General features: G+C 72.4%; 51 protein-coding genes, 7 tRNA genes and 1 pseudogene (2 of these 59 running past the window's edge). 21 read left to right on the top strand and 38 right to left on the bottom strand.

Annotated features, from left to right (window positions below; all coding sequences use genetic code 11):
- Positions 1-2066, top strand: partial view of an ATP-binding protein gene (locus ACRWNP_RS09480; protein ID WP_431960596.1) — the 3' portion only. Its footprint begins 82 nt before the window's first position; only the last 2066 of its 2148 coding nucleotides appear in the window; its start codon lies beyond the left edge, outside the window; it ends in the stop codon at positions 2064-2066.
- A gap of 97 nt (positions 2067-2163) precedes the next feature.
- Here the strand turns inward: ACRWNP_RS09480 and rpsD are convergent, their stop codons facing one another.
- Entirely contained in the window at positions 2164-2775 is a 612-nt protein-coding gene (gene rpsD / locus ACRWNP_RS09475) for a 30S ribosomal protein S4 (protein WP_319135001.1), read from the bottom strand.
- Between the two features lie 199 nt (positions 2776-2974).
- Between rpsD and ACRWNP_RS09470 the strand changes: the two genes are divergently transcribed.
- Positions 2975-3736, top strand: coding sequence for a DUF2470 domain-containing protein (locus ACRWNP_RS09470; RefSeq protein ID WP_431960641.1), 762 nt, complete (start codon positions 2975-2977; stop codon positions 3734-3736).
- Here ACRWNP_RS09470 and ACRWNP_RS09465 read toward each other — a convergent pair.
- Positions 3711-5060, bottom strand: a complete 1350-nt coding sequence (locus ACRWNP_RS09465) for a replication-associated recombination protein A (RefSeq protein WP_431960594.1) — start codon at positions 5058-5060, stop codon at positions 3711-3713. The two genes, ACRWNP_RS09470 and ACRWNP_RS09465, sit on opposite strands and share 26 nt — an antisense overlap.
- A gap of 44 nt (positions 5061-5104) precedes the next feature.
- Complete coding sequence (locus ACRWNP_RS09460) at positions 5105-5749, bottom strand: vitamin K epoxide reductase family protein (protein ID WP_431960593.1); 645 nt, start codon at positions 5747-5749, stop codon at positions 5105-5107.
- Between the two features lie 281 nt (positions 5750-6030).
- On the opposite strand from ACRWNP_RS09460, the gene ACRWNP_RS09455 reads away from it, so the two are divergent.
- Positions 6031-6840, top strand: a complete 810-nt coding sequence (locus tag ACRWNP_RS09455; protein WP_431960592.1) for an SAM-dependent methyltransferase — start codon at positions 6031-6033, stop codon at positions 6838-6840.
- A complete protein-coding gene (locus tag ACRWNP_RS09450; protein ID WP_431960591.1) occupies positions 6837-8945 on the top strand; it encodes a putative bifunctional diguanylate cyclase/phosphodiesterase in 2109 nt (702 codons plus the stop codon). The genes ACRWNP_RS09455 and ACRWNP_RS09450 overlap by 4 nt, the downstream gene beginning before the upstream one ends.
- Positions 8946-9041: 96 nt before the next feature.
- Here ACRWNP_RS09450 and hisS read toward each other — a convergent pair whose 3' ends face one another.
- Positions 9042-10304: a histidine--tRNA ligase gene (gene hisS, locus ACRWNP_RS09445; RefSeq protein ID WP_431960590.1), complete on the bottom strand. Its 1263-nt coding sequence runs from the start codon at positions 10302-10304 to the stop codon at positions 9042-9044.
- Between the two features lie 14 nt (positions 10305-10318).
- Positions 10319-11035 (bottom strand): MBL fold metallo-hydrolase, encoded by a 717-nt coding sequence (locus ACRWNP_RS09440; RefSeq protein ID WP_431960589.1) that lies wholly within the window; start codon positions 11033-11035, stop codon positions 10319-10321.
- A gap of 189 nt (positions 11036-11224) precedes the next feature.
- On the opposite strand from ACRWNP_RS09440, the gene ACRWNP_RS09435 reads away from it, so the two are divergent.
- Positions 11225-12049 (top strand): peptidylprolyl isomerase, encoded by an 825-nt coding sequence (locus ACRWNP_RS09435; protein WP_431960588.1) that lies wholly within the window; start codon positions 11225-11227, stop codon positions 12047-12049.
- Positions 12050-12269: 220 nt separating this feature from the next.
- Positions 12270-13499, top strand: a complete 1230-nt coding sequence (locus tag ACRWNP_RS09430; RefSeq protein ID WP_431960587.1) for a DUF349 domain-containing protein — start codon at positions 12270-12272, stop codon at positions 13497-13499.
- A 105-nt stretch (positions 13500-13604) separates the two neighbouring features.
- Here the strand turns inward: ACRWNP_RS09430 and ACRWNP_RS09425 are convergent, their stop codons facing one another.
- The 15 genes from ACRWNP_RS09425 to pgsA all read right to left on the bottom strand — a co-directional run bounded on the left by ACRWNP_RS09425 (position 13605) and on the right by pgsA (position 28925).
- The gene (locus tag ACRWNP_RS09425; protein WP_431960586.1) at positions 13605-16064 is read right to left on the bottom strand and encodes a RelA/SpoT family protein; all 2460 of its coding nucleotides are present in this window, start codon (positions 16062-16064) and stop codon (positions 13605-13607) included.
- A gap of 210 nt (positions 16065-16274) precedes the next feature.
- On the bottom strand, positions 16275-16835 hold the full coding sequence (locus tag ACRWNP_RS09420) for an adenine phosphoribosyltransferase (protein ID WP_431960585.1): 561 nt from the start codon (positions 16833-16835) through the stop codon (positions 16275-16277).
- 55 nt (positions 16836-16890) lie between these two features.
- The gene (gene secF, locus ACRWNP_RS09415; RefSeq protein WP_431960584.1) at positions 16891-18027 is read right to left on the bottom strand and encodes a protein translocase subunit SecF; all 1137 of its coding nucleotides are present in this window, start codon (positions 18025-18027) and stop codon (positions 16891-16893) included.
- On the bottom strand, positions 18027-19787 hold the full coding sequence (gene secD, locus ACRWNP_RS09410) for a protein translocase subunit SecD (protein WP_431960583.1): 1761 nt from the start codon (positions 19785-19787) through the stop codon (positions 18027-18029). Before secD ends, secF begins: the two co-directional genes overlap by 1 nt.
- Positions 19788-19894: 107 nt before the next feature.
- Positions 19895-20314, bottom strand: a complete 420-nt coding sequence (gene yajC / locus ACRWNP_RS09405; RefSeq protein ID WP_431960582.1) for a preprotein translocase subunit YajC — start codon at positions 20312-20314, stop codon at positions 19895-19897.
- A gap of 161 nt (positions 20315-20475) precedes the next feature.
- The gene (ruvB, locus tag ACRWNP_RS09400) at positions 20476-21540 is read right to left on the bottom strand and encodes a Holliday junction branch migration DNA helicase RuvB (protein WP_431960581.1); all 1065 of its coding nucleotides are present in this window, start codon (positions 21538-21540) and stop codon (positions 20476-20478) included.
- Positions 21541-21571: 31 nt separating this feature from the next.
- Positions 21572-22186, bottom strand: a complete 615-nt coding sequence (gene ruvA, locus ACRWNP_RS09395) for a Holliday junction branch migration protein RuvA (protein ID WP_431960580.1) — start codon at positions 22184-22186, stop codon at positions 21572-21574.
- Entirely contained in the window at positions 22183-22713 is a 531-nt protein-coding gene (gene ruvC / locus ACRWNP_RS09390; RefSeq protein WP_431960579.1) for a crossover junction endodeoxyribonuclease RuvC, read from the bottom strand. The genes ruvA and ruvC overlap by 4 nt, the downstream gene beginning before the upstream one ends.
- 132 nt (positions 22714-22845) lie before the next feature.
- Positions 22846-23598: a YebC/PmpR family DNA-binding transcriptional regulator gene (locus ACRWNP_RS09385; protein WP_431960578.1), complete on the bottom strand. Its 753-nt coding sequence runs from the start codon at positions 23596-23598 to the stop codon at positions 22846-22848.
- A 61-nt stretch (positions 23599-23659) separates the two neighbouring features.
- Positions 23660-24259: a pyridoxal 5'-phosphate synthase glutaminase subunit PdxT gene (gene pdxT / locus ACRWNP_RS09380; RefSeq protein WP_431960577.1), complete on the bottom strand. Its 600-nt coding sequence runs from the start codon at positions 24257-24259 to the stop codon at positions 23660-23662.
- An 86-nt stretch (positions 24260-24345) separates the two neighbouring features.
- Positions 24346-25260: a pyridoxal 5'-phosphate synthase lyase subunit PdxS gene (gene pdxS / locus ACRWNP_RS09375; protein WP_431960576.1), complete on the bottom strand. Its 915-nt coding sequence runs from the start codon at positions 25258-25260 to the stop codon at positions 24346-24348.
- A gap of 148 nt (positions 25261-25408) precedes the next feature.
- Positions 25409-25966 (bottom strand): hypothetical protein, encoded by a 558-nt coding sequence (locus ACRWNP_RS09370; protein WP_431960575.1) that lies wholly within the window; start codon positions 25964-25966, stop codon positions 25409-25411.
- Positions 25967-26029: 63 nt separating this feature from the next.
- A complete protein-coding gene (locus ACRWNP_RS09365; RefSeq protein ID WP_431960574.1) occupies positions 26030-27190 on the bottom strand; it encodes a glycosyltransferase family 4 protein in 1161 nt (386 codons plus the stop codon).
- The gene (locus tag ACRWNP_RS09360; RefSeq protein WP_431960573.1) at positions 27187-28206 is read right to left on the bottom strand and encodes a phosphatidylinositol mannoside acyltransferase; all 1020 of its coding nucleotides are present in this window, start codon (positions 28204-28206) and stop codon (positions 27187-27189) included. The genes ACRWNP_RS09365 and ACRWNP_RS09360 overlap by 4 nt, the downstream gene beginning before the upstream one ends.
- Positions 28203-28925: a phosphatidylinositol phosphate synthase gene (pgsA, locus tag ACRWNP_RS09355; RefSeq protein WP_431960572.1), complete on the bottom strand. Its 723-nt coding sequence runs from the start codon at positions 28923-28925 to the stop codon at positions 28203-28205. The genes ACRWNP_RS09360 and pgsA overlap by 4 nt, the downstream gene beginning before the upstream one ends.
- Positions 28926-29110: 185 nt before the next feature.
- Between pgsA and ACRWNP_RS09350 the strand changes: the two genes are divergently transcribed.
- Positions 29111-31315, top strand: a complete 2205-nt coding sequence (locus ACRWNP_RS09350) for an elongation factor G-like protein EF-G2 (RefSeq protein WP_431960571.1) — start codon at positions 29111-29113, stop codon at positions 31313-31315.
- Positions 31316-31494: 179 nt separating this feature from the next.
- Positions 31495-33138: a hypothetical protein gene (locus tag ACRWNP_RS09345; protein ID WP_431960570.1), complete on the top strand. Its 1644-nt coding sequence runs from the start codon at positions 31495-31497 to the stop codon at positions 33136-33138.
- 58 nt (positions 33139-33196) lie between these two features.
- Here the strand turns inward: ACRWNP_RS09345 and ACRWNP_RS09340 are convergent, their stop codons facing one another.
- Complete coding sequence (locus tag ACRWNP_RS09340) at positions 33197-33757, bottom strand: HIT family protein (protein ID WP_431960568.1); 561 nt, start codon at positions 33755-33757, stop codon at positions 33197-33199.
- Between the two features lie 66 nt (positions 33758-33823).
- Between ACRWNP_RS09340 and ACRWNP_RS09335 the strand changes: the two genes are divergently transcribed.
- On the top strand, positions 33824-34501 hold the full coding sequence (locus ACRWNP_RS09335; RefSeq protein WP_431960567.1) for a potassium channel family protein: 678 nt from the start codon (positions 33824-33826) through the stop codon (positions 34499-34501).
- Between the two features lie 31 nt (positions 34502-34532).
- Here the strand turns inward: ACRWNP_RS09335 and thrS are convergent, their stop codons facing one another.
- From thrS to ACRWNP_RS09320, 3 genes are all read right to left on the bottom strand, one after another.
- Positions 34533-36515 carry a threonine--tRNA ligase gene (thrS, locus tag ACRWNP_RS09330; protein ID WP_431960566.1) on the bottom strand — a complete coding sequence of 661 codons (1983 nt, stop codon included), beginning with the start codon at positions 36513-36515 and terminating at the stop codon, positions 34533-34535.
- Between the two features lie 131 nt (positions 36516-36646).
- A complete protein-coding gene (locus ACRWNP_RS09325; RefSeq protein ID WP_431960565.1) occupies positions 36647-37834 on the bottom strand; it encodes a hypothetical protein in 1188 nt (395 codons plus the stop codon).
- The gene (locus ACRWNP_RS09320; RefSeq protein ID WP_431960564.1) at positions 37834-38400 is read right to left on the bottom strand and encodes a DUF4365 domain-containing protein; all 567 of its coding nucleotides are present in this window, start codon (positions 38398-38400) and stop codon (positions 37834-37836) included. The genes ACRWNP_RS09325 and ACRWNP_RS09320 overlap by 1 nt, the downstream gene beginning before the upstream one ends.
- Positions 38401-38572: 172 nt before the next feature.
- Between ACRWNP_RS09320 and ACRWNP_RS09315 the strand changes: the two genes are divergently transcribed.
- A complete protein-coding gene (locus ACRWNP_RS09315; RefSeq protein ID WP_431960563.1) occupies positions 38573-39313 on the top strand; it encodes an exonuclease domain-containing protein in 741 nt (246 codons plus the stop codon).
- Positions 39314-39474: 161 nt separating this feature from the next.
- Here the strand turns inward: ACRWNP_RS09315 and ACRWNP_RS09310 are convergent.
- Together ACRWNP_RS09310 and ACRWNP_RS09305 are read right to left on the bottom strand one after the other, a co-directional pair.
- Positions 39475-39546, bottom strand: a tRNA-Val gene (locus ACRWNP_RS09310).
- A gap of 38 nt (positions 39547-39584) precedes the next feature.
- Positions 39585-40061, bottom strand: coding sequence for an SRPBCC family protein (locus ACRWNP_RS09305; protein WP_431960562.1), 477 nt, complete (start codon positions 40059-40061; stop codon positions 39585-39587).
- 80 nt (positions 40062-40141) lie between these two features.
- On the opposite strand from ACRWNP_RS09305, the gene ACRWNP_RS09300 reads away from it, so the two are divergent.
- Together ACRWNP_RS09300 and ACRWNP_RS09295 are read left to right on the top strand one after the other, a co-directional pair.
- Positions 40142-42499, top strand: a complete 2358-nt coding sequence (locus ACRWNP_RS09300; RefSeq protein WP_431960561.1) for an SCO7613 C-terminal domain-containing membrane protein — start codon at positions 40142-40144, stop codon at positions 42497-42499.
- A 285-nt stretch (positions 42500-42784) separates the two neighbouring features.
- A complete protein-coding gene (locus ACRWNP_RS09295; RefSeq protein ID WP_431960560.1) occupies positions 42785-43519 on the top strand; it encodes an HAD family hydrolase in 735 nt (244 codons plus the stop codon).
- Between the two features lie 326 nt (positions 43520-43845).
- Here ACRWNP_RS09295 and ACRWNP_RS09290 read toward each other — a convergent pair.
- The 3 genes and pseudogenes from ACRWNP_RS09290 to ACRWNP_RS09280 all read right to left on the bottom strand — a co-directional run.
- A pseudogene (locus ACRWNP_RS09290) lies at positions 43846-44046 on the bottom strand (ABC transporter permease subunit); the annotation flags it as partial.
- Positions 44047-45180: 1134 nt separating this feature from the next.
- Positions 45181-45252: transfer RNA gene (locus ACRWNP_RS09285), tRNA-Val, on the bottom strand.
- Between the two features lie 62 nt (positions 45253-45314).
- Positions 45315-45788 (bottom strand): TIGR02611 family protein, encoded by a 474-nt coding sequence (locus ACRWNP_RS09280; RefSeq protein WP_431960559.1) that lies wholly within the window; start codon positions 45786-45788, stop codon positions 45315-45317.
- A gap of 190 nt (positions 45789-45978) precedes the next feature.
- Here ACRWNP_RS09280 and ACRWNP_RS09275 point away from each other — a divergent pair, with 190 nt between their 5' ends.
- Both ACRWNP_RS09275 and ACRWNP_RS09270 read left to right on the top strand, forming a co-directional pair.
- Positions 45979-46392, top strand: coding sequence for an SsgA family sporulation/cell division regulator (locus tag ACRWNP_RS09275; RefSeq protein WP_003959770.1), 414 nt, complete (start codon positions 45979-45981; stop codon positions 46390-46392).
- A gap of 156 nt (positions 46393-46548) precedes the next feature.
- Positions 46549-47133: a CGNR zinc finger domain-containing protein gene (locus ACRWNP_RS09270; RefSeq protein ID WP_431960558.1), complete on the top strand. Its 585-nt coding sequence runs from the start codon at positions 46549-46551 to the stop codon at positions 47131-47133.
- Here ACRWNP_RS09270 and ACRWNP_RS09265 read toward each other — a convergent pair.
- Together ACRWNP_RS09265 and ACRWNP_RS09260 are read right to left on the bottom strand one after the other, a co-directional pair.
- Positions 47112-47246 carry a hypothetical protein gene (locus tag ACRWNP_RS09265; RefSeq protein WP_431960557.1) on the bottom strand — a complete coding sequence of 45 codons (135 nt, stop codon included), beginning with the start codon at positions 47244-47246 and terminating at the stop codon, positions 47112-47114. The genes ACRWNP_RS09270 and ACRWNP_RS09265 overlap by 22 nt on opposite strands.
- Positions 47247-47389: 143 nt before the next feature.
- On the bottom strand, positions 47390-47833 hold the full coding sequence (locus tag ACRWNP_RS09260; RefSeq protein ID WP_431960556.1) for a hypothetical protein: 444 nt from the start codon (positions 47831-47833) through the stop codon (positions 47390-47392).
- A 126-nt stretch (positions 47834-47959) separates the two neighbouring features.
- On the opposite strand from ACRWNP_RS09260, the gene ACRWNP_RS09255 reads away from it, so the two are divergent.
- On the top strand, positions 47960-48466 hold the full coding sequence (locus ACRWNP_RS09255; RefSeq protein WP_431960555.1) for a DsbA family protein: 507 nt from the start codon (positions 47960-47962) through the stop codon (positions 48464-48466).
- 185 nt (positions 48467-48651) lie between these two features.
- On the opposite strand, the gene ACRWNP_RS09250 is transcribed toward ACRWNP_RS09255, so the two are convergent.
- The 3 genes from ACRWNP_RS09250 to ACRWNP_RS09240 are packed head-to-tail and all read right to left on the bottom strand — an operon-like array spanning position 48652 to position 51474.
- Entirely contained in the window at positions 48652-49500 is an 849-nt protein-coding gene (locus ACRWNP_RS09250) for a GNAT family N-acetyltransferase (RefSeq protein WP_431960554.1), read from the bottom strand.
- Between the two features lie 56 nt (positions 49501-49556).
- On the bottom strand, positions 49557-50420 hold the full coding sequence (locus ACRWNP_RS09245) for an aminotransferase class IV (RefSeq protein WP_431960553.1): 864 nt from the start codon (positions 50418-50420) through the stop codon (positions 49557-49559).
- Positions 50407-51474, bottom strand: a complete 1068-nt coding sequence (locus ACRWNP_RS09240; RefSeq protein ID WP_431960552.1) for a chorismate-binding protein — start codon at positions 51472-51474, stop codon at positions 50407-50409. Before ACRWNP_RS09240 ends, ACRWNP_RS09245 begins: the two co-directional genes overlap by 14 nt.
- A 201-nt stretch (positions 51475-51675) precedes the next feature.
- Here ACRWNP_RS09240 and ACRWNP_RS09235 point away from each other — a divergent pair.
- The 5 genes from ACRWNP_RS09235 to ACRWNP_RS09215 all read left to right on the top strand — a co-directional run bounded on the left by ACRWNP_RS09235 (position 51676) and on the right by ACRWNP_RS09215 (position 52144).
- Positions 51676-51748 (top strand) — tRNA-Gly (locus ACRWNP_RS09235).
- 27 nt (positions 51749-51775) lie between these two features.
- Positions 51776-51846, top strand: a tRNA-Cys gene (locus ACRWNP_RS09230).
- A gap of 4 nt (positions 51847-51850) precedes the next feature.
- Positions 51851-51922 (top strand) — tRNA-Val (locus tag ACRWNP_RS09225).
- Between the two features lie 46 nt (positions 51923-51968).
- A tRNA-Val gene (locus ACRWNP_RS09220) sits at positions 51969-52040 on the top strand.
- A gap of 29 nt (positions 52041-52069) precedes the next feature.
- Positions 52070-52144: transfer RNA gene (locus ACRWNP_RS09215), tRNA-Val, on the top strand.
- Positions 52145-52186: 42 nt separating this feature from the next.
- Here the strand turns inward: ACRWNP_RS09215 and ACRWNP_RS09210 are convergent.
- The 4 genes from ACRWNP_RS09210 to ACRWNP_RS09195 form a co-directional block, all read right to left on the bottom strand.
- Positions 52187-52465 carry a zf-TFIIB domain-containing protein gene (locus ACRWNP_RS09210; RefSeq protein WP_431960551.1) on the bottom strand — a complete coding sequence of 93 codons (279 nt, stop codon included), beginning with the start codon at positions 52463-52465 and terminating at the stop codon, positions 52187-52189.
- A 7-nt stretch (positions 52466-52472) separates the two neighbouring features.
- Positions 52473-53450 (bottom strand): phosphotransferase enzyme family protein, encoded by a 978-nt coding sequence (locus ACRWNP_RS09205; protein WP_431960640.1) that lies wholly within the window; start codon positions 53448-53450, stop codon positions 52473-52475.
- A gap of 194 nt (positions 53451-53644) precedes the next feature.
- The gene (locus tag ACRWNP_RS09200) at positions 53645-53848 is read right to left on the bottom strand and encodes a hypothetical protein (RefSeq protein WP_431960550.1); all 204 of its coding nucleotides are present in this window, start codon (positions 53846-53848) and stop codon (positions 53645-53647) included.
- Positions 53849-54112: 264 nt separating this feature from the next.
- Positions 54113-54355 (bottom strand): hypothetical protein, encoded by a 243-nt coding sequence (locus ACRWNP_RS09195; RefSeq protein ID WP_431960549.1) that lies wholly within the window; start codon positions 54353-54355, stop codon positions 54113-54115.
- Between the two features lie 207 nt (positions 54356-54562).
- Here ACRWNP_RS09195 and ACRWNP_RS09190 point away from each other — a divergent pair, with 207 nt between their 5' ends.
- Positions 54563-55657, top strand: partial view of a protein kinase domain-containing protein gene (locus ACRWNP_RS09190; RefSeq protein ID WP_431960639.1) — the 5' portion only. 141 nt of this gene lie beyond the right edge of the window; 1095 of the gene's 1236 nt are visible here — the first part of the coding sequence; the start codon lies at positions 54563-54565; its stop codon lies off the right edge, out of view.

Here is a 55657-nt window from a genome sequence, read left to right as displayed (position 1 = left end):
CCCGCCTGCTGGACAGGGTCCGGATGGTGACGGTGACCGGCGTCGGGGGGGTCGGCAAGACCCGGCTCGCGCTGCGCGCGGCGGCCGGGCTGCGCGCCGGGTTCGCCGACGGGGTCTGGCTGGCCGGGCTGGGGGATGTGAGGGACCCGGCGCTGGTGGATTACTCCGTGGCGGACGCGCTCGGCCTCACCGACCACACCACGCGCGGCCCCCGGGCCGCGCTCGGCGCCTTCCTGGCCCGCCGCCGGCTCCTGCTCGTCCTGGACTGCTGCGAACCGCAGGTGGAGGCGGCGGCGGAACTCGCCGACGCGATGCTGCGGCGGGCACCGGGACTGCGGTTGCTGACCACCAGCCGGCAGCCGCTGGGGGTGGCGGGAGAGCACATCGTGGCGCTGGAGCCGCTCGGCGACGCCGACGACGCGGTGGAGCTGTTCGCCGACCGGGCGTCCGCCGTGCTGCCGGGCTTCACCGTGGACGCGGGCAACCGGGCCGAGGTGGAGGAGCTGTGCCGCCGCCTGGACGGCATCCCGCTGGCGCTCGAGCTGGCGGCGGGCCGGGTGCGGGCACTGTCGGTGCGGCAGATCACCGGGCGGCTGGACGACCGCTTCCGGCTGCTGACCCGGCGCGGTGGCACGGGCGGTCCCGACCGGCACCGCGCGCTGCGCACCACGATCGGGTGGAGCCACGAGCTGTGCTCCCCGCGCGAACGACTGCTGTGGGCACGGCTGTCGGTGTTCGCCGGGGACTTCGACCTCGACGCGGCCGAGTACGTGTGCGCGGGCGGTGAGGTGAGCGCCGACGCGATGGTGGACCTGCTGGCGGACCTGGTGGACAAGTCGGTGGTGCTGCGCCGTGAAGTCGCCGGCGCGGTGCGCTACCTGCTGCTGGACACCCTGCGCGGGTACGGGCTGGGCTGGCTGCGCGAGCTGGGCGAGGAACGGCGGCTGCGGACCCGGCACCGGGACTGGTACCTGGGCTTCGCCACCTGGGGCGAGATGGAGTGGTTCGGCGCGCGGCAGGAGGAGATCTCGGCCGGCACCGAACGGGAGCTGGCCAACCTGCGGGCCGCGCTGGAGTTCTCCCTGGGGCACCCCGAGGAGCTGCGGACCGGGCAGTACCTGGCGGCGAGCCTGTGGTTCTTCTGGGTCGGCTGCGGCCGCCTCGCCGAGGGCCGGTACTGGCTGGAGCGCGCGCTGGCCGCCGGCCACGAGCCCACCGGCCAGCGGGCCAAGGCGCTGTGGGTGTGCGGTTACGTCTCGATCCTCCAGGGCGACGGCACCGCGGCGCTGGGCATGCTGTACGAGTGCCGGGAGCAGGCGCTGGCCACCGGCGACGCGACGGCGGTGGCGTACGCGGTGCACCGCATGGGGTGCGGGGCGCTGCTCAGCGACGACCTGCCGCGCGCCAGGGCGCTGTTCGAGGAGGCGCTGGGCCATTACCGGACGCTGGGCGAACTCAACAGCAACGTGATCATGGCCGAGGTCGAACTGGCGATGGCGGTGGCCTTCGAGGGGGACCTGGAGGGCGGGAGCGAGCGGTGCGACCGTATCCGCGAGGTCTGCGAGGACCACGGGGAGCGCTGGGCCCTGGCGTACGCGCTCTACACCCGGGCGGTCATCGCCTGGCGGCAGGACGACCCCGTGCTCGCCGCCGAGCTCGCGGCCGAGTGCGTGCGAATCAACCACGCGTTCCGCGACATGGTGGGCATCGTGCTCGGCATCGAACTGCTCGCGCTGCTGCGGGTCCCGGGGGACGCCCGCGAGGCGGCGGTGCTGCAGGGCGCGGCGAGCGGCATCTGGGGGCTCGTCGGGCTGCCGGTGTTCGGCTCGCGCCACTTCGGCATCCCCCACCAGCGCTGCGAGGAGCTGGCCCGCGCCGAACTGGGCCGGGTCGGCTACGAGGGGGCGTACGAGGAGGGCGGCGTCCTCGACCTCGACGCCGCGGTCGCCCGGGCCCTGACCGGGCTGCCCCCGACGCGTCCCGGCGCGTGTCCGCCCCGCGGTCCCATGCCGCCGGCCGACCCGCTGCGCGCCGGTGCGCCGCTCGGCCGGGCCGCCCAGGACTGACCGCCGCGCGCGGGCGCACCCGGGGACGCGAAAGCCCCGGCGCCCCGCCGGAAGGGCGGGGCGCCGGGGCTGACGTGCGTGCCGGGTGCGGCAGGCGTCAGCGAGCGTAGTACTCGACGACGAGCTGCTCGTCGCAGATCACGGGGACCTCACGACGGTTCGGCAGACGGTCCAGGCGGAAGGCCAGCGCCTGCAGGTTGACCTGCAGGTACTTCGGGGTCTCGCCGTCGCCGGCCCAGCCGCCCTCACGGGCGACCTGGAACGGGGTCTTGGAGCGGGAGCGCTCGCGGACCATCACGACGTCGTCGGGGGTGACGCGGAAGGACGGCTTGTCGACCTTGTGGCCGTTGACCTCGATGTGGCCGTGCACGACCATCTGGCGGGCCTGGTAGATGGTGCGGGCCAGACCGGCGCGCAGGACGAGGGCGTCCAGGCGGCGCTCGAGCTCGACGATCAGGGCCTCACCGGTCTTGCCGCTGACCTTGCGGGCGCGGTCGTAGGCGCGGGCCATCTGGCGCTCGGAGATGTCGTACTGCGCGCGCAGACGCTGCTTCTCCAGCAGACGGACCTTGTAGTCACTGTTCTGCTTGCGGCCGCGGCCGTGCTCGCCCGGCGGGTAGGGACGGGCCTCGAAGTACTTCACAGCCTTCGGCGTCAGGGCGATGCCGAGGGCACGCGACTTCTTGACCTTGGGACGCGACTGGTTCACGTTTCCCAGACCTCCATGTAAGTTAGGTAAGGCTTACCTTAGCGAAGGAGATCGTATGTCTCGCCCTGGGAACACCACGCGCATCACGGACGGTACGGACGCCGCACAGGGCGCCGCCGACGCCACCACGGGCGCCGACTTGACGGAGGTCCGATCAGCTCATGGTCAGCCGCGTCCCAGCGGGCATGAAATCGCCCGACTGCCGTCAGCAGCCGAGCGCACACGAACTCTCGTACAGAGTACCGCCTCCGCCATCCTGGTGATTCCCGGCCTGGCCCCCGGCCTCCCCGAGCTCATGGTTCCCGAGGAGCGAATCGTGGGTACCGACGGCGACCTCTTCCTGCTGTTCCCCGCGCAGTCGCCCGCCGTTCGGGCCGCGACGCACGCCGAGGACGACGACCTGACGGCTGTGCTCGACATCACTGACGTCGCCCCGGTGGCGGTGCCCGGACGCATTCGAGGCCGCGCCTGGATCGCGGGCTGGATCACCGTAGCGCGCGACCTGCCGGCCCCGGCCGGGAAGGTGCGGCTGCGGCTGGAGGTCGGCGAGGCGTCGCTGGACGACCTGTGGGGCGCCGGACAGGTGGAGCCGGAGGAGTTCGCCTCCGCCCGCCCCGACCCGCTCGTCGACCACGAGGCGGAACTGCTGCAGCACCTGGCGGCCGCCCATGCCGACCAGATGGGCTGGCTGTGCGCCCTCGCCGGCGGCGGCGCCGACAGCCGCAGCACGCCGACCACCGCGGTGCCGCTGGCGCTGGACCGCTTCGGACTGCGGGTGCGCTTCACCGGCGAGGACGGCGTCTTCGACGCCCGCTTCGAGTTCCCGGAGCCCGTACGCGGCCACGCCGGCCTGCACCGGGCCATGCACACGCTCTTCGACGCCGCGCGGGAGGCGACGACAAGTGCGGGACCGCTGACCACCCGGGTGCCGCGCGCTACTCCCCCGCCAGCCGCTCCCTGACCCGCTCCAGCACGTCGGCGTAGCGGGCCTCGGCGCCGTAGCGGGTCGGCTCGTAGTAGCGCCGGCCGTGGATCTCGTCCGGCGCGTACTGCTGGGCTGCGATGGCGCCGGGCAGATCGTGCGGGTACTGGTAGCCCTTGCCGTGGCCGAGTTTCGCGGCGCCCTTGTAATGGCTGTCGCGCAGATGGGCCGGGACCGGCCCCGCCTTGCCCGCCCGTACGTCGGCGAGCGCGGCCCCGATGGCCGTCGTGGCCGCGTTGGACTTGGGCGCCAGGGCGAGCGCGATCGTGGCGTGGCTGAGGGTGAGCGCTGCCTCCGGGAAGCCGATCATGGCAACCGCCTGTGCCGCGGCGACCGCCGTGGGCAGCGCGGTCGGGTCGGCCAGGCCGATGTCCTCGCTCGCGGAGATCATCAGCCGGCGGGCGATGAAGCGCGGGTCCTCCCCCGCCTCGATCATGCGGGCAAGGTAGTGCAGGGCGGCGTCCACGTCCGAGCCGCGGATGGACTTGATAAGCGCGCTGGCCACGTCGTAGTGCTGGTCGCCGTCACGGTCGTACTTCACGGCGGCACGGTCGACGGTCTCCTCGAGGGTGCCCAGGGAGATCTCCGGCTCGCCCTTCGCCAGGGCCGCGCCCGCGCCCGCCTCCAGGGCGGTCAGCGCCCGGCGGGCGTCTCCGCCGGCGATCCGCAGCAGGTGCTCCTCGGTGTCCTCCGGCAGCGTGACCGCGCCCTTCAGGCCGCGCTCGTCGGTGAGCGCGCGGCGCAGCAGACCGCGCAGGTCGTCGTCGGTCAGCGGCTCCAGGGTGAGCAGCAGGGACCGGGACAGCAGCGGGGAGATGATCGAGAAGTACGGGTTCTCGGTGGTGGCGGCAATCAGGGTGACCCAGCGGTTCTCGACGGCGGGGAGCAGGGAGTCCTGCTGGGCCTTGCTGAACCGGTGGATCTCGTCGAGGAAGAGCACGGTGTCGCGGCCGTAGCCACCGGACTCGCGCTTGGCGCTCTCGATGACCGCGCGGACCTCCTTGACGCCCGCGGTGATCGCCGAGAGCTCGACGAAGCGCTTGTTGGTGGCGTGGCTGACGACGTAGGCGAGGGTCGTCTTGCCGATGCCCGGCGGGCCCCAGAGGATCACCGAGGACGGTCCCGCCGGTCCGCCGCCGCCCTCGCCGACCAGGCGTCGCAAGGGCGACCCGGGCCGGAGCAGATGCCCCTGCCCCACGACCTCGTCGAGGGTGCGCGGGCGCATCCGTACGGCCAGGGGGCTGCCTCCGGGCTCCCTCGACTGGCGTTCCTCTGCGGCGGCGGTGAACAGGTCGGGCTCCACGGCAAGGAAGCCTATGTCACCGCACTGACACCGCGTCCCCGCCGTCAGATCAGGGTGCTCCAGTACGTCCACCAACGGGTCAGGATCGCCACGGCGATCGCGCCGTACCAGAGGACGGGGACGACCCAGTGGAACTCCAGGACCAGGTCGCGGACGCGGGCGGGCGCCGGGATGATCTCGTGCTTGAGGTTGTGCACGAGGGTGTACCAGAACAGCGCGATGGTGACGACCCACGCCAGCGAGCACCACAGGCACAGCGAGCCGATGCTGTACAGCGACTGGTACTGCAGCCACGTGACGAAGCAGACGCCGAAGAGCGTCCCGGCCTGCAGGCCGAGCCAGAACCAGCGGCGGTAGCGGGCGCCGGCGAACATCCCCATGGCGAGGGCGATGACGACGGGGTAGGCGACCATGCCGATCATCGGGTTGGGGAAGCCGAAGGCGTGCGCCTGCTCGCTCTTCATGATGTTGCCGCAGGAGATGATCGGGTTCAGGCTGCAGCCGGGGACGAAGTTCGGGTCCTCCAGCAGCTTGAACTTGTCGATCGTGATGACCCACGAGGCGAGCAGGCCGAGCGCACCGCAGACCACGAGCAGCCAGGTGAAGGCCCTGCCCGCGCCGATGAGCCCGCCCGCGGACTCCTGGCTCCCGCTGTCGGTGCGAGCCGTGTCAACCGCCGTAGTCACCATGTCGCCGTTTCCGTGGGTCGGGGATGTGCCGCACTGCCCAACGCGTCGGACCCGCCGGAAGTGCCGGTTCCCATGGTGCCGTGTCACCCGTCCGAGCGACAACGGCCGGGCGGAAGAGCGGAATTCGAGAGCGCTTCGTGTACCCCGTGTCGCTCTGTGCTATCGACGTGTCGCACACCGACGTGAAGCCACACTCTCCGAGAATGCGCAGATATCAGGCATATAGGATTCTAAGTGGACCCGAGGATCCGAGGATTCCCTCAGACGGGGAGAGGTGTCCCATGCGTCGACCGGAGTGGGTGCCCGCGGGGACGGACGTGGAGACTCCGAACGCCGCCCGGGTCTACGACTACTACCTGGGCGGATCCCACAACTTCGAGGCCGATCGCGACATGGCGCGGCAGGCCATGGCGCTGTGGCCCGACCTGCCGGTGATCATGCGGGCCAACCGCGCCTTCCTCCGCCGCGCGGTCCAGTACCTCGCCTCCCTGGGCATCACCCGCTTCCTGGACATCGGCTCCGGGATCCCGACCTTCGGCGCCGTGCACGAGGTCGCGCGGGCCGTCCGCCCCGAGGCGCGCGTGGTGTACGTGGACCTGGACCCGATCGCGGTGGCGCACAGCCGTCTGCTGCTCCAGGACGACCCGCTGAGCGCCATGGTCATGGCCGACATGACCGACACCGGCGATCTGCTCTCCCGGCCCGAGGTCACCGCCCTGCTCGCGCCCGGGGAACCGGTCGCGGTGCTGCTGGTGGCGATGCTCCACTTCGTCACCGACGCCGAGGACCCCGGCAAGATCGTGGGCGCGCTGCGCGACGCCATGCCGCCCGGCAGCCATCTGGTGCTCACCCACGCCTCCCGGGAGAGCCGCCCGGAGCAGGCGGACTCGCTCGCCGAGCTGTACGCCCGGCGCACCACCACGCCGCTGGTCATGCGGACAAGGAAGGACGTGACGGCCTTCTTCGACGGCTGGCGGCTCCTGCCGCCGGGTGTCGTCTGGCTGCCCGAGTGGCACCCGGAGGACCCGGAGTCGGTGGGGCCGCATCCCGAGTGGTTGTCGGGCCTGGCCGGCGTGGGACGGCGGCCGTGAGGGAGTCGCCGTCCACCGTCGCAGGGCCCGCCCCGGACTTCGCGGACGCCTGGTCCCGCCTGCTGCGTTCAGGCCCGGGGCTGGCGCTGCCCCCGCTGACCCTGCGCCGGGTGGCGGCCACCACCGCGGACCTGCTCGGCCGGGCGCTCGGCGACCGCACCTGCGACACCTCCCTCGCGGAACAGGCCGGCACGCTGCTGGTGGAGGCCCACTTCACCGATCCGGAGATCCTGGCGGCCGCCGTGGCGCTGCTGCAGATCCAGCCGGCCGGTCCCGAGCGGGTACCCGGCGTGGCCGGCGCCTTCGCCTCCGGCTGGGCGGCCGCGCTGCGCGAGCGGACGCTGCGGGAGCAGGAGGCGATCCAGCGCGCGGCGTTCCGGGCCCGCGAGGACGCCGAGCGGGCCCGGCGCGCCTCGGAGGCCCGCTTCCGCGCGCTGTTCGAGCACGCCGCCATCGGCATCGGCATCGCGGACGTGGACGGCACGATCGTGCAGGTCAACCAGGCGCTCCGGGACCTGCTCGGGGCGGCGCGCCAGGAGGATCTGCGGGGCCGCCGGGTCACCGAGCTGGTGCACCCCGAGGACGCACCGGGGGTGTGGGAGGCGTACGACGAACTGGTCAACGGACGCCGCGAGCGGTTCCAGTGCGACAAGCCGTACTACCGGCGCGACGGCGAGGTGGTGTGGACGCACCTGACGGTCTCGCTGATCCGCGACGAGCACGGCGAACCCCGCTACCAGGTGGCGATGGTCGAGGACATCACCGACCGCTACCGGCTGCAGGAGCGCCTGCGCCACCAGGCCACCCACGACCCGCTGACCGGGCTGCCCAACCGCACCGCGTTCTTCGAGCGGCTGGAGGGCCTCTTCGAACAGCCGCAGCCCGGCGCGCGCTTCGGCCTGTGCTACGTCGACCTCGACGGCTTCAAGGTCGTCAACGACAGCCTCGGTCACGAGACCGGGGACCAGTTGCTGACCGCCGTGGCCGAACGTCTGGACGCCGCGCTCTCCCCGCTGGGGCACCTGGTGGCCCGGCTGGGTGGCGACGAGTTCGTGGTGCTGCTGGAGGAGTGCCGCGGCGACCAGGAGGCGGTGGCGGTCGCCAAGCTCGTCCTGGCCACCCTCTCCCGGCCCTTCCTCGTGGGCGGCCAGCAGCTGACGATCGGCGCCAGCGTGGGGGTGCTGGCGCAGCGGATCGCCGCCACGACCCCCGGCGCGGCGGTGCGGGCGGCGGATCTGACGCTGTACCGCTCCAAGGAGGCCGGAAGGGGCCGCTGGACGCTCTTCGACCCCACGCACAACGCGCGTGCCGTGAGCCGGTACGCCATCTCCGTACGGCTGCCGGTGGCGCTGGACCGCGGGGAGTTCTTCGTGGACTACCAGCCGCTGTGCTCGCTCGCCGACGGCTCCCTGGTGGCGGTGGAGGCCCTGGTGCGCTGGCGTCACCCGCAGTTCGGGGTGCTGGGGCCGGACGAGTTCGTGGGGACGGCGGAGGAGACCGGGCTGATCATGCCGCTGGGCCGGTGGATCCTGGAGCGCGCGGTCGGTCAGGCGGCCGCCTGGGTGCGGCGCTACGGGGAGGCGGCCCCGCAGATCAACGTGAACCTGGCGGTACGGCAGATCCGCAACCCCGGCCTGGTGAACGACGTCACGTCGATCCTGGACAGCACCGGCCTCGAACCGGGGCGGCTGGAGCTGGAGATCACCGAGAGCGCCGTGATCGGACCCGAGGACGAGTCGCTGCGCGCCCTGCAGGCGATCGCCGACGCAGGGGTCTCACTGGCCGTCGACGACTTCGGCACCGGCTGGTCGAACCTCGCCTATCTGAGGGACCTTCCGGTGTCCGGGCTGAAGATCGCCGGAGCGTTCGTCACCGACCCCCACCGCGCCGGGACGGATGACCCGGTGGGCTGGCGGATCGTCGGCGGACTGGTGTCGCTGGCGCACGCGCTCGGCCTCACCGTCACCGCCGAGGGCGTGGAGAGCTCCCAGCACGCCCGGCGCCTGCGCTCGCTGGGCTGCGACTGGGGCCAGGGCTGGTACTTCGGGCGGCCGATGCGGCCGGAGCGGATCGCCCGGTGGATCGAGCGGGGACGGCCGGACTGACCGGCGGTCAGGTGGCAGCCGACCGGCGGTCTGTGCTCCGACGGCGCGGCCGGCCGGTGGCAGCACCGGCCGGCCGCGTGATGACCCGCGGACGGTTCAGGTGAGCCGCACGCGCACGGCCGCGACGACGCCGTCGAGCGGCACGGCGTCCTGCTCGCCGCTCTCCAGGTCCTTCAGCTGGACGACGCCCTCGGCGAGGTCGCGCTCACCGGCGACGATCGCGAAGCGGGCACCGGACCGGTTGGCGGACTTCATGGCGTTCTTCAGGCCCTTGCCGCCGAAGGCGAAGTCGGTGGCGATCCCCGCCCGGCGCAGCTCGGTGACCGCGGCGAACAGCACGCGGCGCGCCTCCTCGCCCATCGGCACCGCGAACACCTGGGTGGCCGCGGGCAGTTCGAGCTCGATGCCCTCGGCCTGAAGGGCCAGCACCGTACGGTCCACCCCCAGCGCCCAGCCGACCGACGGCAGCGCCGGGCCGCCGATCATCTCGGACAGGCCGTCGTAGCGGCCGCCGCCACCGACCGCGGACTGCGAGCCGAGGCCGTCGTGCACGAACTCGAAGGTGGTGCGGGTGTAGTAGTCCAGGCCGCGCACCAGCTTCGGGTCGTCCTCGAACTCCACGCCCGCGGCCGTCAGCAGCTCGCGCACCTGCTCGTGGTAGGCCTTGCAGGCCTCGCACAGGTGGTCGCGCATCATCGGGGCGCCGACGAGCTGCTTCTGGACGCTGTCGCGCTTGTCGTCCAGGACGCGCAGCGGGTTGATCTCGATCCGCCGGCGGGTGTCCTCGTCGAGGTCGAGTCCGCGCAGGAAGTCCTGGAGGGCGGCCCGGTAGACCGGACGGCACTCGCGGTCGCCGAGCGAGTTGAGCAGCAGCCTGAAGTTCCGCAGCCCCAGGGAACGGTAGGCGTCCACGGCGAGGATGATCAGCTCGGCGTCGAGCGCCGGGTCCTCGGCGCCGATCGCCTCCGCGCCGACCTGGGAGAAGTGGCGGTAACGCCCGGCCTGCGGGCGCTCGTAGCGGTAGTACGAGCCGGAGTACCAGAGCTTGACCGGCAGGTTGCCGGCCTTGTGCAGGTTGGCCTCCAGAGCGGCGCGCAGCACGGAGGCGGTGCCCTCGGGGCGCAGCGCGAGGTTCGTGCCGCCCTTGGTGGTGAGGGTGTACATCTCCTTGGTCACGATGTCGGTGGACTCGCCGACGCCGCGGGAGAAGAGTTCGACCTGCTCGAAACCGGGGGTCTCGACGTAGCCGTAGCCGGCCCGCCGCAGCGGCTCGGCGAGCGCCTCGCGCACCGCCAGGAACACGGCGGAGTCGGGCGGCAGGAGGTCATAGGTGCCCTTGGGGGCCTGGAAGGTGCTCACTGTGAGGTCTCTCGTCACATTCCTCGTCGCGGAGGGGCGGGGTGGTCGTCCCCTCCGAGGCCGCGGGCCACCTCCGCCAGATACGGGTTGGTGGCGCGCTCACGGCCGATGGTCGTCTGGGGTCCGTGGCCGGACAGCACCACGGTCGAGTCGTCGAGCGGCAGGCACACACGGGCCAGCGAGGCGTACAGCTCGTCCATGGAACCGCCGGGCAGATCGGTGCGGCCTACGGAGCCGGCGAAGAGCAGGTCGCCCGAGAAGAACACCGAGGGGATCTCGGCGGTCTCGGGGAGCCGGAACGTCACCGACCCCTCGGTATGGCCGGGCGCGTGCGCCACGGACAGCTCGAGACCGGCGAGTCCCAGCGTGCTGCCGTCGGCGAGCTCCTTCACGTCGTCCGGCTCGCCGATGGCCAGTTCGCCGAGCAGCTGCGCGCCGATCGAGCGGCCGAGGGCCTTCTCCGGGTCGTTCAGCATGTAGCGGTCCCTGGGGTGGATCCAGGCAGGGACGCCATGGGCCCCGCAGACCGGGACGACCGAGGCCGTGTGGTCGAGATGGCCGTGGGTGAGGATGACGGCGACGGGCTTGAGACGGTGTCTGGCGAGCGTGTCCTCGACGCCCTGGGCCGCTTCGTGGCCCGGGTCGATGATCACGCACTCCTCACCGGCGGCGGGGGCGACCACGTAGCAGTTGGTGCCCCAGGCCCCGGCGGGGAACCCGGCAATGAGCACGTTCGTCCTTCTGTCGGCTGTCGTTCTCGGCAGGTCGTGACCGCACGGTGGCGGCCCCACGAGCCTACCGGCGGCGACGCGGCCATCGCGAACCAGTAACGTCGCTGGACGGGGGGCGCGCCGGACGCAAAGATCGGCGACGTACTCACATTCGGACGCGACGAGCAGAAGTCATCGGGAGACGGCTCAGTGGTCACCAAGGATCAGCGGCGGCGCCAGCTCGCCCGGGAGAAGTTCGAGCGGCAGCATGAGCGCCGTGTGCAGGCCCAGCGCAAGGCCGTGCGGCGCAACGCGGTGGTCGCCGCCGTGCTCGCGGTCGTGCTGGCGGCCGGTGCCACGGCCTGGGCGGCGGGTGCCTTCAGCCCGGACTCCAAGAACAACGACGCCGCGGCCGCGGACGTCTCCCCCACCCCCGCGGAACCGAGCAAGGCGCCCGACCCCTGCGCCAAGCCCGCCGAGGGCAACCCCGGCACGGAGCAGTGGAAGAAGGAGCCCGCGGTCACCATCGACACCGCGGCCAAGTACACCCTCACGCTCCAGACGACCTGCGGTGACATCGCGCTGGACCTCGACGCGAAGAACGCCCCGCACACGGTCAACTCCTTCGCGTTCCTGGCCGGCAAGGGCTACTTCGACCACACGAAGTGCCACCGGCTCACCACCAGCGGCATCTATGTGCTGCAGTGCGGCGACCCGACGGCCCAGGGCACCGGCGGTCCCGGCTACACCATCCCGGACGAGAACCTGAAGGCGAAGGAGATCGCCGGGGGCACGTACCCGGCGGGCACGGTCGCCATGGCCAACACCGGCCAGGCGCACACCGGCGGCAGCCAGTTCTTCCTGGTCTACAAGGACAGCCCGCTGCCCCCGAACTACACCCCGTTCGGGACGATCGGCGCGGCCGGCATGGAGGTGCTGGACAAGATCGCGGCCGCGGGCGAGACGACCGGCGCCGGTGACGGCGCCCCGAACGCCACCGTGGTGATCAACAAGGCGACGGTCGGTACGTCCTGACCGCCGCGTCCCGCACCCGCGGGTTAATTTCGCGGGTGCGGGATGCGGACAGCCGGGGCACCGGTCGCCTATGTTGGCGTTGTGTAGGGTGCCTGCTCCGACGGCTGCACCATGGATGTGAGCGGACCGTCGGACCGGTCAGGGCTCGGCCCGGCCGAATGGAACTGTGGACGATGCCCGCGAGCCGTGCGACGGCCGGGCATCACGTGGAGGAGGCGCTGTGAGCAGCGACCCGTGGGGCCGCGTCGACGAGACGGGGACCGTGTACGTGCGTACGGCCGATGGCGAGCGTGAAGTCGGCTCGTGGCAGGCGGGCTCCCCTGAGGAGGCGCTGGCCTACTTCGAGCGGAAATACGAGGGCCTCGTCGTCGAGATCGGCCTCCTCGAACGCCGGGTGAAGACCACCGACCTGTCCCCCAAGGACGCGTTGACCGCCATCGATCACCTGCGCGCCACGGTGACCGAGGCCCACGCCGTGGGCGACCTGGCCGCCCTCGCCAAGCGGCTGGACGCGCTGACCGAGCAGGTCGACGCGCGCCGCGAGGAGCGCAAGGTCGCCAAGGCCAAGGCCTCCGAGGAGGCCAGGACGGCCAAGGAGGACCTGGTCACCGAGGCCGAGCAGCTGGCGCAGAGCGAGCAGTGGCGCGCCGCCGGCGAGCGGCTGCGCGCGCTGGTCGACACCTGGAAGGGCCTGCCCCGGCTGGACCGCAAGACCGACGACGAGCTGTGGCACCGCTTCAGCCACGCCCGTTCGGTCTTCTCCAAGCGGCGAAAGGCGCACTTCGCGGCACTCGACGCGCAGCGCGAGGACGCCCGCCGGCGCAAGGAGAAGCTGGTCGAGGAGGCGCAGGCGCTGTCCGGCTCCACCGACTGGGGCCCGACGGCGGCGCGCTACCGCGAGCTGATGGCGGACTGGAAGGCCGCCGGCCGCGCCCAGCGCGAGGCGGAGGAGGACCTGTGGAACCGCTTCCGCGGTGCCCAGGACGTCTTCTTCGCGGCCCGCTCGGAGGTCTTCGCCGAGCGGGACACCGAGCAGCGCGAGAACCTCGCGCTGAAGGAGGAGCTGGCCATCGAGGCCGAGAAGCTGCTCCCGGTCACCGACCTGAAGGCGGCGCGCGCGGCCTTCCGCGGCATCAACGAGCGCTGGGAGGCGATCGGCCACGTGCCGCGCGACGCCCGGCCGCGCATCGAGGGCCGCATGCACGCGGTGGAGCGCGCGATCCAGGAGGCCGAGGAGTCCGAGTGGCGCCGCACCAACCCCGAGGCGCGGGCGCGTGCCGCGGGCCTGACCGGGCAGCTCCAGGCGGCCGTCGACAAGCTGCGTGAGCAGATCGAGGCGGCGCGGGCGGCGGGCAACACCTCCAAGGCCGACAAGCTCCAGCGGGAACTCGACGGGCGGCAGGTGCTGCTCGACCAGGCGCTCAAGTCCCTGGACGAGTTCGGCGGCTGAGACGCTGACGTGGTGGTCCGGGGGCCTCCCCGGACCACGGCGAAGGGCCCGTACGCGAGGCGTACGGGCCCTTCGCCGTGTCGTGCCGGGTCAGGCCTGGCAGGCCTAGCGCTGGCGCGCCGAGGTCACGCGGTACACGTCGTAGACGCCCTCGACGCCGCGGACGGCCTTCAGGACGTGCCCGAGGTGCTTGGGGTCGCCCATCTCGAAGGTGAAGCGCGAGGTGGCCACCCGGTCGCGGGAGGTCTGGACGGCGGCGGACAGGATGTTGACGTGCTGGTCGGACAGCACGCGCGTGACGTCCGACAGCAGGCGGGACCGGTCCAGCGCCTCGACCTGGATGGCGACCAGGAAGACCGAGGACTGGGTCGGCGCCCACTCGACGTCGATGATCCGCTCGGGCTGCTGCGAGAGCGACTCGACGTTCACGCAGTCGGCCCGGTGCACGGAGACGCCGTTGCCGCGGGTGACGAAGCCGATGATCGGATCGCCCGGCACCGGGGTGCAGCAGCGTGACAGCTTGACCCAGACGTCCTTCTCACCCTTGACGATGACACCCGGGTCGGCGGCCGAACGCCGCTTGGTGCGGCTGCGCGAGGGGGTCGTGACCTCGGCGATGTCCTCGGTCGCGCCCTCCTCGCCGCCCAGGGCCTCGACGAGCTTGTGCACGACGGACTGCGCGGTGATGTGCCCCTCGCCGATCGCCGCGTAGAGCGCGGAGATGTCGGGGTAGCGCATCTCGTGCGCGAGCGTGACCAGGGAGTCGCCGGTGAGCACCCGCTGGATCGGCAGGTTCTGCTTGCGCATCGCGCGCGCGATGGCTTCCTTGCCCTGCTCGACGGCCTCCTCGCGGCGCTCCTTGGAGAACCAGGCGCGGATCTTGTTACGGGCACGCGGGGACTTGACGAAGCCGAGCCAGTCTCGGGACGGGCCGGCGCCCGCCGCCTTGGAGGTGAAGACCTCCACGGTGTCGCCGTTGTCCAGGGTCGACTCCAGCGGCACCAGACGGCCGTTGACCCGGGCCCCTATCGTGCGATGGCCGACCTCGGTGTGGACGGCGTACGCGAAGTCGACGGGGGTCGCGCCGGCGGGCAGCGCGATGACATCACCCTTGGGGGTGAAGACGAAGACCTCGTTGCGCGACAGGTCGAAGCGCAGCGACTCCAGGAACTCGCCAGGGTCCTCGGTCTCCTTCTGCCAGTCGAGCAACTGCCGCAGCCACGCCATGTCGTTGACGGCGTCGTCCTTCTTGGCGGACTTGGGGCTGTCGGTGCGCACCTTGGAGGCGCCGGCGACGGCCTCCTGCTTGTACTTCCAGTGCGCCGCGATGCCGTACTCGGCGCGGCGGTGCATGTCGAAGGTGCGGATCTGGATCTCGACCGGCTTGCCGCTGGGCCCGATGACCGTCGTGTGGAGCGACTGGTACATGTTGAACTTGGGCATCGCGATGTAGTCCTTGAACCGCCCCGGCACCGGGTTCCACCGCGCGTGGATGGTGCCCAGCGCCGCGTAGCAGTCGCGGACGGTGTCGACGAGGACGCGGATGCCGACCAGGTCGTAGATCTCGGCGAAGTCCCGGCCCCGCACGATCATCTTCTGGTAGACGCTGTAGTAGTGCTTGGGGCGGCCGGTGACGGTCGCCTTGATGCGGGCGGCGCGCAGGTCCTGCTGCACCTGGTCGGTGACGACCGCCAGGTACTCGTCCCGCTTGGGCGCGCGCTCGGCGACGAGCCGGACGATCTCGTCGTACATCTTGGGGTAGAGGATCGCGAAGGCGAGGTCCTCCAGCTCCCACTTGATGGTGTTCATGCCCAGCCGGTGCGCCAGCGGTGCGTAGATCTCCAGCGTCTCGCGGGCCTTCTTCTCCTGCTTCTCCCGCTTGAGGTACCGCATGGTGCGCATGTTGTGCAGGCGGTCGGCGAGCTTGATGACCAGGACCCGTGGGTCCTTGGCCATGGCGACGACCATCTTGCGCACCGTCTCGGCCTGCGCGGCCTCGCCGAACTTGACCTTGTCCAGCTTGGTGACGCCGTCCACCAGCAGGGCGACGGAGTCACCGAAGTCGCGCCGGAGCGCGTCGAGGCCGTACTCGGTGTCCTCGACGGTGTCGTGCAGCAGCCCGGCCATCAGCGTCGCCGGATCCATACCGAGCTCGGCCAGGATCGTGGTGACCGCGAGCGGGTGCGTGATGTACGGATCGCCGCTCTTGCGCTTCTGGCCCCGGTGCCACCGCTCGGCGACCTGGTAGGCGCGCTCGATCTGGCGCAGCTGGGACGGGTCGCCCTTCGGGTCGTTGCTGCGGACTATCCGCAGCAGGGGCTCCAGGACCGGGTTGTACGGACTGGACCGCTGGACGCCGAGCCGGGCGAGGCGGGCGCGGACCCGGTTGGAGGAGGTGGCGGGGCGGTTCGGGGCCACGCTGCCGGGAGTGCGTACGGGCCGGGCGGCAGGAGTCGCCGGGGCGGCGGGAGCGGGCTTGGCGGCCTTGCCCTCCGCGGGCGCGGCGGGCGCGACAGGAGGAGCCGCGGAGAGGGAAGCCGCCTGCTTCCCGTCTGCGGCGGTCATCGGCTGAGCCTGCCTGGCCTCTTCTTGCAAGGGCACTCCTTCTGGTCCCCTCCCGGCCGGAGACGGGCGAGGAGGGAGGTTCCGAGACACCATGGTAGCGATCTGATCGGGTGAACCGCGTCCCGTCCGCCCCGTGGACCCCCCGTGACGCCCGGAGGCGGGCCCCGTACCGCTTCCGCGGCCGGGACCCGCCTCCGGCGAGCCAGGGGCTCAGACCGCGATCAGCGCCTCCAGGGGAGCGCCGGCGAGGGACGGGGCGAGGCGGGCGCGGCCGCCGAGAAAGCCCAGTTCCAGGAGGACCGCGACGCCCGCGACCTGCGCGCCGCTCCGGCGGATCAGCTCCAGGGACGCCTCGGCCGTGCCGCCGGTGGCGAGCACGTCGTCGATGACCAGGACCCGGTCACCGGCCGAGAAGGCGTCCTGGTGGACCTCGATCTCGGCGGTGCCGTACTCCAGCTCGTACGCCTGGCCCAGCGTCGCCCCGGGCAGCTTGCCCGCCTTGCGCACGGGCACGAACCCGAGCCCGGCGCGGGCGGCCGCCGGGGCGGCGAGGATGAACCCACGCGCCTCCAGGCCGACGACCTTGTCGGCGCCGTGCCGGGCGCAGAGCCCGGCCAGGGCGTCGATCAGCGCGTTGAACGCCGCGGGGTCGGCCAGCAGCGGGGTGATGTCCTTGAACATCACGCCCGGCTTCGGATAGTCCGGCACGTCCCGGATACGGCTGAGCAGCAGGCTGCGCAGCCCCTCCGGGGTGGCGTCCGTCGTGGTCATCGCCTGTGTTCCTCGGTGCTTCGTCGCCGCGTGTCGTCGATCGTCCGGCCCGCCCTCAGCGGCGCTTGCCGGAGGGACGGTTGCGGCCACGGTTGTTACGGGCCGGCTGGGTGCGCTGGCCGCCGACGACGGCGCCCGCGTGGGCGTCCTCCTCCGGGTCGCCGTCCGCGTCCGCGGGGGAGGCGTCCTGCGGCTCGTCCGCGCCGTCGCCGCCACGGCGGGCGTCGGCGGCGCGCTTGGCGAGCACGCGCTTGCGCAGCGCCTTCATCTCCGGGTCGCGCTCCTTGAGGTCCGCGACCAGCGGGGTCGCGATGAAGATCGAGGAGTACGCACCGGCGGTGAGGCCGACGAAGAGCGACAGCGCGATGTCGTTGAGCATGCCCGCGCCCAGCAGACCGCCACCGACGAAGAGCAGGCCCGCGACCGGGAGCAGCGCCACGACCGTGGTGTTGATCGAACGCACCAGGGTCTGGTTGAGGCTGCGGTTGGCCACCTCGCTGTATGTGTAGCGGTTCTGCTTGGTGATGTCCTTCGTGGACTCCTTCAGGCCGTCGAAGACGACGACGGTGTCGTAGAGGGAGTAACCGAGGACGGTCAGCAGACCGATCACCGTGCCCGGGGTGACCTCGAAGCCCACGATCGCGTAGACGCCGATGGTGATCGTGAGGTCGTGGATGAGGGCGATCAGGGCGGCCACGGCCTTGCGCCACTCGAAGGCGATCGCCAGGTAGACCGTCACCAGGACCATGAAGATCACCAGGCCCTGGAAGGCCTTCTTGGAGATCTCGTCGCCCCAGCTCGGACCGATGATCTGCGGGTCGATGTCGTTGGACTTGACGTTCAGGTCCGTGGCGATCTCGCCCTGGATCTTCTTGGCCTCGGTGAGCGAGATGTCACTGATCTGGATGCGGACCGAGCCCGAGCCGAGCTTCTGCACGATGGCCTGGTGGCCGCCGGTGTTGTCGGCGATCTTGTCCTGGACCTGGCTGACCGACATCTCGGTCTTCGGGGTGGTGAAGACCGCGCCGCCGGAGAACTCGATGCCGAGCTTGAGTCCGTTGACGGCGAGACCGATGATCGCCGCGAGGGTGATCAGGACCGAGACGCCGTACCAGAGCTTGCGCTTGCCGACGAAGTCGTAGGCGATCTCGCCTCGGTGCAGGCGGTGCCCGAGGCTACCGAGCCGGGACATCAGGCCTCCTTGACGTCGGTACGGGCCGCGGGGCGGCGGGTGCGGCGCAGCGGGGGGTTGACGCCCAGGGCACGCGGGTCGAGCCCGGACCAGGGGTGTCCGCTGGCGTAGAACTTCTTGCGGGCCAGGATCGTCATCAGCGGCTTGGTGAAGAGGAACACCACGGCCACGTCGAGCAGGGTCGTCAGGCCCAGGGTGAAGGCGAAGCCCTGCACCTTGCCGACCGAGACGATGAAGAGCACGGCGGCGGACAGGAACGACACGAAGTCCGAGACGAGGATCGTGCGACGGGCGCGCGGCCAGCCGCGGGCGACGGCCGGCTGCAGGGAGCGGCCCTCCCGCAACTCGTCACGGATGCGTTCGAAGAAGACGATGAACGAGTCGGCGGTGATGCCGATGGCGACGATGGCGCCGCAGACGGCGGGCAGGTTCAGCGCGAAGCCGATGGCCGGGCCGAGCAGCGTCATGATCGCGTAGGTGAGGATCGCCGAGACGATGAGGCTCAGGATGGCCACGAAGCTCAGGCCGCGGTAGTAGGCGACCAGATAGAGCACGACCAGGGCGAGGCCGACGCCGCCGGCGATGAGACCACCGTGCAGCTGCTCGCCGCCGATCGCCGCCGACACCTTGGTGACGTCGGACTTGTCGAACGTGAGGGGCAGGGAGCCGTAGGACAGGACGTTCGCCAGTTCCTCGGAGCTCTCCTGGGTGAAGCTGCCGTAGATCTCGGCACTGCCGCTGAGGGTCTGGTTCACCGAGGGGGCGGAGACGACCTCGTTGTCCAGCACGATCGCGAACTGGTTGTTCGGCGGCTGCTGCTGGGACAGCTGCGAGGTGATCTTCGAGAAGGCCTTGGAGCCGGTGCCGTCGAAGTCCAGGGTGACGACCCAGCCGTTGCCGCCCTGGGTGTCGAACTGCGCGGCGGCCTTGCTGACGTTCTTGCCGTCCACCGCGGCGGGACCGAGGGCGTACTTGGCGCCGCCGTCCTGGCTGCACGCGACGATCTTGTCGGTCGGCTTGGCCTTGAGGTTCAGGTTGGCGCGCGCCTTGGCGTCGGAGCAGTCCAGCGCGGCGAGCTTGGCCTGCAGGTCCGCGGGGATGGAGGTGTCCATCGTGCTGCCGGGGGCCGCGGTGCTCGCCGAGGGCGACGGGTTGGGCGACGGTGCGCCCGAGGCGGAGGCGGACGGCGTCGAGGATGCCTTCAGCGCGTCGGTGACGGCGCGGCCCTGCGTCGAGGCGCTGTCGGACGGGGAGCCGGACGCCTTGGCCCCGGTCGAGGCGCTCGCGGACGGCGAGGCCGTGGACGAGGGCGAGCCCGAGGGGCTGCCGCTCGGCGAGGCCGGGGTCGCCGGGGTGTTGGCCACCTCGGCGAGCACGGGCCGGAAGTAGAGCTGGGCGGTGGTGCCGACCTGCTGCTCGGCCTGCGCGGCGTTGGTGCCCTTGGGGATGTTGACGATGATGTTCCGGTCGCCCTGGATCTGGCTTTCGGCTTCCGAGACACCGAGACCGTTGACCCGCCGGTCGATGATCGACTTGGCGGTCTCCATGTTGGTCTTGTTGATCGCGCCGGCCTGGTCGCTCTTGGCCGTCAGCGTGATGCTCGTACCGCCGGCCAGGTCGATGCCCAGCCGCGGGGTGGTGTGGCCGGAGAGGAACATCCCTCCGGTGAGCGCCACGATGGCCAGCAGGATCACTGCCAGCGCCCGCCCGGGGTATCCCTGGCTCCCCGAGGGCCTACGGCCCCTCTTCGGTGCTGCCACCTTCTCGTTTCTCCCTGTCCAACCGCCCTGCGGACCTGCGCGCGCAGCAGGGCGGCACGTTGAGTTGTACGGACTTGCCGAACCCTGCAAACGTACCGGCCGGGCCGTTACTTCTTGTCGGTGCCGTCCGTCTTGGAGACGTCCTCGGTCGCGCCCTCGTCGGTCTTGCTGAGGTCGACGGGCTCGTCGGCCGGCTCGTCGGCGTTCTCGACGTCCTCGGCGTCGTGCGCGTCGAGCTCCGGCTCGATGCCGTGGACGACGCGGTCGTACTCGGCCTGGTCGAGGACGGCGGCGATGGCGTTCTTCGCGAAGTGCGCGTGGACGCCGTCGGCCAGCTCCAGCAGGACCGTGTCCTCGTTGACCTCCTTGACGACGGCGTACATGCCGCCGATCGTCCGGATGCCCGAACCGGGGACCATCTGGTCACGCATCTGCGTGGCCTGGCGCTGCCGGTTCTTCGCGGAGCGGGTCATCAGCAGCATGACACCGATGATCAGGACGAAAGGCAGGATTTGAACCAGATTCATGGTGTCTTGACGATCCTTCGCACGGCCTTGCGGGCCTGGTCTACGGGATTGAGGGTGTCGGTCCCGGAGGGACGACGTCGGCGGAGTCTAAGCGTTCGTTCGCCGGTGGAACAACGCCAAGCATTACACCGAGGTTCCTGCGGCGGCGAGTCTCCCCGCCGTCAAGGGACGAACAGCCCGTCTTGCCCGGGTCCGGCGCCCTGTGGCGGCACAAGTCCAAGGTGTGCCCACGCGGCGGGTGTGGCGACACGGCCACGCGATGTGCGCGCCAGGAGCCCCTCACGCACCAGGAACGGCTCGGCCACCTCCTCCACCGTCTCCCGCTCCTCCCCCACGGCCACCGCCAGTGTCGACAGCCCCACGGGGCCACCGCCGAAGAGCCCCAGCAAGGCCCGCAGCACGGCGCGGTCCAGCCGGTCCAGGCCGCGGCCGTCGACCTCGTACACCTCCAGCGCCCGGCCGGCGACCTCACGCGTGATCACGCCGTCGGCCTTCACCTGCGCGAAGTCCCGTACGCGGCGCAGGAGTCGGTTGGCGATACGGGGGGTGCCGCGAGAGCGGCCGGCGATCTCGGCGGCACCCCCGGGCTCGATCTCGACGTCCAGCAGGCGCGCGGAGCGGTGGATGACCAGTTCCAGCTCGGACGGGGCGTAGAACTCCATGTGGCCGGTGAAGCCGAAGCGGTCGCGCAGCGGCGGCGGCAGCAGGCCGGCCCGGGTCGTGGCGCCGACCAGGGTGAACGGCGGCAGTTCGAGGGGGATGGCGGTGGCGCCTGGACCCTTGCCGACGATGACGTCGACCCGGAAGTCCTCCATCGCCATGTAGAGCATCTCCTCGGCGGGCCGGGACATCCGGTGGATCTCGTCGAGGAAGAGCACCTCGCCCTCGGCGAGGGAGGAGAGGATCGCCGCGAGGTCTCCGGCGTGCTGGATGGCGGGGCCGGAGGTGATACGGATCGGGGCGCCCATCTCGGCCGCGATGATCATCGACAGGGTCGTCTTGCCGAGCCCGGGGGCGCCGGAGAGCAGCACGTGGTCCGCGGTGCCGCCGCGCTGCCGCGCGGCCTTCAGCACCAGGTCGAGCTGCTCGCGGACCCGCTCCTGGCCGACGAACTCCTCCAGCGCCTTGGGCCGCAGCGCCGCCTCGACGGCCTGGTCCTCGCCGTCTGCGGCGGCGCCGACGAGACGGTCGGCGGTGGTCGGTACGGACTCGTCGTCCCAGTTCACTTCGGTGCGCCTTACGCTCGGCGGGCTACGGTCAGCGGGCTCGGTTCAGGGTCTGCAGGGCGGCCCGCAGGAGGGCCCCGACCTGCGGCTCGGCGCTCGCCTCGGCCTGCGGCGTCACGGCGGCCACGGCTTCCTCCGCCTCGCGCGGCTGGTAGCCCAGGCCGATCAGCGCGGCGTGCAGCTGCTCGCGCCAGGAGGCGGGTCCTGCGGCCACCGCGGGGCGTGCGGCGCCCGCCGCGCCCACGGGCGCGCCGAGGCGGTCCTTGAGCTCCAGCAGCAGCCGCTGCGCGCCCTTCTTGCCGATGCCCGGGACGGCGGTGAGGGCCTTCTCGTCGCCGGTGGCGACGGCCGTGCGCAGCGCGTCGGGGCTGTGCACCGCGAGCATGGCCTGGGCGAGCCGGGGGCCGACGCCGCTGGCGGTCTGGAGCAGTTCGAAGACCTGGCGCTCGTCGTCGTCGGCGAAGCCGTAGAGGGTGAGGGAATCCTCGCGGACGACGAGGGAGGTGGCGAGCCTGGCCTGCTCCCCCAGGCGCAGTGTGGCGAGGGTGCCCGGGGAGCACTGGACGGCCATGCCGATGCCGCCGACCTCGATCACGGCCGTGTCGGGGGCGAGGGCGGCGACCGGCCCGCTGACGAAGGCGATCATGTGCTGGGCTCCTGGATACGTGCGCGGGCGACGGCCTGCTGGAGTCGGTTGGTGGCGGTGCCGCGCCAGATGTGACAGATGGCGAGTGCCAGCGCGTCGGCGGCGTCGGCGGGCTTGGGCGGGGCGTCGAGCCGCAGGAGCCGGGTGACCATGGCGCCGACCTGCGCCTTGTCGGCCCGGCCGCTGCCGGTGACGGCGGCCTTGACCTCGCTGGGGGTGTGCAGGTGGACCGGCAGCCCGCGGCGGGACGCGCACAGGATGGCGACCGCGCTGGCCTGGGCGGTGCCCATCACGGTGCGCACGTTGTGCTGGCTGAAAACCCGCTCCACGGCGACCGCCTGGGGCGCGTACTCGTCCAGCCAGGCCTCTATGCCGCGCTCGACGAGCACAAGGCGATGGCCGATGTCGGCATCCGCCGAGGTGCGGACGACACCGACCCCGGCCATGCGCAGCGGCTTCCCCGGGGCTCCGTCCACCACGCCGACGCCGCACCGGGTCAGCCCCGGGTCCACGCCCAGCACACGCACCGCGCCCCTCCCTCCCTCGGACAGCCGTTCAGGTTCCTGGAGGCTATCGGGTGCCACCGACAACGACGGCGGCCCGGTGGGGGTGTGTCATCCCCACGGGCCGCCGTCCCGCCGTGCGTCGTACCGGACGGGTCAGGCCTCGACCTTCTCCATGATCTCGTCGGAGACGTCGAAGTTGGCGAAGACGTTCTGCACGTCGTCGCTGTCCTCGAGCGCGTCGATGAGCTTGAAGATCTTGCGGGCGCCCTCCTCGTCGAGCTCCACCTGCATGGTGGGGACGAAGTTGGCCTCCGCGGAGTCGTAGTCGATGCCGGCCTCCTGCAGCGCCGAGCGCACCGCGACGAGGTCGGTGGCCTCGCTGAGCACCTCGAAGGACTCGCCGAGGTCGTTGACCTCCTCGGCACCGGCGTCCAGGACGGCGCCGAGCACGTCGTCCTCGGAGAGCTCGCCCTTGGGGACGATCACGACGCCCTTGCGGTTGAACAGGTAGGACACCGAGCCCGGGTCGGCCATGGAGCCGCCGTTGCGGGTCATGGCGACGCGCACGTCGGAGGCGGCGCGGTTGCGGTTGTCGGTGAGGCACTCGATGAGCACCGCGACACCGTTGGGGCCGTAGCCCTCGTACATGATCGTCTCGTAGTCGGCACCGCCCGCCTCGAGACCGGCGCCGCGCTTGACCGCGCTGTCGATGTTCTTGTTGGGCACCGAGCTCTTCTTCGCCTTCTGAATGGCGTCGAAGAGGGTCGGGTTGCCGGACACGTCGGCACCGCCGGCACGAGCGGCGACCTCGATGTTCTTGATCAGCTTCGCGAAGAGCTTGCCGCGTTTGGCGTCAATCACGGCCTTCTTGTGCTTCGTCGTAGCCCATTTAGAGTGGCCGGACATCAGCCTGTCTCCTTCACGTCACCGATTGCTTCACGAACACTGCGATCCTACCGGGATCACCTCACCGGGCGGCGCGCACCATGTCCACGAAGTAGCGGTGCACCCGGTGGTCCCCGGTGAGTTCGGGGTGGAACGACGTGGCCAGCAGGTTGCCCTGGCGGACGGCGACGATCGTGCCGTCGTCGAGACGGGCCAGCGTGGCGACTTCGCTGCCGGTGGACTCGACCCAGGGGGCGCGGATGAAGACGCCCTCGACCGGGCCGCCTTCCACACCCTCGACCTCGACCCCGGTCTCGAAGGACTCGTTCTGCCGGCCGAAGGCGTTGCGGCGCACGATCATGTCGATCCCGCCGAAGGTCTCCTGGTCGTCCCTGCCGTCCAGGATCTTGTCGGCGAGCATGATCATGCCGGCGCAGGTGCCGTAGACCGGGAGCCCGTCCCTGATGCGGTCGCGCAGCGGTTCCATCAGGCCGAAGAGCGTGGCGAGCTTGGACATCGTGGTCGACTCGCCGCCGGGGACCACCAGGCCGTCCACCTCCGCCAGTTCGCCGGGCCGCCGCACGGGGCGGGCCAGGGCGTCGGCCTCGGCGAGCGCGACGAGGTGCTCGCGGACGTCGCCCTGCAGGGCGAGGACTCCGATGGTCGGGGTGCTGCTGGACACGGGGTTGGGACCTTCCGGAACGTCGGGTGGGGCAACGATCGATGGGCAGGCCGGCGCCGGCCTGCCCATCGAGGGGCGCGGGGCGCTTACCAGCCGCGGTTGGCGTAGCGCTCGGCCTCGGGGAGGGTGTCGCAGTTGATGCCCACCATGGCCTCGCCCAGGTTGCGGGAGGCGTCCGCGATGATCTTGGGGTCGTCGTAGAAGGTGGTGGCCTTCACGATGGCGGCGGCGCGCTTGGCCGGGTCGCCGGACTTGAAGATGCCGGAGCCGACGAAGACGCCCTCGGCGCCGAGCTGGCGCATCAGCGCCGCGTCGGCCGGGGTGGCGACACCACCGGCGGAGAACAGCACCACCGGCAGCTTGCCGAGCTCGGCGACCTCCTTGACGAGCTCGTACGGCGCGCGCAGTTCCTTGGCGGCGGCGTACAGCTCGTGGTTGTCGAAGCCGCGCAGGCGGGCGATCTCGTTCTTGATCTGACGCAGGTGGCGGACGGCCTCGACCACGTTGCCGGTGCCGGCCTCGCCCTTGGAGCGGATCATGGCCGCGCCCTCGGCGATGCGGCGCAGGGCCTCGCCCAGGTTGGTGGCACCGCAGACGAAGGGGGTGGTGAAGGCCCACTTGTCGGAGTGGTTGACCTCGTCGGCCGGGGTGAGGACCTCGGACTCGTCGATGTAGTCGACGCCGAGCGACTGCAGGACCTGGGCCTCGACGAAGTGGCCGATGCGCGACTTGGCCATGACCGGGATCGAGACGGCGTCGATGATGCCCTCGATCATGTCCGGGTCGGACATGCGGGCCACGCCGCCGTCCTTGCGGATGTCGGCCGGGACCCGCTCCAGCGCCATGACGGCGACGGCGCCCGCGTCCTCGGCGATCTTGGCCTGCTCGGGGGTGACGACGTCCATGATCACGCCGCCCTTGAGCTGCTCGGCCATGCCGCGCTTGACGCGGGCGGTGCCGGTCTCGGGGGACTCGGGGGTGCTGGGAAGCGTGGTGGACACGGGGACCTCACTCGGAGACTCAACTGCGGAATGGCGGCAACCCCCGGCGTCTGCCGGCCTCCTCACGGGCGACCGGCGGAACACCGATGGTTGCTCTGTGTTTCATGGTGGACCCCACGAAGTGGACCGCAAAAGGGCCAATCGCCCCTCAGTGGCCTGCCACGCCCTCCACCGTCAGGACGGCCGGCGGCTCGTCGTCCATCTCGAAGGTCACCGGCCGCGGCGCGTGCCCGGCGAGCCGGAACCAGCGCACCTTGCGGTGCTCGCGCAGCGCCCTGGCGGCGCGTACGGCGTCGTTGTGGAAGCGCCGCGCCATCGGCACCCGGCGCACCGCCTGGGTGAGCTCGTGGGCGGCCGCGTCGCCACCGGGGGCGGCCCGCACCGCGTCGACCGCGTCGGACTCGGCGAAGACGGCGCGCAGCGCCTGGCTCAGTTCGCTCTCGGCCACCTCGCGCCGTTCGTCCCGGGCCTGCCGGGCGGAGTGCGCCGCCTCGTAGAGCACGATGCTCGCCGCCGGGTCCAGCACCCCCGCGGTGGCCAGCTCCTGCGCCACGGAGGCCCTGCGCAGCAGCTGCGCGTCCAGTGCGGCCCGGGCGGCGTCGATACGGGTGTGCAGGCGGTCCAGCCGGCCCGCGGTCCAGCTCAGGTAGAGGCCGATGACGACCAGCGCCACGAGGACCCAGATGAAGGTGGTCACGGGCCGCAAGGCTACCGGTGCGCCCGGTACGGCCCATCGGGGCGACGGGCCGCCGGGCGCCGGTCGTGCGCCTCAGTCGCGGGCGAAGCCGAAGCGGGCCCGCAGCCCCACCCGCTCGTCGGCGGCGACCGACGCCGCCCCGGCGGCGACCGTCTCGTACACCGCGAGGATGTCGGCGGCGACGACCGACCAGTCGAAACGCCGGACATGCCGCGAGCCCAGCTCACGCAGCTGCGCGCGACGCTCGGGGTCGCCGAGCAGCCGCACCGCGGTGCCCGCCAGGGCGTCCGGGTCCTCGTTGGGGAAGAGCTCGCCGGCCGCGCCCCCGTCGAGCACCTGACGGAAGGCGTCCAGGTCGCTGGCGAGCACCGGCGCCCCGGCCGACATGGCCTCCACGAGAATGATCCCGAAGCTCTCGCCGCCGGTGTTGGGCGCCACGTACAGGTCGACGCTGCGCAGCAGGCGCGCCTTGTCCTCGTCGCTGATCATGCCGAGGAACTCGACCCGGTCGCGCATCTCCTTGGGCAGGTCCTCCACCGCCTCGGCCTCGTCGCCGCGCCCGGCGACCAGCAGCCGGGTGTCCGGCCGCTCGGCGAGGATCCCCGGCAGGGCCTTCATCAGCACGGGCAGGCCCTTGCGGGGCTCGTCGATCCGCCCGATGAAGCCGATGGTCTGCCCCTGCCACTCCGTCTTGGGCTCGGCGCCGGCGAAGAAGCCCACGTCGACGCCGTTGGGGATGACCACGGCGTCGCCGCCCAGGTGCTCGACCAGGGTGCGCCGCGCGTACTCGCTGACCGCGATGCGGGCGCTGATCTTCTCCAGTGCGGCCTGCAGGATCGGGTAGGCGGCGATCATCGCCCGGGAGCGCGGGTTGGAGGTGTGGAAGGTGGCCACGATCGGCCCCTGCGCGGCCCAGCAGGTCAGCAGGCCGAGGGAGGGCGAGGACGGCTCGTGGACGTGGATGACGTCGAAGGCGCCCTCGTGGAGCCAGCGGCGCACTCGCGCGGCCGACAGGAAGCCGAAGTTGAGTCGCGCGACCGAGCCGTTGTACGGCACGGGCACGGCACGGCCGGAGGAGACGACGTAGGGCGGCAGCGGGGTGTCGTCGTCGGCCGGCGCCAGGACGGAGACCTCGTGGCCGAGCGCGATCAGGTGCTCGGCGAGGTCACGGATGTGGAACTGGACGCCGCCGGGGACGTCCCACGAGTACGGGCTGACGATCCCGATCCTCAAGGCTTCTCCGTTCCGGAGCGGTCAGTGGGGTCCCCGGACGCCGGGGAGGGCCCGGACGCCGGGGAGGGCCCGGACACCGGGGAGGACGCCGTGGCCCGCCCACCGGGTTGCCCGCCCGACGCGTCCGCCCGCGGTTCGAGGTCGGCGAGCCACAGCCGCTGCAGCATGTGCCAGTCCTCGGGGTGCTCGGCGATGCCGGCGGCGAAGACGTCCGCCAGGCGCTGCGTCATGACGGCGGTCCGCTCCGCCCGCGTGCCGTCCTGCGGCACGTCGACCGGGGCGTGCACCTGGCCCTGGAGGTTGGGCGAGTCGTCGTACCAGAGGGTGACCGGCAGCAGCAGCGCCCCGGTCTGCTGGGCGAGGAGGGCCGGCCCCGCGGGCATGCGGGTGGCCTCGCCGAAGAAGTCCACCTCGACGCCGGAGGAGGACAGGTCGCGGTCGGCGACCAGGCACACCAGGCCGCCGCCGCGCAGCCGCCGGGCCAGCGCGCCGAAGGCGGCGCCGCCGGTGTGCGGCAGCACCTCCATGCCCAGGCCCTCGCGGTAGGCGACGAACCGGTCGTACAGCGTCTCGGGCTTGAGCCGCTCGGCGACGGTGGCGAAGGGCACCCCGAGCCTGGTGGTGACCCAGGCGCCCGCGAGGTCCCAGTTGGCCATGTGCGGCAGGGCGAGGACGACCCCGCGGCCACTGGCCAGGCCTTCCTCCAGGTGGTGCAGGTCCTTGGGGTCGAACGCGCCGCGGATGCGGTCCTCGCTCCAGGCCGGCAGCCGGAAGGACTCCATCCAGTAGCGCAGGTACGAGCGCATACCGGCCTTCGACAGCTCGCGCAGCCGCGCCTCGTCGGCGCCGGGCACGACCCTGGCCAGGTTGGACTCCAGGCGCTGCACGCCCTTGCCACGTCGGCTCCAGGCGAGGTCGGCGATGGACCGGCCGAGCCGCGCCGCGGCGGGTTCCGGCAGCCGTTTGACCGCGCCCCAGCCCAGTCCGTACAGCGCGTCGGTCAGCGCGTCCTTCACGCCCGCCCGCTCCCCTCGTGCGCCGCCGCGTCGGCCTCGAAGGCCTCGCGGCGCACGGTGATCACCCGCTGCACCAGCGTCACCAGGCTGCCGACGGCCACGATCCACAGGGCGATCGGCAGCAGCCACTGGATGCCGGGGACGCCGAACTTGTGGAGTCCGGCGAAACCGCAGGCCACCAGTGAGATCACCAGTCGCTCGGCTCGTTCGACCAGGCCGTTCACCGCCACCGGCAGTCCGATGCTCTCACCGCGCGCCTTGGTGTACGAGACCACCTGGCCGCTGGCGAGGCAGAAGATCGTCACCGCGCACAGCACGAGGTCGTTCCCGCCCCCGGCGTACCACAGGGCCAGCCCGCCGAAGATGGCCGCGTCGGCGACCCGGTCCAGCGTGGAGTCCAGGAAGGCGCCCCAGCGGCTGGAGACGCCCGCCTGCCGGGCCATGTTGCCGTCCACCAGGTCGGAGAAGACGAACAGGGTGATGACGACCGTGCCCCAGAAGAACTCGCCCCTGGGGTAGAAGACCAGCGCTCCCGCGACCACTCCTCCGGTGCCGATCAGCGTGACCGTGTCCGGGCTGACGCCCCGGCGCAGCAGAAACGCGGCGAACGGTGTGAGGACACGCGTGAAGAAAGCACGCGCGTACTTGTTCAGCATGGCCTTCCCGGAGGGGTTCGTGGGTGCCCCGGCGCGGCCCCGTCGGCCGCCCGGCTGGCCCATCGTAGCCAGGCGCGTTCCACCGCAGCTGCCTGGCTCCCGTCCTACCGCGACCCGTACGACGTATGGACGCACCGTGACGCGCGTGGGAAGGTCGAATTACCGCGGGCGTCATTGCAGACCGCCCTGGGCGGGTGGTCTCCCGTGGCGCCAGTCCCCATGCCGTGACGGACCGGGAGGCGAGGCACATGGGCGACAGGAGAGATGCAGGTCCGGGAGCCGCCGGAAGGGCATTGGCGGCCGGCCGGCCCGAGGACGTACGCAACGTGGTGCTGGTCGGCCACAGTGGCTCCGGGAAGACGACACTGGTCGAGGCGCTCGCGCTGGCGACAGGGGCGGTGAACCGCGCCGGGCACGTGGCCGACGGCGGGACCGTCTCCGACCACGACGAGATCGAGCACCGTCAGCAGCGCTCGGTACAGCTCTCGCTCGTACCGGTGGAGTGGGACGGGATCAAGATCAATCTGCTGGACACCCCCGGGTACGCCGACTTCGTGGGGGAACTCAGGGCCGGTCTGCGGGCAGCGGACGCGGCCCTCTTCGTCGTCTCGGCGGCCGACGGCGTCGACGGCGCCACCCGGATGGTCTGGGAGGAGTGCGCGGCGGTCGGCATGCCGCGCGCGGTCGTCGTCACGCACCTGGAGGCGGCACGGGCGGACTTCGACGAGATGACGCAGACCTGCCGCGAGGCCTTCGGGGGCGACTCCCCCGACGCGGTGCTGCCGCTGTACCTCCCGCTGCACGGCGAGGAGGCCGCGGACGGCCACACACCCGTGACCGGGCTCATCGGTCTGCTGTCGCAGCGGGTCTACGACTACTCCTCCGGCAAGCGCGAGGAGCGCGCACCGGACGACGGGCAACTGCCGGAGATGGACGAGGCGCGCGCCCGGCTCATCGAGGGGATCATCGCCGAGAGCGAGGACGAGACCCTCATGGACCGCTACCTCGGCGGCGAGGAGCTCGACCTCAAGACGCTGATCCAGGACCTGGAGCGGGCCGTGGCACGCGGCTCCTTCCACCCCGTGCTGGCCGCTGCGCCGGCCGCTGAGGGCTGCAGACAGGGCATCGGCACCGTGGAGCTGCTGGAGTTGATCACCGGTGGCTTCCCGACGCCGCTGGAACGCGAGGTGCCGCGGGTCACCACGCCTCAGGGCACCGCGCACGCGCAGCTCAGCTGCGATCCGGACGGGCCGCTGGCCGCCGAGGTCGTGAAGACCTCCTCCGACCCGTACGTGGGGCGGATCAGCCTCGTGCGGGTCTTCTCGGGCACGTTGCGCCCCGACGAGACGGTCCACGTCTCCGGACACGGTCTGGAGGACCGCGGCCACGAGGACCACGACGTCGACGAGCGCGTCGGCGCCCTGTCCTCGCCGTTCGGCAAGCAGCAGCGGACGGTGCCGCACTGTGTCGCGGGCGACCTGGCCTGCGTCGCCAAACTGACCCGCGCGGAGACCGGGGACACCCTCTCCGCCAAGGACGACCCGCTGCTCATGGAGCCCTGGCTGATGCCGGACCCCCTGCTGCCGGTCGCCATCCAGGCGCACAGCAAGGCCGACGAGGACAAGCTGTCCGTCGGCCTGTCCCGGCTCGTCGCCGAGGACCCCACGATGCGGCTGGAGCAGAACCCCGACACGCGGCAGGTCGTGCTGTGGTGCCTGGGCGAGGCCCACATGGACGTGGCACTGGAGCGGCTGCGCACGCGCTACGGCGTGCAGGTCGACGCGGTGCCGCACAAGGTGGCGCTGCGCGAGACCTTCGGCGAGAAGTCGGCGGCGCGCGGACGGCACGTCAAGCAGTCCGGCGGGCACGGCCAGTACGCCATCTGCGACATCGAGGTGGAACCGCTGCCGGTCGGCTCCGGCATCGAGTTCGTCGACAAGGTCGTCGGCGGCGCGGTACCGCGGCAGTTCATCCCCTCGGTGGAGAAGGGCGTCCGCGCCCAGGCCGCCAAGGGCGTGGCCCTCGGCTTCCCGGTCGAGGACATCCGCATCACCCTGGTCGACGGCAAGGCGCACTCGGTGGACTCCTCCGACGCCGCCTTCCAGACGGCGGGCGCGCTCGCCCTGCGCGAGGCGGCCACCCAGTGCCGCATCCACCTGCTGGAACCCGTCAGCGAGATCCGGGTGATGGTGCCGGACGAGTACGTCGGTCCGGTCATGAGCGACCTGTCCGGGCGCCGCGGACGGGTGCTGGGCACCGAACCGGTCGGCCTGGGACGCACATTGGTGCGGGCCGAGGTACCGGAGATCGAGATCGGGCGCTACGCGGTCGACCTCAGGTCGCTGTCGCACGGCACCGGCCGGTACGGCCGCAGCTACGCCCGGCACGAGCCGATGCCGCCCCAGCTGGCGCAGAAACTGAGGGAGCAGCACGCCCAGGAGTCCGGCAAGTAACCCCCAGGTGGGGGAGGTTGGCGGCCCGGCGGAACGATCTTCTTCCGCCGGGCCGATGACGCACGTCACACGCCCCGTATACGCTGGGTGGGCGGCGTCGCAGGTGTGCCGGTGCCGCGGCCGGGGAAAGGGCCGGGCGGGTTCACTTCCGCGCGGGCGGGGACCAGAAGGGGGCGGCAGTGACCGACGGTTTCGACTTCCTGAGCCCGGGCGCGCAGATACCGCTGAGCGGTGTCGACGGGCAGACCGCGGCCACCCAGGCGCTCGCGTCGGCCGCCTACCGGGACAGCCCCCTGGAGGCCCTGTCGAAGGCCGACGAGGGCAAGTCCTCGGTCAAGGAAGCGCGGGTCAGGCTGCTCCAGGCGAACCTGGGCGAGGCCTTCGCCCGCGCCGTGCAGAACCGGATGCTGGGCGCCGCCCGCAACGAACTGGTGCAGTCCTTCGGCGCGGAGCCGCAGACCGTCGTCGAGCACTGCCTGGCCGCCAACCGGATCCGCCAGGAAAGGGACAACAAGCTGACGGCCGTCATGGTCGTGTTCGGCCTGCTCTTCCTGCCCGGGATGCTGATCTGGCTGGGCGCCTTCCAACTGCGCGCCGTCGTGGCGAAGTCCGAGGGCTCCAGGGCCGGGCTGCTCGGCTCGGTGGTCCTGGTCGTGGTCGGCTTCTTCGCCGTCCTGTTCGTCCTCGACCCGCCGCTCGCCGGCTTCTGGTCGCAGTACCTGCGGGTGATGATGGCGGCCCCGGTCCTCGGCTGGTTCTGGGCGAAGCGGATCTGTGAGCAGACGGCCAAGGACCTGCGCGAACGCTGGGCGGGGCTGGTCTCCGGCAGCGGCGTCGGCGCCAAGATCCCCGAGGCCGTGCCGCGCAACCCCAACGAGACCCGGGCCGAGAAGCTGCGCCAGAGCCTGGCCAAGCTCTCCGCCGAGCAGCAGAGCAACGTGGTCTTCTACGCCGGCCCCAAGGGCATACTCGGTATGGGCACCCGCTGGGGCATCTGGCAGATGGCCGAGGAGCTGACGCCCCGCGAGGGCCTCGCCGAGATCCACCCGTTCCGCAGCTGGGACGTGATCAAGGCGATCCACGGCCGGCTGCGCGACCTGCAGCGCGGCCCGCTGCACACCGGCGGCTTCACCAAGCCCCTGATACAGCACTGGGTCGTCGCCCCCGTGGGCGAGGACGCCAAGAAGATCGCCCGGCCGGCCGGCTCGGACGTCGACGGGTACACCGTCCGCGACTTCGAGATCCAGCGGATCTGCAACGAGCAGCAGTTCGGCAAGGGCAACCGGCACTACCTGGGCGTGCAGTTCGTGCTGTGGGACGGCCAGCTGGTGATGACCCTGATGGTCACCGTGACGGTGCTGGCCAGCACCCTGCGGGTCGAGGTGACCGGGCACGCCCTGGGGCCGGTGCACTCCCTGTTCACCACGGCGCCGGAGGCCAAGGAGAAGGAGACGAGTCACCCCGTCAAGTTCTGGGAGACGAAGAAGGTGCAGCTGCCGCTCGTGGAGAGCGCCGAGGTCGTCCGGCTGGCCGCGCGGGCCCCGTTCACCCGCTTCCCGCAGCTGCTGGACTACCTCGGCGGCAAGATCGTTCTGCCCGAGCCCTTCGGGCTGCGCCACACCTGGGCGTCGCCGCCCTGGAAGCACCGCTTCATGGCCGACGACGCGCTGCGCGCGGCCACCCCGGTGCTGCGCGCGGTGCACTCCGCGGCGATCGCCGTCATGGAGGAGAACGGCGTGGACACCACCAAGTTCACCGCACGCTCGCTGTTCCTGAGCACCTCGGTGCAGGACGCGTCGCCCAGCGAGGCCGACGTCTACTGACGGGCCCCGGGCCGGACGGCCGCCGTGCCGCCCCGGCCCGGCGGCGGGACGGGCCGGGTCAGCCGGCCGGCCAGGCGTCGGCGAGCATCTTGCGGGTGTCGGCGAGGAGCTGCGGCAGCACCTTGGTGTGGCCGACCACCGGCATGAAGTTGGTGTCGCCACCCCAGCGCGGCACCACGTGCTGGTGCAGGTGCGCGGCGATCCCCGCGCCCGCCACGGTGCCCTGGTTCATGCCGATGTTGAAGCCGTGGGCGCCGGAGGCCGAGCGCAGCGCGACCATGGCGCGCTTGGTGAACTCGGCCAGCTCGGTGGTCTCCGGCCCGTCGAGGTCGGTGTAGTCCGCGACGTGGCGGTAGGGGACCACCATGAGGTGGCCGCCGTTGTACGGGTAGAGGTTGAGGACCGCGTACACGGCGTCGCCGCGCGCGATGACCAGCCCGTCCTCGTCACTCATCTCCGGAATCGCGCAGAAGGGGCAGCCGTCCCCGGCCCCGGGGCCGGTCGGCTTGTTCTCGCCCTGGATGTACGCCATGCGGTGCGGCGTCCACAGGCGCTGGAACGCGTCCTGCGTCCCCACTCCGTTCTGCAGTTCCGGCTCACTCGTCATGTCTTGCAGCATATGGCGTCGTCCCGGGCCTGCGTGTCGCCGGGGGCGCTCCCGGCCACGTGGCACGATGCTGGCCCCATGTCCATGGATGACGAGCGGCGGCTGCGGGAGTGGGAGCGTTGGGGCAGCGTGCCGCTGTCCATCGGGTCCCTGGTGTTCCTCGTCACGTACGCGGTGCGCGTGCTCGTCCCGGACCTGCCGCCCGACTGGTCGGACCTACTGCTGCTGATCACCGTCGTGACCTGGGGGTTCTTCGTACTGGACTACCTGGTTCGGGTGGCCGTCGCACCGCACCGCTGGACGTACGTCCGCCGGCGTTGGCTCGACCTCGTGGTGGTGATCCTGCCGCTGCTGCGTCCGCTGCGCATGCTGCAGCTCTACGGGCAGATGCTGAACCGCCACCAGCAGCCGCGGCTCTCCCTGGAAGCCCGGGTCATGTCCTATGCGGGGCTCAGCGCCCTCCTGCTCGGCTTCGCGGCGAGCCTGCAGGTCTACGCGTACGAGCGGTACACCCCCGGCGCGGAGATCCGGACCTACGGCCAGTCGGTGTGGTGGCTCTGCTCCACGATCACCACGACCGGGTACGGCGACCTCGTCCCCGTCACGGTGCGCGGGCGGGTGATCGCCGTCGGCGTGATGTTCCTGGGCGTGGTCCTGATCGGCGCGGTCGTCGGGTCGTTCTCGTCCTGGCTGGTCAAGAGCTTCCGCCGGCCCGGGGAGCGGTCGGACGTACCGGGGCCCCCGGAGGGCGAATAGCCTCCGGGGCCCCGGTCGTGCGAACCGGCGGTCAGACCTGGACGCGGTCCTCGACGGCCTTGGCGATCTCGGCGATCGCCTCGTCGCGCGGGATGCCGTTCTTCTGCGAGCCGTCCCGGTAGCGGAAGGAGACCGAGCCCGCCGCCATGTCCTCGTCGCCGACGATGACCATGAACGGCACCTTGCTCCGCTGGGCGTTGCGGATCTTCTTCTGCATGCGGTCCGCCGAGGCGTCCACCTCGACCCGCAGGCCCTTCTTCTTCGCCTCGGCGGCGAACTCCTGCAGGTAGGGCACGTGCGCGTCGCCGATCGGGATGCCGACCGCCTGGACCGGCGCCAGCCAGACCGGGAAGGCACCCGCGTAGTGCTCCAGCAGCACCGCGAAGAAGCGCTCGATGGAGCCGAAGAGCGCGCGGTGGATCATGACCGGGCGCTGCTTGGAGCCGTCGGCCGCCGTGTACTCCAGGTCGAAGCGCTCCGGCAGGTTGAAGTCGAGCTGCACGGTCGACATCTGCCACGTGCGGCCGATGGCGTCCTTGGCCTGGACGGAGATCTTGGGACCGTAGAAGGCGGCGCCGCCCGGGTCGGGGACGAGCGGGAGGCCCTGCTTCTCGGCCACCTGCCGCAGCGTCTCGGTGGCCTCCTCCCAGATCTCGTCGGAGCCGACGAACTTCTCCGGGTCCTTGGTGGACAGCTCCAGGTAGAAGTCGGTCAGGCCGTAGTCGCGCAGCAGGTTGAGGACGAAGGTGAGCGTCTTGTCGAGCTCGTCCGCCATCTGCTCCCTGGTGCAGTAGATGTGCGCGTCGTCCTGGGTGAAGCCGCGGGCACGGGTGAGGCCGTGCACGACACCCGACTTCTCGTACCGGTACACGGTGCCGAACTCGAACAGGCGCAGCGGCAGTTCACGGTACGAGCGACCGCGCGCGTCGAAGACCAGATTGTGCATCGGGCAGTTCATGGGCTTGAGGTAGTAGTCCACGCCCTCGTCGAGCTGCATGGGCGGGTACATGCCGTCGGCGTACCAGTCCAGGTGGCCCGAGGTCTCGAAGAGCTTCCCCTTGGTGGCGTGCGGGGTATAGACGAACTCGTAGCCCTCCTCCTCGTGCCGGCGGCGCGAGTAGTCCTCCATGACCCGGCGGATGATGCCGCCCTTGGGGTGGAAGACCGCCAGGCCCGAGCCGATCTGCTCCGGGATGGAGAACAGGTCGAGTTCCTGGCCGAGCTTGCGGTGGTCGCGCTTCTCGGCCTCGACGAGGAAGTCCAGGTACGCCTTGAGCTCGTCCCTGGACGGCCAGGCGGTGCCGTAGATCCGCTGCAGCTGCTTGTTCTTCTCGCTGCCGCGCCAGTAGGCGGCGGCCGAGCGCATCAGCTTGAACGCGGGGATGATCCGGGTGGAGGGCAGGTGGGGACCGCGGCAGAGGTCCTTCCAGCACAGCTCGCCGGTCTTGGCGTCCAGGTTGTCGTAGATGGTCAGTTCGCCGGCGCCGACCTCCGCGGAGGCGCCCTCGGCGGCCTCGGCGGCGGAGCCCTTGAGGCCGATCAGCTCCAGCTTGTAGGGCTCGTCGGCGAGTTCCTCGCGGGCCTCGTCGTCGCTGACGGCACGGCGGGAGAAGCGCTGACCGCGCTTGACGATCTCCTGCATCTTCTTCTCGATGCGCTTGAGGTCGTCGGGGTGGAAGGGCTTGTCGACGTCGAAGTCGTAGTAGAAGCCGTCCTTGATCGGCGGGCCGATGCCGAGCTTGGCCTCCGGGAAGAGCTCCTGCACGGCCTGGGCCATCACGTGCGCGGTGGAGTGGCGCAGGATGTTGAGGCCGTCCTCGCTGGCGATCCCGACGGGCTCGACCTCGTCGCCGTCGGCGACCTCGTGGGTGAGGTCCTTGAGCTGGCCCCCCACGCGCGCGGCGACGACGGTGCGGTCGCCGTCGAAGAGCTCGGCCGCCGTCGTGCCCGTGGTGACCAGCCGCTCTTCCTGCTCCTCGGAATCGCGTTTGATGATCACACGGACGTCTGACACCGGTCTCTCCTGACGTATGTCCCACTGGGTCCGGCAGCGGAATGCTGCACCGCTGAATCCTACCGAGCCGCACGGGTGCCCCGCGAAGCGATGGCCCCGGCGGCGCGGCCGCCGCCCGGCGGGCACCCCGGTCAGCCGCCGAAGGAGTCCTCGAAGGTGTCGACGCCGCCGTGCAGGGCTTTCATCAGCCGGTCGCGGTCGGCCTCGTCGACGTGCACGGGGGTCAGCACGGACGCGTGGGTGAGGTGACGGAAGCCGGTACGCCGTTCCAGCCGCCCGGAGAGCCGGACGGGCAGCCCGACCAGGTGCGCCTGGGCCGCGATGCGGTACCCATCCTCCGGCAGGCGGACGCGTACGTGGCGTACGTCGGCACCGGCCAGCACACGCAGCCGGACGGTGCCGCCCCCGGAGGGACGCGGCCGGCGCAGCCGGGTGACGGTGCCGGTGATCCGCACGTCGACGGAGGGTTCCCCGCGCACGTAACGATCACTGGCGGCCTCCAGCGCGGGGAGGTCGCCAGGGGAGAACTCGACCGGCTCCGGCACGGTCGCGAACCCCGCCGGTGGCCCGGCCGCCGGTGCCCAGGCCAGGGTGACCGCCACGCCCTCGGTGCCGCGCACCATCCGGATCAGGGAGTCGGCCAGTTCGTGGCAGACGCCGAGGCCCACGGCCGCGTCGAAGGCCTCCATGCCGCCGGTGGTCCGCTGGTAGTCCACGGCGTCCCGGGCGGCCTGCAGGGCACGCAGCAGCGTGGTCACGATGCGGCGGCCCTCGGGCACCGGCGCGTACGCCGTGAGCTGGTGCCCCGGCGCGTCCCCGACCAGCACCTGTTCCAGGAAGGCGTCGGCGTGCCCGGTGTGGCGCGCGCCGAAGTAGCCGAAGCGGTCGCGTTCGGCACGGGCTGCGGACATGAGCATGGCGCGGGCGGCGGCGCGCAACTGCTCCGCGGCCGTCCACGGCACGGCCGCACCGGCGGCCGGCGGCGGCTCGCGGTGCCAGCGGATCTCGTCGCCGGGGACGGCAAGCGCGGTCAGCACCTCGCGCGCCGACGGCTCGCCGCAGCGGGCGAGGGCGTCGAGGGCCTCGCCCAGCAGTTCGGCGTGGTCGGCGTAGCGGGCGCCCGCGGTACGCCGATCGGGCACCAGGAGGCTGGTCCGGGCGGCGGACGCCGGCTCGCCGGGGGGCGTCCAGCGTGTGTAGCGTCCGGGGGCGCCGCCGCGCAGCCGCCAGCCGTGGCGGGCGAGGAGGGCGACGAGGACGCCGGGGTCGACCCGCTCGGGGTCGGGCGGGACGAGTGCGTCGTCGGCCGTCGGGCTCATCAGGGCCTCCCTCCCGCCCCGACCCGCGTCATGATCTCGCACAGGGCCCGGTCGTCGAATATCCGCGCGGTGGGTATCCGCACGGTGGTCTTGCGCCTGCCGGTCACCGCGTGACCGGCGAGGTTCGTCCAGTAGCAGCAGTGCCGCAGCTCCAGCCGGTCGTGGCTGGCGCGCAGCCACTCCTCCTGGGTGCGGGGCACGAGCATCACCACGAGGATCTTGTGTACCGAGACCGGGTTCCGGGCCAGCTTCACCAGGTGCTCGTTCTCGAGCGTGAAGGCGAAGGTCGGGCCAGCGGGCCGCGGGGCGACCTGGTAGGTGCACTTGAGCTGCACCTTGATGGTCACTTCGTCGTCCACGCTGTGGCCGTGCGAACTGTGGCTTATGTGCCAGTCGATGCCGTTGTCCGGGAAGGGCTGGGCGAGCGAACAGCCGGCGGCCGCCGCCACCGCGTGCAGATATCCCACTTGGAGGGTTTCCATGCAGCTGGTGGTGGCGAGTCCGCCGCGCAACGGTGCGTTCCGTTCGGACAGCAGCCCACCCGGGCCGGGCTGCTCGAGCGCCATCGCTCTCCGTGCCTTCCGGGCGCGGGAATCCTGGTGACCCCCGTTGCCATCTTCATCCCCACCAGCGACAAGTCGCAAACCGTTGCGGTTCGGTGACGTGCGGTCACGGGTACGTACCGTAAGGGCGCCCCTCCGGCCGCCCAAATCCTGCGATCCGCACGGGAGGTGCGCCATGCCGCACTGGTACGACGGCCCGCTGGCCGCCTTCGACACGGAGACCACGGGGGTCGACGTGGAGCACGACCGGGTCGTCTCGGCCGCGTTGGTGGTCGAGGACGCCCCCGGCATACCGGCCAGGACGACCCGCTGGCTGGTGGACCCGGGGGTCCCGGTGCCCGAAGGGGCCCGCGCGGTACACGGGCTGGACGACGACCACCTCCGGGCGAACGGACGCCGCCCCGGCCCGGTGATGGAGGAACTGGCACGCGCGCTGGCCGAGCAGGCCGCGGCCGGCGTGCCGCTGGTGGTGATGAACGCGCCCTTCGACCTGACGCTGCTCGACCGGGAGTTGAAACGCCACCGCGGCATGCCGCTCGACGCCTACCTGGTCCGCGGCGCGCTGCGCGTCCTCGACCCCCGGGTCCTGGACAAGCACCTCGACCGCTACCGCAAGGGCCGCCGCACCCTCACCGACCTGTGCGCGCACTACGGCGTGGTGCTGACCGACGCTCACGACGCCGCGGCGGACGCCCTCGCCGCGCTCACACTCGTACGAGTGCTGGGACACCGCTTCTCCACGCGCATCGGCGGCGTGCCGCCCGCCGAACTGCACGCCCGGCAGGCGGTCTGGCACGCCGGCCAGGCCCGCGGGCTGCAGGCCTGGTTCGCCCGCAGCGGCACGGACGAGCAGGTCGACCCGGCATGGCCGCTGCGGCCGTCGCCCGCTCGGACACCCGAGGAGCCGGCGGCCTAGGCCCTGTCGTCGAAGTCCCTCCCCCGGCCTTCGCCCGGGGGTGCCCCCACCCCGCGGCACCTGGCGCGGCACCTCCCAGCGGAGCTGGGGGAGCTACTTTGACGACAGGGCCCAGCGCACGACGAAGGGCCGGTCCTAGATGGACCGGCCCTTCGTGACGGTGGGCGATACTGGGATCGAACCAGTGACCCCTTCGGTGTGAACGAAGTGCTCTCCCGCTGAGCTAATCGCCCGGGACGACCTGAACAATACAGGGCACCGGCGGCTGCGTTCAAACGGCTTCCCGGCCGGGTGCGCCCTCCGCGCGCAACCGGGCGGCCATGCCGCGCCTCCCCTGCCGCATCATCAGGGCGTGGTTCGCCCGGAACAGCGGCCGGCACGGCACGGCCAGCCGCCGCATCAGCGGCTTGTTGACGATCACTTCCTCCTCGAAGAGCAGCCGGGTGCCGCCGTCCGCGCCGTCCGCGCCGACCGTCCACCGCACCCACCCCTCCAGGTCCCCGTACATCGCCGCCTCAAGAACCCGCGCCCCCGGGTCGCGGCGGGTCTGCTGCGCGGTGACGAACAGGTCGTACGGCAGGACCGAGCGCAAGCGCAGCATGCCGGCGGTCTCGCCGGTCTGCCGCACCTCGCGGACCTGGGGCCACCAGGCCGGGTACTCGTGCGGGCGCTCCAGGAGGTCGTACACGGCCTCGGGCGAGGCGGCGATCCGCCACAGACTGCGGAAGCGGTAACGGCTCCAGTCCATGCAGCCAGTGTGCGTACTCAGCGCGGATCTGAGTACCGGCGCGCATGCCCGGCCACGTGGGCCGCGCCACACTCCGAGCCATGGACACCACGCCCCCGCCGCACGACCGCTGCCCCGCGTGCGGCGCCTACCTGCCCGCGACGCCGCCGCCCGCCTGTCCGCGCTGCGCGCTGCCCCTGCTCGGGCCGGTCGCCGAGGAACTGCGCGAGACCGACCGCGCGCTCCTGCGGCTGGACGCCGAGCGTGGCCGCCTCATCGCCCGGCGCGGGCAGTTGCTGGCGCAACTGCGGCCGCCGTACCCTCCGGCCCCGTGGGGCACGCGGCCGGCTCCGCCCCGGGGTGGCCCGCCGCGCCGCGAGACGTCGCCGCGCGCGGTGCAGAACCTGCTGCTGGCCCTGGGCGGTGTGCTGCTGGCGGTCGCGGCCATCGCGTTCACCGTCATCAGCTGGGGCCACCTCGGCATCGGCGGCCGGGCCGCCGTGCTGGGCGCGCTGACCCTCGCGGCGACGGGCGTCCCGTCGCTGCTGCTGCGCCGCGCGCTGACCGCCACGGCCGAGGTCGTCGCCTGCCTCGGCCTCGTCCTGCTGCTGCTCGACGCGTACGCGCTCCACCGCGTGGTGTTCTCCGGCACGGACGGGCTGCGCTACGCGGCGGTGTCCCTGGCCGTCGTCACCGCGCTGTGGGCCGGGTACGGAAAGGCGCTCGGGCGGCTCGTGCTGCCCGTGCCCTTCGCCGTGGCGATCGGTCAACTCCCCCTGGCGCTGTGGGCGTCGGCCGCGCAGTCGGCGTACGGTCTGGCGACCGCCCTGCTCGTCACGGCCGCCCTGGACGCGGCGGCCGCCCTCCTCACCGCCGGGCGCGGGACGCGGATCACCGCCGCGGTCGCCGGGACGGCGCTCGGGACGGCCGGACTGCTCACCGCGGGCGGGCTCTCCCTGTCGGCCGGCGACACGGGTGCGGCACTGCGCGCGGGCGCGCTGCTGCTGGGCGCGGCGGCGGTCGCCCTCGCCGTCGCGCTGCGGCCCGCCGTGCCCGCCGCCGTGTCCGGGATCCTGTCCGGGGTCGTGGCGCTCGCGGTCGTCGGCGCGGCAGGCGGGCTCGTGCGGGCCGGCGTGCCCGGCGACTGGGTCGTCCCGGAGTACCTGGTGTGCGCGGCGGTCGTGCTGGGTGCGGCGGCCCTCGCCGTACCGGCCCGCCTCCGCCCGGTGGCCGCGGGTCTCGCGGCCGGCGCCGCCACGGTGCACGCCCTCGCACTGCTGTGGGCGCTGCCCTCGCTGGTCGTGGGCGTCCTCACGCCCGACGCGTGGGACGGCGCGTACGGCGCGGTCGCGGTGGCCGGCCTGCTCGCCGCGGAACTGGCCGCGGCGGCGCGGCTGCACCGCGGCACCCCGTACGGCCCGGTCGCCGCCTCCGGCGCCCTGGTGTCGGCCGCGCTCGCGGTGTGCGTGCCCGGCCCGCTGCCCGTACGGCTCGTCGTCGTGGCCGCCCTGCTCGCGCTGTCGGCCAGGGCCCTGACCTGGACCGCCCTGGCGACAGCGTGCGGGCTCGCCGCGACGGCTGTCGCCTGGGCCCACCCGCAGCGCACGACGACGCTCATCGTGCTCGCCGTGCTGACGGCCTGCCTCGGCGCGCTGTACGCCGTGGCGTCGCACACCCGCGTGGTGAGCGCCGCCGCCGTGGTCGCCTGCGCGGCCGGCCTCGCCTGGACCGGACTGCCCGCGCACGCGGCGGCGTTCACCCTCCTCGCGATTGCCGCGGCCGCCCAGGCAGCCGCCCTCCGCACCCCCGGGCGCTTCTTCGAGCACCCCGGCCACGCGGCGGCCCTCCTCGGGGTCGTCCTCGTCGCCGACGACCGCGCACTGCTCGCCCTCGCGCTCGCCCTCGCGGGCGTCCTCGCCGCGGCGGTCGCGGCGCTGCGGGCCGACCGGCGGTGGCTCGGGTACGTCGCGACCTGCCTGATGGTCGCGGCCGGTTGGGTGCGCCTCGCGGCGTCCGACGTCCACGTCCCGGAGGCGTACACGCTCCCCGTCACGGTCGCCGCCCTGGGCGTCGGCGCCCTGCGCCGGCGCCGTGACTCCGCGTTCTCCTCCTGGGCCGCCTACGCCCCCGGACTCTCCGCGACCCTGCTCCCGAGCCTCGCCGCCGCCTGGGGAGACCCGGGCTGGGTCCGCCCCCTGTTCCTGGGCGCGGCCTCGCTCGCCGTGATGCTCCTTGGTGCCCGGCACCGGCTGGCGGCGCCGCTCCTGCTGGGGTCGGGCGTGCTCGCACTCGACGCGCTGCACGAACTGGCGCCCTACATCGCCCAGGCCCTCGGCGCGCTCCCCCGCTGGGTGCCGCTCGCCCTGGCGGGCGTCCTCCTGCTGGCGGTCGGGGCGACGTACGAGCACCGTCTGCGCGACGTGCGGCGCGTGCGGGACGCGCTGGGGCGCCTGCGGTAGGAATCGTGCGGGTGGGTGGGTTGTGGTCGCGGTCCGTTGTCGCGTGCGGGTTGCTTGCGCCCCTCCCCCAGCCATCGGCCAGGGGACCCCACAGGGCTCGCGGTCCGGCCCTACGTCATTCGGCTCCGGGTTCGCCGCTCGGCTCGCCCAGCCAACGCTGGGAGGTGCGCCCACGGGCGCACCCCGCCACACCCCCTCCCGCCGGTTCGGGCACAGGACGGCGGGACGGGGGGTTGGGGGAAGTCACCCTCCGCCCGGCCGAACCGCACCTGGTATACCGGCGACGTGATCGAACCTCGCCCCGGGGAAGACCCGTCCACCTTCAAGGCCGTCCTTCTGGACTGGGTGGGAACGCTCATCGTCCCCAAGTGGGGTCCTGACCACGCCGGTCCGAAGGGCGGGTCGTGGATCGAGGGCGCGTTGCGGCGCCTCGCCCGGGACACCTCGCCGGCGGAGGTGAGGCGGCTCAGCGCGGCACTCGACACGGCGATCGGGCAGCCTGCCGTGGCGCGGGCGATGACCGGCGCGGACGCGTCCTTGGGGTCGTACCGCGCCGGTTTCGCGCGGTGGGTCTCGGCCGCGGGCATCGACGAGGCCTTGATGGGCGCCCTGTACGACGAGCTCGCGCAGCCGGACGCCGATCTCTTCGCGACGGACGTGGAGCGGACGCTTGCGACGCTGAAGGCCGCCGGGGTCGGGGTGGCCGTGGTCAGTGACGTCCACTTCGACATCCGCCCCTGGTTCGTGAAGGCGGGCCTCGACGGTCACGTCGACCGGTTCGTGCTTTCCTTCGAGCACGGTGTCTGCAAGCCCGATCCCGCCATCTTCCGAGTGGCGCTGGACGTGCTCGGGGTGGGCCCGGACGAGGCGCTGATGGTCGGGGACCGTTCCGGTCACGACGGCGCGGCGGTCGAGGCGGGCATCCCGACACTGCTGGTCCCGCCACTCGCCGAGGCCACCGAGGAGCGCCTCCACCTCGTGCTCGCATCCTGCGGACTGCGTCGGCACGTACGCCCCTGACACCCTGGCCGAAGTCCGGGGAGGGCGGGCGGGAGAACCGCCCGCCGCGGGCGCAAACGAGCCGCACACAACAACCGGCCGCGCACGCGGGCTGCCCTCCGGGACGGCACCCCGCCGCCACCGCCGCCCCGACCAGGCACCCCGCCGCCACCACCGCAAGCGGCACGAGCGTCCACGCCGCGACCGCGACCACCGCCGGCCCGCCCGCGAGCAGCAGCACCGCACGGCGCGGCCGGCGGCACGAAGGCCCGCAGCCCCGCCGCCGAGCGCGACCGCGGTGAGCACACTGACGCCGGTGAGAGCTTCCCCGCCGGGCAGCGCCCCCAGATGAACGTGAAGAGGGCACTCGTGATGAGAGCGGGCCGGCACAAAGGGAGCACGATGCTCCATAGACGCGCGGATGTGCGCAGCCGTCGATACGGGCCGCCTCGGCAATTCCCGGCTTGATTGCGTATGAATTGCACCATGGGAAAGACGAAGAACGCGTCGGCGGCGAGGTATTTCCCGAGCAGCAACGGAAGGTAAGTGTTGATCAGGTCGGTTTTCGAGAGCACGTACCAAAAAGGCCGGCAGCCGCGTCGAGATCATCACGGCCAAGAGCAGGTTGCGCCCGGTGAGGCGGATCCTGGCGAAGGCGTAGGCCGCCCAGCGAGCAGGAGATGAGCACGCCCACCACCGAACCGGCGGCCAGTACGGGCGAGTTGGCGGAGAAGGCGGGTACGGGGATGTCCGCGATGCCGCGGGTCAGCCACCGGTAGTCGTCGGCGGTGGGTCGCCCGGGGCAGCAGTTCCAGGCTGGCGACGATCTCGTCGCCGGGCTTGAACCGGGCCCCGACCAGCCACACCCCCGGTGGAGGGATCACCGCGAGCAGGGCCGGGGCGCCCGCGTGCCGGGCGAGGGTGCGCGCCGTGCGGCGGGGGCCCCTTTCGGCGGAGGTTCATCGGGCGTCCGTCCGACCTCGCGCGGAACAGCACCGCGGTCAGCAGGCGCACGCCCGGAATCGCACCGGGGAGATCATCGGGGCGGGGTGAGGAACGGAACCGCCGCCAGGCCCCGCCCCCGCCGACCTGCGCCGCCCCGTACAGCCGCGCTGCCGTTCTGGCGCGGGGATAGAGGTTCGTTCAGGTGCATCACCCCGTGGTTTTCGCCGGCACGTACAGGTCGCCCTCGGCGGCGCTGATCTTGTGGACACGGCGTCGAACTCGTCCCACTCCCGCCAGGGCGGGGGGACGCCGACGCGTTGGAAAGCCTCCGGGGCTGTGGACGACGGCGAAGGCGTCCCCGCCGACGGGGACGCCGAGCAGCCTGCCATGGGCCTCGCCGGCCCGACTGGGCGTTCAGGTGGATGGGCGGGCGGTCCTTCGCGAAAAGAGCGGCCGTCTTCACCTGGCCCTGGGCGCTACCGGGGGTAGCGGATGGTCACCGTCCCGCCGTCCGGGTCGCCACCGGCACCGCAGCGGGCCTCCGGCAGGGCCGGCGTGGCGAGGGCGGCCCCGGCCGCCCTCAGGCCCCGTGTCCCGCGCGCACTCCGTCGAACGCTCACGACAGGCCCTTCGGGCGGACGCCACCCCACGTCCCGCGGAAGGCCTGAACACCACGATCGCCGGGCACACGACGAGGGCCCGGAAGCCGCTGCCGGCTTCCGGGCCCTCGGTCCGGGTGGGCGATACTGGGATCGAACCAGTGACCCCTTCGGTGTGAACGAAGTGCTCTCCCGCTGAGCTAATCGCCCCGGTGCGGGAACAACATTACCGCATGTCAGCGGGTGCCCCGACCATCGCGCACGGCGCACCCTCAGTGGAGGTCGGCCTTCCACGGCATCACGAGGCCGAACCGCCACACGTAGTAGCCCATCAGGACGCCGATGATCACCAGTCCGATGACGGTCAGCGTCAGGTTCCGCCGCCGCACCTTCGGGTCGAGCGCCTTCTGCGCCGCCTCGGTGACCTTCCGCTTGGTCCAGCGCAGCACCAGCTGGGCCCAGACGAACTCGGTCGCCCAGACCGCCATGCCGGCGAAGATCACCACCCAGCCGGGCCCCGGCAGCGGAAGCAGGACCACGCCCGTCCCGACGATCGCCAGACCCACCAGGAAGACCCCGGCCTGCCAGCTCACGTGCAGCGCGCGGGAGCGCCGGATGAAACGCGGCGCCCTCGACCCCAGCGGGCGCTCGGAGCCCTGCGGCTCCTCGCCCCCGCCGCCCCCCTTGCCGACGGTCGCGGGATCCATGGCCACAGCCGCCTCCCGCCCGTCACTCTCCGCAGTCATGCCGCCAAACTTACCCGACCCCGCTTCGTCACCGGAATGGCTCGCCGGGGAGGAAAAGAACTCGGCCGGACGAGGTACCGGAACCCTCACAAACCCGTCAGAGGGGTTTACAACGTCCCCGCAGGTGGCATGTCGATTTCGCCGACGTGCGAATCCCCGAGCGCACACTGAGCGAAAGGCCCTGGCGCTTATGAACACCACGGTCAGCTGCGAGCTGCACCTGCGCCTCGTTGTGTCGAGCGAATCGTCACTGCCCGTACCCGCGGGCTTGCGGTACGACACGGCCGATCCCTACGCCGTGCACGCCACCTTCCACACCGGTGCCGAGGAGACAGTCGAATGGGTTTTCGCCCGCGACCTGCTCGCCGAAGGTCTGCACCGGCCCACCGGCACCGGCGACGTCCGGGTCTGGCCGTCCCGCAGTCACGGCCAGGGCGTCGTGTGCATCGCCCTCAGCTCTCCGGAGGGGGAGGCGCTGCTCGAGGCCCCTGCGCGGGCCCTGGAGTCGTTCCTCAAGCGGACCGACGCCGCGGTGCCCCCCGGCACCGAACACCGTCATTTCGACCTGGACACGGAGCTCTCGCACATCCTCGCCGAGAGCTGAGTCCACCGACCGTCCGTCGCCGTACGCATCTCGGGGGTACGGCGCGGACCCGACCTGCCAGAGCCGTCGTCGGGGAGCAGCACGCTCCACGACGACGGCTCTCGCGCTACAGTCACCGGAACGCCCGACCCACCAGGCCAGGGAGAGAGCGATCCCGTGCTGATCAACCATGACACCAGGTGCGCACTCGACTGCGTGGTGGATCTCATCAACACCACACCGGAGAGTGACGGCCGCGAGGGTCTGAGCGACCTCGCCGCGCTGCGCGCGTTCGTGGAGCGCAACGAGGTCAGCGAGGTGGGCACGCTCGACGAGGACGACCTCGTCGCGGTGCGTGCCGTACGGCAGCTCTTCGCCCAGGTCTTCTCCGCGCCCGGCACGGCCGAGGCCGCGGCCCTGATCAACTCGCTCGTCGCCGAGGCCGGCACCACGCCCAGGCTCACCGACCATGACGGCTACGACTGGCACGTCCACTACTTCGCCCCGGGCGCCTCCCTTGCCGAGCACCTGGCCGCCGACTGCGGGATGGCCCTGGCGTTCCTCCTCGTCGCCGGTGAGCGCGAGCGGCTGCGCCGATGCGACGCCCCCGACTGCCGACGCGCCTTCGTCGACCTGTCACGGAACCGCTCGCGCCGCTACTGCGACAGCCGCACCTGCGGCAACAGGCTCCACGTCGCCGCCTACCGGGCGCGCCGCCGCGAGGCCGTCGCCGTCCCGGCTCAGAACGGCCAGAGGTCGTAGAGCCCGCCCAAGGCGAGCAGACTGCCGATCACGGCCAGGAACAGCATGAGCGGCGGCTGGGAGAGGGCGAACAGGCAGCCGCGGGGCTCGTCGTCGTCTGCTTCGGCTTCCATGCCCTTACGGTGTGCTCGGAGGGACGCGAACTCGCACAACCGTACGCCCCCGGACACGCCAAATCCCGCTCAGGGGGCGGTAGTCGAGGTCCGCCAGGGCGATGATGGCGTAGCCCCGCCGCCCCCGGCCACCAACACGCCGCTCAGATCCCCCTGCGCTTGAGGATCTCCTCGATCTCACCGAATTCGGCCAGGTCGGGATCGGTCTTCGCCGCCTTCGGGACCGGTTTCTTCCCCTGCGCCAGAGCCGGCGCCCCCACGCCCGGCGCGACAGCCCGGCCCGCGCTCCCCTGCGCGACGCCCTTGCTGCGTCCGACCCGCGCGAGGACGTACAGCACGACCGACAGGGCGAGCACGCCGAAGCCCGCCCACACCGACGGCTTGAACACCAGGTCCGCCGCCCAGTCGGCGACGGCCCGGACGACGGTCCCGGCCAGCGAGACAAGGCCCGTCATGTACAGGCCGACGGGCAGCAGCGCCGCCGCCGCGATCATCGTCGCCCTGCGGAACCTGCGCCGGTAGGCGGTGAGCAGGGCGATCACCAGGCCCGCCGCGGACAGCGCGACACACACGGTCGAGGTCAGCATGCGGAGCTCCTCCGAAGTGGTCTGTTCGCTCCATCGTGCACCCGCCCGGCGCCCGCGGGCCACGGCCGGGCGGGAACCTCAGGGTGATCTCCGGGACGGCTCCTCCCCCGGTGGGAGACTGGCCCCATGAACGAAGCGACCCCCCGCACCGTGGTCCTCGAGTACTGGTGCGAGCTCCAGTGCCCCGACTGCGCCGCCGCCCTCACCGACCTGCACGCCCTGCGCGAGCGGTACGGCGCCGCCCTGGAGATCCAGCTGCGGCACTTCCCGCTGGAGAAGCACAAGCACTCCTACGCCGCCGCCCAGGCCGCGGAGGAGGCCTTCGCCCAGGGCCACGGCTGGGAGTACGCCGAGGCGGTCCTCGCCCGCACGGAGGAGCTGAGCGAGCGGGGCGAGGCGCTGCTGGTCGAGATCGCGGCCGAGCTCGGGCTCGACGCGGAAGAGGTCGACACGGCGCTCGTCGACGGGCGGCATCTCCTCGTCGTCGACGCCGACCAGGCCGAGGGCAAGGCCATCGGGGTCACCGGCACCCCCACCTACGTCATCTCCGGCGAGCGCCTCGACGGCGGCAGGTCCCAGGACGGCCTGCGCACCCGCATCGAATCACTCGCAGACGCCGCCCTGGCCCACTGACCATCACGCACCGCGCACTCATCGGCGTGCGCACGCCAGCGCACGCCGGTCGGTGGGTGCGCCCCCCTCCCGCCCGATCGCCCTGCGCGCTCAGTGACCGCCTCGCGGGGTACGTCGGGTGGGCCGGGTGAAGGCAGCGCCGCCGGTGAACCGGCCGCACCGCCGGCGGGGCCAACCCCGGACACTCAGACAAGCGGCTTCGCCAAGTGCACCTCTGTCACCCCGTACCCCAGCGAAGCGTAGAGCCCCTCCGCCGCCTCGTTCCCGGCGAAGACGTTGAGGCCGAGCCACCGCAGTCCCGCCGCCAGGCACTCCCGCTCCGCGACGAGCATGAGCGTGCGCCCGTGGCCCCGTTTCCGGTGCCCCGCTGCGACGCGGACGTCGAAGACGAATCCCGTGTCCTCGTCCCTCCGCCCCACCCACAGCTCCCCCACCGGGTCCCCCACCCCGGTCCTGCCGGCCTCCCGTGCCCTCAGCACCCTCAGCACCGCACCGGGCGTCGCGAGCCCCTCGGGCAGGGCCGTCCGGTCGTCCGCCTCGGCCTTCTCGCGAGCCTGCGCCTCGGGCACGCCGTGCCGCGTCCAGGACCGGACGTAGTCGTCCTGTCTGCGGGCCACCCACCCCGGGTACTCCGCCTCCGTCATGGGCCGCACGACGCTGCCCTCGGGCAGGGCCGGGGGCACGTCGGGCAGCGCCTTGCGCATGCTCCGGTTGCGGACGACGTACCCCAGCACGCCCGCGAGGCGGAGCGCGGCCGTGTCCTGCGTCCGCACCGAGACCTCGATGCGGCGGCAGCCCCACCCCCGCAGGACCTCCTCCGCGGCGAGGGCGGCGACCGTGCCGCGGCCGCGGCGCTGCTGGTCGTGGTCGATCCGCAGCGCGGCGATGCGGCCGGCCTCGGGCCCGAACCGGGCGTCGGTGCACAAGGTGGTCTCCCCCACCGGTCGCCCGTTGACGCAGACATGGAAGCGGCGGGCGCGTACTCCGCCGCGCCAGCGCTGCTCGGGCTCGGCCGGGCGCAGGGTGGTGGTCATGGTGTGGAGTTGTACCGGGTCGCCGCGGTTACGTCACGGGTTCAACCATCCCGGACTCAGGGGTTCGGGTGCTCCGCCGACCGCTCCGCGAAGACCCGCATCGCCTTGGCCGTGACCGGGCCGGGGTGGGACCCGGTGGCCAGGTCACGGTCGTCGACCCGGTGGACGCCCTGGACGTCGCGGAGCGAGGAGGTCACGAAGATCTCCTCCGCTTCGGCGAGGGCCTCGAACGGCAGGTCGGCCTCCTCGGCGCCCGCCCAGTCGATGACGAGCTCGCGGGTGATCCCGGCGAGGCAGCCCGAGGCGAGCGGCGGCGTGAGCAGCTTGCCCCCGAGGACGACGAAGACGTTGGAGCCGGTGCCTTCGCAGAGGCGTCCTTGCGTGTTGGCGAACAGCGCCTCGGAGGCGCCGTGCTGGTGGGCGCGGGCCAGGGCGACGACGTTCTCCCCGTACGAGGTGGTCTTGAGCCCCGCGAGGGCGCCCTTCTCGTTGCGGGTCCAGGGGACGGTGACGACGGCGGTCGTGTCCGGACGGACGGTCGCGGCACCGAGGGCGACGACCAGGGTGGGGCCGGTGGTGCCGCGCTCGGAGCCGAGCGGCGAGGCGCCGCCGGTGTACGTGACGCGGAGCCGGCCGTGGGGAACCGGGTTGGCGGCGAGTACGGCCTCGCAGGCGTGGCGCACCTCGTCCTGGTCGGGCTCGGGCAGGCCGAGGCCGCGCGCGGAGCGGGTCAGCCTGCGCAGGTGGCGGTCCATCGCGAACGCGGTGCCGCCGGTCGCCTTGAGCGTCTCGAAGACGCCGTCCCCGACGGTCAGGCCATGGTCCATGACGGACACGGACGCCTCGTCGGTCTCGCGCAGCGCGCCGTTGACCCAGATCGGGCCCAGGGTGGTCGTGCTCACGGTGTCACTCTGCCCCATGGTTCCGTTCGCCTTCGTTCGAGTCGTACGTACCCGACGCTACCGCCAGCAGCCGGGAGGCCTTCAGTTCCGTCTCGTCCCACTCCCGCTCCGGATCGGAGCCCCAGGTGATCCCGGCGCCGGTGCCGAAGCGCAGCACGGGGGCGCCGGGGGCGGCGCGGTCGATCCAGAAGGTGCGGATGCCCACGGCGAGCTCGCCGGTGCCGCGGTCGGCGTCGACCCAGCCGATGCCACCGCAGTAGGGGCCGCGCGGGGCGGTCTCCAGTTCGGCGATGATGCGCAGGGCGCTGGACTTGGGCGCCCCGGTGACGGATCCCGGCGGGAACGCGGCGTCCAGCAGTGCGGCCCAGCCGGCGCCCTCGCGCAGTTCGCCGCGCACGGTGGAGACGAGGTGGACCAGGCCGGGGTGCTTCTCCACGACGCAGAGATCGGGGACGGTGACCGTGCCGGTGGCGCAGACCTGGCCGAGGTCGTTGCGAACCAGGTCGACGATCATGACGTTCTCCGCGTGGTCCTTGGGCAGCAGGTCGGCCTCGGTGCGGCCGGTGCCCTTGATGGGCCCGGACTCGACCACCTTGCCGCGGCGGCGCAGGAAGAGTTCGGGGGAGGCGCTGGCCACCTCTATGCCGTGCGCGGGCAGCCGGACCGTTCCCGCATGCGGGGCGGGGTTGCCGCGGGCGAGGACGGCCGCGAGGGCGTCGATGTCGGCGTCCGGGTCGGGCAGCGGCGCGGTGAGGACCCGGCAGAGGTTGGCCTGGTAGACCTCGCCGGCCGCGATGTACTCGCGGACGCGGCGCACTCCCGCGGTGTACCCGGCACGGTCCAGTGAGGACGTCCAGTCGGCGCGGGCGGGGCCTTTCCAGAGCCGGCGGGGGGCCGCCGTGGCGGGTTCCGGCCGTACGTTCCCGAAGCGCGCGCAGACCGTTCCGCCCTCGAAGCCGGCGACCACCGCCCAGAAGCCGGACGAGTCCAGCGCGGCCGGGTCCGTGGTGACATCCCGCAGGTCGGAGGCGACGAGGCCGCCGAATCGGGCGAGGGGCTCGAGGTCGGGCACGGGGCTTCCCAGGTCGGTCCGGAGGGGCGAGTGCGAGTCTAGGTCGGCGGCGACGGACGAGATGCGCTGGTCACCGACCCGGCACGCTGCGGAAACGCGTTTTGGTGGCGGAGCCGTAATCCGCTAGAGTTCAACTCGTCGCCGGGACGCGGAAGCGCACCGGCGGCGGTCCCACCCGGGTGTGAGCTCCGGGGAGACACTGCGGACGTGGCTCAGTTGGTAGAGCATCACCTTGCCAAGGTGAGGGTCGCGAGTTCGAATCTCGTCGTCCGCTCGAAGTGGGGGTTGGCGCCCCCGCGCTGGTGGAGTGGCCGAGAGGCGAGGCAACGGCCTGCAAAGCCGTCTACACGGGTTCAAATCCCGTCTCCACCTCTGAGGACGATTAGCTCAGCGGGAGAGCGCTTCCCTGACACGGAAGAGGTCACTGGTTCAATCCCAGTATCGTCCACTGGGCCCGGGAGGGCCTTCCCCAGGGCTTCGGCACGGGGACCCGAGCGCGATTAGCTCAGCGGGAGAGCGCTTCCCTGACACGGAAGAGGTCACTGGTTCAATCCCAGTATCGCGCACGCCGTACCAGCACCACCCGCAGTACCGAGGACGATTAGCTCAGCGGGAGAGCGCTTCCCTGACACGGAAGAGGTCACTGGTTCAATCCCAGTATCGTCCACCAGCAGCCGAGGGCCGGAGCAATCGCTCCGGCCCTCGCTCGTCGTCACGACGAGAAGAGCATGTGCGCCCAGCTCTGGTGCTTGTGGTGGCCGTGGTGACCCCCGTGCGGGGCACCCCAGGCCGGCGCGGCGTGCTGCTGCGGGTAGGCCTGCGGGTAACCAGCCGGCGGCGGGGCGGGCTGGGCATACTGCCCCTCCATGCGGGTCAGGGCCTCGAGCTCCCCGTAGTCCAGGAAGATCCCCCGGCAGTTGCCGCACTGCTCGATCTGGACGCCGCTGCGGGTGTACGTCTGCATCGGGCCATGACACTTGGGACAGAGCATCGTCGGCTCATCTCCTCGCTCGCGCCTGCCGGAGGTCTTCCCCCGGCGTAGAACTGCACTTTACTTCCGCGATCCGGCGGCACGTGTCGAGGACGGCCTGTTCCGTACCGTCCAGCGCGCGGCCCTCCTGCGCGGCCTTGGCGACCGCGACGGCCGCGGTCTGTACCGCCAACGTCCGCGCCGCCACGTCGAGATGCGGCCACGGGTCGCCGTCCTCGGGGACGGCGGGGCCGCCCGCGGCGCGGTAGGCGCCGAGGAAGCGGCCCCAGTCGGCGGGGTCGAGCAGCCCGGCGGCGAACCACATCGCCGGCCGGGCCAGGTCCCAGGTGGGCTCGCCGAGCCCGAGGTCGTCCACGTCGATGAGGCACCACGGCCCGTCGGGCGCCGGGTGGCGCACCAGTTGGCCCATGTGCAGGTCGCCGTGGCAGAGCACCTGCCGCGGCTGCGCAGCCTCGCCGCGCGCCCAGGCCGGCAGTCCGTGCCAGGCGGCGAGCACCGCCGGGTCGCCGGGGCCCGCGGCGAGCATCCTGGCGACCGCGGCGGCCGCCCTGACCGGGCCGCGCATCGGCGGCGTCCGGCCGGGCAGCCCGGCCGGCGGCACGGTGTGCAGACGGGCCAGGAGCGTGCCGGCCTCGGCCCAGGGCGCGGCGTCGGGGTCGTCGTGGTCGACCGGCTCGCCGAGGGGCCACAGGCTCACGGTGCGACCGAGGAGTACGATGCTCAGCGCGCCTTTGTGGTCGGTCAGCGGCGCCGGGGGCAGCAGGACACCGTCCAGCAGCGGATGCGCCGCCACGCGCAGCCGCAGCGCGAGCTCTTCCGGATCGGTGCCCGGGGCGTGGGCCTTGGCGACGAGCCGGCCGCCCCGGACGACGGTGGCGTCGGGCCGTTCGGCGAGCACGGCGGGCCGCACCTGGGCGGGGACCCGTGAGGCCGCGGCCGCGACCGCCCCCAGGGCGTGCGTCAGCGGTGTTCCGCTACTGGTCACTTCCTCCCCCACTGCACGTGTCACCGGCCCACTGTGCGGCAGCGCGCCGCTCACTGGCAATGCCGGGTGTGATGCCCGGGTACCGCCACGGGTACCCGGGCATTCGTGCCGTCCGCCGTACCCCCGTCCCCACGGGGTTGGTTCACCGGTCCTCGCGGCCCCGGACCGCTCTTCCGGGGCCGCCGGGCGATCTGTCAGCGCCCCATCAGACCGGCTACGGACGACGCCTGTGTGACCACCGCGTCCCAGCCCCCGAAGGCCACCGCGAGCAGCACCGCGAGCGGCAGCACCATCGCCACCGCCACCAGCGGATGCCGGGTGCCCGACGGGCGTATGCCGAAGGCGGCGATCCTGTTGCCGCGCGCCGGCCGCACCGTACGGCTCACCGTGTTCGCCATGGCCCTCTCCCGGGTCGTGGTCCGTGCTCATGCACAGTTGTCGGGGCGGCGGGCGTTTGACCTCGGGGGACGAGTGCTCCGCCCGCCGCTTGAGCTCAACACTAGGCGCGGCTCCGGCGCCGGTCGTCATGCCTTCGTACCGCTTCCCTGGCCTCCCCGAGGATGACTCGGGGACCGCTCGTGTACTCCCCTGGGTGGAGGGACCCGGCCGCACCCCCGGGACATCCCCGAGGGGATCCCCCGGGCGGGCGCGGACGCGGCCCGTCAGCCCCGCTCGTCGTCCTCCACGTCGCCGGTCGGCACGGGCTGTTCCACCAGGGCGAGGACCCGGGTGGCCATGAAGCGCGCGGTGCGCACCACCGAGCCGGACCGGGTGACTTCGCTCACTTCCACCACCCCTCGGCGGACCGCCGTTTCGACCCTGCGGCCCGCCCTGGTGGCGACCACTTCGTAGGTCCTCGTCGTGTCGCCCGCGTCGACGACTATCTCCACGCGGTCACCCTTCATGGCGTCAATCCCCCTTGTCCGATGGACTGTTGACGGCATGTCGAAATTCCGTGCCGTCAGCGGCCGGAATGTTCCCCACTCTTCAAGGATCCCATCCGGCACTGACAATCCGCCGCCCCGCGCGGGCGCGGCCTCGCGGCACGACGGGTGGACAGTCCGTAAGCTGTCGGCGTCAGACTGGCCAGGCAGGCAGCGGGGATGGACGACATGGCGATGATGCGGCTCCGGCGCGAGGATCCGCGTGTCGTCGGCTCGTTCCGCCTGCACCGGCGGCTGGGCGCGGGCGGCATGGGCGTCGTCTACCTGGGCGCCGACAAGCGCGGCCAGCGCGTCGCACTGAAGGTGATCCGCCCCGAGCTGGCGGAGGACCAGGAGTTCCGCTCCCGCTTCGCCCGCGAGGTGTCCGCAGCGAGACGTATCCGCGGCGGCTGCACGGCCCGGCTGGTCGCCGCCGACCTGGAGGCGGACCGCCCGTGGTTCGCCACGCAGTACGTCCCCGGGCCCTCCCTGCACGACAAGGTCGCCCGGGACGGCATGCTCCCGGCCGCCGAGACCGCGTCCATCGGCGCCGCCCTGGCGGAGGGCCTGGTGGCCGTCCACGAGGCCGGGGTCGTCCACCGCGACCTGAAGCCCTCCAACATCCTGCTGTCGCCCAAGGGCCCCCGGATCATCGACTTCGGCATCGCCTGGTCCACCGGCGCGAGCACCCTCACCCATGTGGGCACCGCTGTCGGCTCCCCCGGCTTCCTCGCGCCGGAGCAGGTGCGCGGGGCGGCGGTCACCCCGGCCACCGACGTCTTCGCCTTCGGCGCGACGCTGGCGTACGCCGCGATGGGCGACTCGCCCTTCGGGCAGGGCAGTTCGGAGGTCATGCTCTACCGGGTCGTCCACGAGGAGCCGGACCTCGCCGGGGTGCCGGACTCGCTGGCCCCGCTGGTGTACGCGTGCCTCGCCAAGGACCCGGAGCAGCGGCCCAGCACGGTCCAACTCTCCGAGCGGCTGGCCGAGATCGCCGCCCGCGAGGCGCGCGGCCTCGGCGCGGCGCCGGGTCGGCGCGACATCGTGCCCAAGGCGTCCGGCCCGCGGCCCGAGCGGCCCACGGGCCCGCGGGCACAGGTGTACGCGGAGCAGCAGACCGAGCGTCGGACGGCGCCGGGCACACCCGTGGCGCCGCGCACCCCGGCCTCCCCCCGTACGCCCGCCACGCCGCGTACCCCGGCCCGGACCCCGTCCGGCCGCACCCCCGCCCCGCGCACGCCCGCCGGCCGCCGCCCCGTGGGTGCCGACCGCAGGCTGCTGCGG

This window comes from Actinacidiphila sp. bgisy160, assembly GCF_965342435.1.
Lineage (GTDB): Bacteria > Actinomycetota > Actinomycetes > Streptomycetales > Streptomycetaceae > Actinacidiphila.
Note: the sequence above shows the minus strand (reverse complement) of the source record. Positions and strands in the feature narration are given on the sequence as shown.

Bases quoted from the DNA above. Each gene is read 5' to 3' on its own strand.
- yajC (WP_431960582.1), bottom strand. From the start codon at position 20,314: ATGAATCTGGTTCAAATCCTGCCTTTCGTCCTGATCATCGGTGTCATG.
- ACRWNP_RS09300 (WP_431960561.1), top strand. From the start codon at position 40,142: ATGGACACCACGCCCCCGCCGCACGACCGCTGCCCCGCGTGCGGCGCC.
- ACRWNP_RS09460 (WP_431960593.1), bottom strand. From the start codon at position 5,749: ATGGTGACTACGGCGGTTGACACGGCTCGCACCGACAGCGGGAGCCAG.
- ACRWNP_RS09275 (WP_003959770.1), top strand. From the start codon at position 45,979: ATGAACACCACGGTCAGCTGCGAGCTGCACCTGCGCCTCGTTGTGTCG.
- ACRWNP_RS09325 (WP_431960565.1), bottom strand. From the start codon at position 37,834: ATGAGCCCGACGGCCGACGACGCACTCGTCCCGCCCGACCCCGAGCGG.
- ACRWNP_RS09250 (WP_431960554.1), bottom strand. From the start codon at position 49,500: ATGACCACCACCCTGCGCCCGGCCGAGCCCGAGCAGCGCTGGCGCGGC.
- ACRWNP_RS09350 (WP_431960571.1), top strand. From the start codon at position 29,111: ATGGGCGACAGGAGAGATGCAGGTCCGGGAGCCGCCGGAAGGGCATTG.
- ACRWNP_RS09420 (WP_431960585.1), bottom strand. From the start codon at position 16,835: ATGACCACGACGGACGCCACCCCGGAGGGGCTGCGCAGCCTGCTGCTC.
- ACRWNP_RS09385 (WP_431960578.1), bottom strand. From the start codon at position 23,598: ATGTCCGGCCACTCTAAATGGGCTACGACGAAGCACAAGAAGGCCGTG.
- secF (WP_431960584.1), bottom strand. From the start codon at position 18,027: ATGTCCCGGCTCGGTAGCCTCGGGCACCGCCTGCACCGAGGCGAGATC.
- ACRWNP_RS09200 (WP_431960550.1), bottom strand. From the start codon at position 53,848: ATGGCGAACACGGTGAGCCGTACGGTGCGGCCGGCGCGCGGCAACAGG.
- ACRWNP_RS09210 (WP_431960551.1), bottom strand. From the start codon at position 52,465: ATGCTCTGTCCCAAGTGTCATGGCCCGATGCAGACGTACACCCGCAGC.
- pgsA (WP_431960572.1), bottom strand. From the start codon at position 28,925: ATGGGCCAGCCGGGCGGCCGACGGGGCCGCGCCGGGGCACCCACGAAC.
- ACRWNP_RS09425 (WP_431960586.1), bottom strand. From the start codon at position 16,064: ATGACCGCCGCAGACGGGAAGCAGGCGGCTTCCCTCTCCGCGGCTCCT.
- ACRWNP_RS09265 (WP_431960557.1), bottom strand. From the start codon at position 47,246: ATGGAAGCCGAAGCAGACGACGACGAGCCCCGCGGCTGCCTGTTCGCC.
- ACRWNP_RS09335 (WP_431960567.1), top strand. From the start codon at position 33,824: ATGTCCATGGATGACGAGCGGCGGCTGCGGGAGTGGGAGCGTTGGGGC.
- ACRWNP_RS09255 (WP_431960555.1), top strand. From the start codon at position 47,960: ATGAACGAAGCGACCCCCCGCACCGTGGTCCTCGAGTACTGGTGCGAG.
- ACRWNP_RS09315 (WP_431960563.1), top strand. From the start codon at position 38,573: ATGCCGCACTGGTACGACGGCCCGCTGGCCGCCTTCGACACGGAGACC.
- ACRWNP_RS09280 (WP_431960559.1), bottom strand. From the start codon at position 45,788: ATGACTGCGGAGAGTGACGGGCGGGAGGCGGCTGTGGCCATGGATCCC.
- ruvA (WP_431960580.1), bottom strand. From the start codon at position 22,186: ATGATCGCCTTCGTCAGCGGGCCGGTCGCCGCCCTCGCCCCCGACACG.
- ACRWNP_RS09195 (WP_431960549.1), bottom strand. From the start codon at position 54,355: ATGAAGGGTGACCGCGTGGAGATAGTCGTCGACGCGGGCGACACGACG.
- ACRWNP_RS09340 (WP_431960568.1), bottom strand. From the start codon at position 33,757: ATGCTGCAAGACATGACGAGTGAGCCGGAACTGCAGAACGGAGTGGGG.
- ACRWNP_RS09455 (WP_431960592.1), top strand. From the start codon at position 6,031: ATGCGTCGACCGGAGTGGGTGCCCGCGGGGACGGACGTGGAGACTCCG.
- ACRWNP_RS09245 (WP_431960553.1), bottom strand. From the start codon at position 50,420: ATGGGGCAGAGTGACACCGTGAGCACGACCACCCTGGGCCCGATCTGG.
- ACRWNP_RS09305 (WP_431960562.1), bottom strand. From the start codon at position 40,061: ATGGACTGGAGCCGTTACCGCTTCCGCAGTCTGTGGCGGATCGCCGCC.
- ACRWNP_RS09260 (WP_431960556.1), bottom strand. From the start codon at position 47,833: ATGCTGACCTCGACCGTGTGTGTCGCGCTGTCCGCGGCGGGCCTGGTG.
- ACRWNP_RS09320 (WP_431960564.1), bottom strand. From the start codon at position 38,400: ATGGCGCTCGAGCAGCCCGGCCCGGGTGGGCTGCTGTCCGAACGGAAC.